This window comes from Verrucomicrobiota bacterium (genome assembly GCA_027622555.1).
Taxonomy (GTDB): Bacteria; Verrucomicrobiota; Verrucomicrobiia; order Opitutales; family UBA2995; genus UBA2995.
Map to the genome: position 1 here is coordinate 1 of JAQBYJ010000033.1, position 50,701 is coordinate 50,701.

45 protein-coding genes are annotated in these 50,701 nt (G+C 47.5%); 20 read left to right on the forward strand and 25 right to left on the reverse strand.

Annotated elements, in window-relative coordinates:
• A partial coding sequence (locus tag O3C43_10615; protein ID MDA1066945.1) for a transposase occupies positions 1-741 on the forward strand: 741 nt, incomplete at its 5' end.
• A 523-nt stretch (positions 742-1,264) separates the two neighbouring features.
• On the opposite strand, the gene O3C43_10620 is transcribed toward O3C43_10615, so the two are convergent.
• The gene (locus O3C43_10620; protein ID MDA1066946.1) at positions 1,265-2,590 is read right to left on the reverse strand and encodes a dienelactone hydrolase; all 1,326 of its coding nucleotides are present in this window, start codon (positions 2,588-2,590) and stop codon (positions 1,265-1,267) included.
• A 424-nt stretch (positions 2,591-3,014) separates the two neighbouring features.
• Between O3C43_10620 and O3C43_10625 the strand changes: the two genes are divergently transcribed.
• The 6 genes from O3C43_10625 (at position 3,015) to O3C43_10650 (ending at position 11,425) form a co-directional block, all read left to right on the forward strand.
• Positions 3,015-3,782: an alpha/beta fold hydrolase gene (locus tag O3C43_10625; GenBank protein MDA1066947.1), complete on the forward strand. Its 768-nt coding sequence runs from the start codon at positions 3,015-3,017 to the stop codon at positions 3,780-3,782.
• A gap of 111 nt (positions 3,783-3,893) precedes the next feature.
• The gene (locus tag O3C43_10630) at positions 3,894-5,216 is read left to right on the forward strand and encodes an amidohydrolase family protein (GenBank protein MDA1066948.1); all 1,323 of its coding nucleotides are present in this window, start codon (positions 3,894-3,896) and stop codon (positions 5,214-5,216) included.
• A gap of 44 nt (positions 5,217-5,260) precedes the next feature.
• Complete coding sequence (locus tag O3C43_10635) at positions 5,261-6,172, forward strand: XdhC family protein (GenBank protein ID MDA1066949.1); 912 nt, start codon at positions 5,261-5,263, stop codon at positions 6,170-6,172.
• Entirely contained in the window at positions 6,172-7,617 is a 1,446-nt protein-coding gene (locus tag O3C43_10640) for an FAD binding domain-containing protein (GenBank protein MDA1066950.1), read from the forward strand. Before O3C43_10635 ends, O3C43_10640 begins: the two co-directional genes overlap by 1 nt.
• Entirely contained in the window at positions 7,604-9,889 is a 2,286-nt protein-coding gene (locus O3C43_10645) for a molybdopterin-dependent oxidoreductase (protein ID MDA1066951.1), read from the forward strand. The genes O3C43_10640 and O3C43_10645 overlap by 14 nt, the downstream gene beginning before the upstream one ends.
• Before the next feature lie 309 nt (positions 9,890-10,198).
• Positions 10,199-11,425 (forward strand): urate hydroxylase PuuD, encoded by a 1,227-nt coding sequence (locus O3C43_10650; GenBank protein ID MDA1066952.1) that lies wholly within the window; start codon positions 10,199-10,201, stop codon positions 11,423-11,425.
• An 84-nt stretch (positions 11,426-11,509) separates the two neighbouring features.
• On the opposite strand, the gene O3C43_10655 is transcribed toward O3C43_10650, so the two are convergent.
• Genes O3C43_10655 through O3C43_10665 form a run of 3 tightly spaced genes read right to left on the reverse strand, consistent with a single transcriptional unit; the run spans position 11,510 to position 14,227 of the window.
• Positions 11,510-12,493: a DNA polymerase III subunit gamma/tau gene (locus O3C43_10655; protein MDA1066953.1), complete on the reverse strand. Its 984-nt coding sequence runs from the start codon at positions 12,491-12,493 to the stop codon at positions 11,510-11,512.
• The gene (gene tmk, locus O3C43_10660; protein ID MDA1066954.1) at positions 12,468-13,109 is read right to left on the reverse strand and encodes a dTMP kinase; all 642 of its coding nucleotides are present in this window, start codon (positions 13,107-13,109) and stop codon (positions 12,468-12,470) included. Before tmk ends, O3C43_10655 begins: the two co-directional genes overlap by 26 nt.
• A complete protein-coding gene (locus O3C43_10665; GenBank protein ID MDA1066955.1) occupies positions 13,109-14,227 on the reverse strand; it encodes a carbohydrate kinase family protein in 1,119 nt (372 codons plus the stop codon). The genes tmk and O3C43_10665 overlap by 1 nt, the downstream gene beginning before the upstream one ends.
• Positions 14,228-14,412: 185 nt before the next feature.
• On the opposite strand from O3C43_10665, the gene O3C43_10670 reads away from it, so the two are divergent.
• The 4 genes from O3C43_10670 to O3C43_10685 all read left to right on the forward strand — a co-directional run bounded on the left by O3C43_10670 (position 14,413) and on the right by O3C43_10685 (position 17,419).
• A complete protein-coding gene (locus O3C43_10670) occupies positions 14,413-15,108 on the forward strand; it encodes a MotA/TolQ/ExbB proton channel family protein (GenBank protein MDA1066956.1) in 696 nt (231 codons plus the stop codon).
• Between the two features lie 2 nt (positions 15,109-15,110).
• Positions 15,111-15,527 (forward strand): biopolymer transporter ExbD, encoded by a 417-nt coding sequence (locus O3C43_10675; GenBank protein MDA1066957.1) that lies wholly within the window; start codon positions 15,111-15,113, stop codon positions 15,525-15,527.
• A gap of 1 nt (position 15,528) precedes the next feature.
• Positions 15,529-16,371 carry a TonB family protein gene (locus O3C43_10680; protein ID MDA1066958.1) on the forward strand — a complete coding sequence of 281 codons (843 nt, stop codon included), beginning with the start codon at positions 15,529-15,531 and terminating at the stop codon, positions 16,369-16,371.
• Between the two features lie 268 nt (positions 16,372-16,639).
• Positions 16,640-17,419, forward strand: coding sequence for a hypothetical protein (locus tag O3C43_10685; protein ID MDA1066959.1), 780 nt, complete (start codon positions 16,640-16,642; stop codon positions 17,417-17,419).
• Positions 17,420-17,425: 6 nt separating this feature from the next.
• Here O3C43_10685 and O3C43_10690 read toward each other — a convergent pair whose 3' ends face one another.
• The 6 genes from O3C43_10690 to O3C43_10715 form a co-directional block, all read right to left on the reverse strand.
• The gene (locus O3C43_10690; GenBank protein MDA1066960.1) at positions 17,426-17,899 is read right to left on the reverse strand and encodes a transposase; all 474 of its coding nucleotides are present in this window, start codon (positions 17,897-17,899) and stop codon (positions 17,426-17,428) included.
• A gap of 198 nt (positions 17,900-18,097) precedes the next feature.
• Positions 18,098-19,246, reverse strand: a complete 1,149-nt coding sequence (locus tag O3C43_10695) for an ATP-binding protein (GenBank protein MDA1066961.1) — start codon at positions 19,244-19,246, stop codon at positions 18,098-18,100.
• 390 nt (positions 19,247-19,636) lie between these two features.
• Complete coding sequence (locus O3C43_10700; GenBank protein ID MDA1066962.1) at positions 19,637-20,749, reverse strand: DEAD/DEAH box helicase; 1,113 nt, start codon at positions 20,747-20,749, stop codon at positions 19,637-19,639.
• 74 nt (positions 20,750-20,823) lie between these two features.
• A complete protein-coding gene (locus O3C43_10705) occupies positions 20,824-23,232 on the reverse strand; it encodes a DUF1592 domain-containing protein (GenBank protein MDA1066963.1) in 2,409 nt (802 codons plus the stop codon).
• A gap of 23 nt (positions 23,233-23,255) precedes the next feature.
• Positions 23,256-24,521, reverse strand: a complete 1,266-nt coding sequence (locus tag O3C43_10710; protein MDA1066964.1) for a DUF1552 domain-containing protein — start codon at positions 24,519-24,521, stop codon at positions 23,256-23,258.
• A gap of 84 nt (positions 24,522-24,605) precedes the next feature.
• Positions 24,606-25,718: a serine hydrolase gene (locus O3C43_10715; protein MDA1066965.1), complete on the reverse strand. Its 1,113-nt coding sequence runs from the start codon at positions 25,716-25,718 to the stop codon at positions 24,606-24,608.
• Between the two features lie 151 nt (positions 25,719-25,869).
• On the opposite strand from O3C43_10715, the gene O3C43_10720 reads away from it, so the two are divergent.
• Positions 25,870-26,376 (forward strand): DUF3016 domain-containing protein, encoded by a 507-nt coding sequence (locus tag O3C43_10720; protein ID MDA1066966.1) that lies wholly within the window; start codon positions 25,870-25,872, stop codon positions 26,374-26,376.
• Here the strand turns inward: O3C43_10720 and O3C43_10725 are convergent.
• Genes O3C43_10725 through O3C43_10750 form a run of 6 tightly spaced genes read right to left on the reverse strand, consistent with a single transcriptional unit; the run spans position 26,370 to position 29,760 of the window.
• A complete protein-coding gene (locus tag O3C43_10725; protein MDA1066967.1) occupies positions 26,370-27,242 on the reverse strand; it encodes a DMT family transporter in 873 nt (290 codons plus the stop codon). The two genes, O3C43_10720 and O3C43_10725, sit on opposite strands and share 7 nt — an antisense overlap.
• Positions 27,243-27,283: 41 nt before the next feature.
• Positions 27,284-28,234: an alpha/beta hydrolase gene (locus O3C43_10730; protein ID MDA1066968.1), complete on the reverse strand. Its 951-nt coding sequence runs from the start codon at positions 28,232-28,234 to the stop codon at positions 27,284-27,286.
• Positions 28,235-28,269: 35 nt separating this feature from the next.
• Positions 28,270-28,632, reverse strand: a complete 363-nt coding sequence (locus tag O3C43_10735; GenBank protein MDA1066969.1) for a hypothetical protein — start codon at positions 28,630-28,632, stop codon at positions 28,270-28,272.
• A gap of 11 nt (positions 28,633-28,643) precedes the next feature.
• Entirely contained in the window at positions 28,644-28,832 is a 189-nt protein-coding gene (locus tag O3C43_10740) for a hypothetical protein (protein ID MDA1066970.1), read from the reverse strand.
• Between the two features lie 33 nt (positions 28,833-28,865).
• Entirely contained in the window at positions 28,866-29,549 is a 684-nt protein-coding gene (locus tag O3C43_10745) for an alpha/beta hydrolase-fold protein (protein MDA1066971.1), read from the reverse strand.
• Positions 29,550-29,565: 16 nt separating this feature from the next.
• Positions 29,566-29,760, reverse strand: a complete 195-nt coding sequence (locus tag O3C43_10750; protein ID MDA1066972.1) for a hypothetical protein — start codon at positions 29,758-29,760, stop codon at positions 29,566-29,568.
• 562 nt (positions 29,761-30,322) lie between these two features.
• Here O3C43_10750 and O3C43_10755 point away from each other — a divergent pair.
• Positions 30,323-31,330 carry an SMP-30/gluconolactonase/LRE family protein gene (locus O3C43_10755; protein MDA1066973.1) on the forward strand — a complete coding sequence of 336 codons (1,008 nt, stop codon included), beginning with the start codon at positions 30,323-30,325 and terminating at the stop codon, positions 31,328-31,330.
• A 69-nt stretch (positions 31,331-31,399) separates the two neighbouring features.
• On the opposite strand, the gene O3C43_10760 is transcribed toward O3C43_10755, so the two are convergent.
• Positions 31,400-32,842, reverse strand: a complete 1,443-nt coding sequence (locus tag O3C43_10760; protein ID MDA1066974.1) for a Gfo/Idh/MocA family oxidoreductase — start codon at positions 32,840-32,842, stop codon at positions 31,400-31,402.
• 329 nt (positions 32,843-33,171) lie between these two features.
• Here O3C43_10760 and O3C43_10765 point away from each other — a divergent pair, with 329 nt between their 5' ends.
• The gene (locus O3C43_10765; GenBank protein ID MDA1066975.1) at positions 33,172-34,959 is read left to right on the forward strand and encodes a SpoIIE family protein phosphatase; all 1,788 of its coding nucleotides are present in this window, start codon (positions 33,172-33,174) and stop codon (positions 34,957-34,959) included.
• A 1-nt stretch (position 34,960) separates the two neighbouring features.
• Here the strand turns inward: O3C43_10765 and O3C43_10770 are convergent, their stop codons facing one another.
• The gene (locus tag O3C43_10770) at positions 34,961-35,878 is read right to left on the reverse strand and encodes a PQQ-binding-like beta-propeller repeat protein (protein MDA1066976.1); all 918 of its coding nucleotides are present in this window, start codon (positions 35,876-35,878) and stop codon (positions 34,961-34,963) included.
• Between the two features lie 140 nt (positions 35,879-36,018).
• Here O3C43_10770 and O3C43_10775 point away from each other — a divergent pair, with 140 nt between their 5' ends.
• A complete protein-coding gene (locus tag O3C43_10775; GenBank protein ID MDA1066977.1) occupies positions 36,019-37,509 on the forward strand; it encodes an aldehyde dehydrogenase family protein in 1,491 nt (496 codons plus the stop codon).
• A gap of 37 nt (positions 37,510-37,546) precedes the next feature.
• Here the strand turns inward: O3C43_10775 and O3C43_10780 are convergent, their stop codons facing one another.
• Positions 37,547-39,925: a serine protease gene (locus O3C43_10780; protein ID MDA1066978.1), complete on the reverse strand. Its 2,379-nt coding sequence runs from the start codon at positions 39,923-39,925 to the stop codon at positions 37,547-37,549.
• 166 nt (positions 39,926-40,091) lie between these two features.
• Here O3C43_10780 and O3C43_10785 point away from each other — a divergent pair, with 166 nt between their 5' ends.
• Both O3C43_10785 and O3C43_10790 read left to right on the forward strand, forming a co-directional pair.
• Positions 40,092-41,831, forward strand: a complete 1,740-nt coding sequence (locus tag O3C43_10785) for an SMP-30/gluconolactonase/LRE family protein (protein MDA1066979.1) — start codon at positions 40,092-40,094, stop codon at positions 41,829-41,831.
• Positions 41,832-41,851: 20 nt separating this feature from the next.
• Complete coding sequence (locus O3C43_10790; protein MDA1066980.1) at positions 41,852-42,820, forward strand: aldo/keto reductase; 969 nt, start codon at positions 41,852-41,854, stop codon at positions 42,818-42,820.
• Between the two features lie 33 nt (positions 42,821-42,853).
• On the opposite strand, the gene O3C43_10795 is transcribed toward O3C43_10790, so the two are convergent.
• Together O3C43_10795 and O3C43_10800 are read right to left on the reverse strand one after the other, a co-directional pair.
• Complete coding sequence (locus O3C43_10795; protein MDA1066981.1) at positions 42,854-43,936, reverse strand: isocitrate/isopropylmalate dehydrogenase family protein; 1,083 nt, start codon at positions 43,934-43,936, stop codon at positions 42,854-42,856.
• Entirely contained in the window at positions 43,933-44,850 is a 918-nt protein-coding gene (locus tag O3C43_10800; protein MDA1066982.1) for an amidohydrolase family protein, read from the reverse strand. Before O3C43_10800 ends, O3C43_10795 begins: the two co-directional genes overlap by 4 nt.
• 158 nt (positions 44,851-45,008) lie before the next feature.
• Here O3C43_10800 and O3C43_10805 point away from each other — a divergent pair, with 158 nt between their 5' ends.
• Positions 45,009-46,562 carry a sulfatase gene (locus O3C43_10805; GenBank protein MDA1066983.1) on the forward strand — a complete coding sequence of 518 codons (1,554 nt, stop codon included), beginning with the start codon at positions 45,009-45,011 and terminating at the stop codon, positions 46,560-46,562.
• Between the two features lie 15 nt (positions 46,563-46,577).
• Positions 46,578-47,360 carry a class I SAM-dependent methyltransferase gene (locus O3C43_10810; GenBank protein ID MDA1066984.1) on the forward strand — a complete coding sequence of 261 codons (783 nt, stop codon included), beginning with the start codon at positions 46,578-46,580 and terminating at the stop codon, positions 47,358-47,360.
• Positions 47,361-47,437: 77 nt separating this feature from the next.
• On the opposite strand, the gene O3C43_10815 is transcribed toward O3C43_10810, so the two are convergent.
• The 3 genes from O3C43_10815 to O3C43_10825 all read right to left on the reverse strand — a co-directional run bounded on the left by O3C43_10815 (position 47,438) and on the right by O3C43_10825 (position 49,487).
• Entirely contained in the window at positions 47,438-48,226 is a 789-nt protein-coding gene (locus O3C43_10815; GenBank protein MDA1066985.1) for a DUF4197 family protein, read from the reverse strand.
• 75 nt (positions 48,227-48,301) lie between these two features.
• Positions 48,302-49,102: a sulfatase-like hydrolase/transferase gene (locus O3C43_10820; GenBank protein MDA1066986.1), complete on the reverse strand. Its 801-nt coding sequence runs from the start codon at positions 49,100-49,102 to the stop codon at positions 48,302-48,304.
• Between the two features lie 10 nt (positions 49,103-49,112).
• Positions 49,113-49,487, reverse strand: a complete 375-nt coding sequence (locus tag O3C43_10825; GenBank protein ID MDA1066987.1) for a hypothetical protein — start codon at positions 49,485-49,487, stop codon at positions 49,113-49,115.
• Here O3C43_10825 and O3C43_10830 point away from each other — a divergent pair.
• Complete coding sequence (locus O3C43_10830; protein ID MDA1066988.1) at positions 49,477-49,953, forward strand: hypothetical protein; 477 nt, start codon at positions 49,477-49,479, stop codon at positions 49,951-49,953. The genes O3C43_10825 and O3C43_10830 overlap by 11 nt on opposite strands.
• Positions 49,954-50,041: 88 nt before the next feature.
• Here the strand turns inward: O3C43_10830 and O3C43_10835 are convergent, their stop codons facing one another.
• Complete coding sequence (locus O3C43_10835; protein MDA1066989.1) at positions 50,042-50,623, reverse strand: hypothetical protein; 582 nt, start codon at positions 50,621-50,623, stop codon at positions 50,042-50,044.
• Positions 50,624-50,701: the final 78 nt, after the last annotated feature.

The following is a 50,701-nucleotide window of genomic DNA, read 5'->3' on the forward strand; positions in this document are numbered from 1 at the left end:
CACCGTCAGCAAATCCTCCATTTAAATCGAAAAAGTCCGCCGCCCATACCTCCAATTAAATTGAAAACATTCCCGCCGATTTGCGTGAAAAATAACACCAGTAACGGCCTCTACTACGACATCAAGCTGGAGGCTGGCTGGTGGAAACCCAAGGTCTTCGAGGAACTGAAACAAACTCTCCCCGATTACTTTTTGAAAATACTCGAACCCTATCAAACTATCCTGGTGGTGGTGGAGAAGCAACTGCGGGAAGCCACCGCGCGCGAAGAACGCACGGCCAACCGTTTGCTGCCGGTGGGACTGGGAGCGCTCACCGCCTCGGTGTTGGACCGGGAGTTTGTTGATTATACACGCTTCACCAGCCGCGGCCAGGTAGCCAGTTTCACCGGCTTGTGTCCCAGCGAAGCCTCCAGTGGCAATAAACGCATACAGGGCAGCATCAACAAACACGGCAACCCCCGCATCCGGCATATGATTATAGAAGCGGTCTGGCGCATGTTTCAATTCCAGCCCGATTACCAACCCATCCTCTACTGGAAAGAGCGTATACAAAACGAACCCTTCAGTGCGGCTAAGAAAAAGAAGATGGTCGTGGCCATCGCCAGGCAGTTCGCCGTGGACTGGTGGCGTATCCAGACCGGACGCATGAGTGCCGACACCGTAGGATTGCGACTCAACTATCCAACTGCCTACTCCACCCGGGCCCTGCGTGAAGGACGCATCTCCAAAGTCTATGCCTGAATGAAACTGTTCTTTTGAAATACTGTTATGAAACCTATTTGGAACGGAAGGCCTGCGCGCAGTGACACATGAGTCCAAGATGACTCGATAAAAAGATTGCGCGGCCCTTGTTCCTCCAGCCCGATTGAATAGATCACCTTGCACTGTCTGTAGTCTGGGCACGTGCGGATAGCAGTTTATGCACGGCAAAGAGCCGATTGCAACTGCGGGAGGAAACGTATCAGATAAACAATAACGGCCCACCGAAAGGTAGCAAAAAACAAATACAATTTCACCAATGGATTAAACAATCGAAACCGTCTTGACAATATATCCCATAGCAGTGTCATTTCTTGAAAAATGATATGACAGGTAATGGAACTATTAGATTCCCCTATTGCATTTCAGTAAATTGCCTAAAGTTTGGATAAGAGGTTTCCGATTCTTCTCTGACCGCAAGATTCCAGGAGTGACGATTTTCTGGTCCTCATAAGCTGCAATTTGGTAAAAGGGTCCTCATTTTAGCATTTTAGCCGACTCACTTTTATTGACCTGGAAATCGGTGTTCTAGCGTTAGGCCCATAGCGGTATTGAGTGGAAATCCTTTCCAGTAAGTATGCTCTCCAGTTTCGCGATCATTCTCTAAAGAGTAGATACCGTCCTTAGCATTTGGTACCAGGTCAAGATACGTTTTAGCCATTGTGTCACCTTTTAGTTTATAATCCAGAAAAGCGGTAACAAAGTGTGCTGTGATATTGTTCATGCGCAAGTTATCCCAAACCGAATCGATATAGTGACGGGGATTGACCGTGTCTCCACTTTGCAGAATTTCAACAGGCACCGGCATCGGTGCAGCGGCGTTGTGACCGGCATTTTGAAACGTTAATAAATAGCGGTCACTGCTTACAGCATTCTCAAAAATGGCGCGCGTACCGTTTTCATATCCCGCAACCACATCCACACTGCCTGAAATATATAAAACGGGTACTTCAATGCCCTTAAGATCTTCCGGTTTCCAATACTTGGAAGTCATTCCCCAAGGGGCGATCGCAACCCCTGCTTTTATTCTAGAATCTAGCTGACTAAGATAGTCTGAGTTTCCCGTTGTGTGCCGATTAAGTAATCGTTTCAGCGATGGATTGTCGGATCCCATGTCGTCACTAAAGCCGCCACCAATGTTGTTAACCAGACCGTAACCTCCCATGGAGTATCCAATCACGGCTGTAGTATCCGCATTCAAAAAACCATTCAGAAAGCTGCTGGAGTTTTTCGATAACGTGGCCAGCTGACTTAAAATGAATCGTTGATCCAGAGGCCTGTTGTAAAGAGTACTGGGGAAGGCCTGAATATCATCATAAGTACTGTCTGTGTGATCTATCGAAGCGACTACATAACCCTTGCTGGCCAGATTTTCGCCAAGGTGGGCCATCAAAAAACGGTTTCCAGGATAGCCGTGGGAAATAATAACCAATGGAAATTTGCCTTCCTGTTTTAGAGCTGCCGCGTCGCGGACTCCTTTACCGTAAAGGGTGGCCGTAATCTTTGGATTACGCGTCATGGCGCTGTATTGGCCTCCAGGAAGTTGTCCTGGTGTTAATTGTGCCGGGTACCAGATTTCCACAGTGAGGCTTCGATCATAATGTTGTGGTTCATTGCCTTCTTTCATTTTTAAAACGTCGAGGCGACCCGGGTCGTTGAATGACAAAGTTCGAACTCCAACGTTATAGTCGCCGTAATGGGCAAGTTCAGGCGCATCTTGTCTTATTGCGTCGATGTGGTTGGGTTGGCCGTGTAAACAATTGACGGTAATTAACAGCTGTAGACCCAAAAAGCGTTTAATAATTTGCAATCTGTCTTTGATATTTTTCATGCGGCTCGGTTGAGAAGATTACCTGATATTATTTTACTTCAAATTGGATTGTTAATGACAATGAATTTCTATTCCTGAGGTGAATATTTCCTGCGATTACCATTACGGGTAGCTGAATATCCACCTCGGCCTGTCTCTTTGCTGGAACTTTCTTAAACCTGGGATGATTTAGGGATTACTTTATGGATACTTACCAGTTCTACTTGAGTGATCTGCCCCGGAGCTATGGGCTGTGGCAGTACTATTTAACCGATTTTCTTGTTAGTCGCGCAGTAGGTGATGGTCCACTTGTTGGCTTATAAAGAAAGCCGATGGGCTAAATTCCCAGACTCTTCCTGGCAAAAAACAAAATTTGGAACTAAAATTGGATTTAAGGCTTAAAATAAATTGATTCCTAATCCGACGAGTGTCATAGCCGATAACCATGGTTTTAAATTTCAAAGAAATGGGGGATCCAGAAGCTCCTCCGGTAATAGCACTTCATGGGCTACTTGGCTCTATGCGGAATTGGACGAGTGCCGGGCGATTATTGGCTGAGAAGTATCGGGTATTATTAGTGGATGCCCGGAATCATGGTAGTTCGTTCCACGCACCCACCCATACCTTTGATGACATGGTTCAGGACCTGGTTGAGTTGCTTGACCACGTAGGCCTGGACTCTGCGACTTTTATTGGGCATAGCATGGGGGGGAAGGTGGCAATGACTTTTGCTTGCCGGTATCCTGACAGGGTCAACCAACTTTTTGTTGTAGACACTGCGCCTAAAGATTATCCGCCTTTGCATGATGAAGAGTTTGAGGCCATGAATGCATTGAAATTGTCCAAGCTTAAATCTCGTGCGGATGCCGATGTTGAACTGGCTGAATATATAGAAGACTGGGCCCTTCGTCAGTTTCTGATTTCGAATGTTGTGCGTGCTGAAGATTCGGAAGGTTTCAAGTGGCTGATTAATTTGCCAGTTATTGAGGACCACTTAGATGAACTGTCTTATAGCCCTTTGGATTCGGACGAAACGTTCGACGGTAAAACCCATTTTCTTATTGGAGGAAAGTCTCATTTCGTGGACACAGACGATTTCAAGGAAATTCGCCACCATTTTCCCCATGCCACGATCGATACCTGGAACGACTCGGGGCACAATCCACATTTCGACCATAAGGAACGCTTTGTAAATTGGGTGATGGGAAAGTGAAAATTGAATGGTGATTGTGGGAAAATAAAAATCCTGACGATAATCTATATCTTGGGATTTTGTGAAGCTTTCCGCTTGAATATTGGGTCATCCATCCACACCAACTAGTGAATGCGCGATGCCCAATCATCTTCTATTATCCGTGCTCTCCGTGGAACCTGGCTTAATCCTATTTCGGATGACCAGTGCGATTTTTTCAGTGATGGGATTCTACTGGCTGAGAAAAAGGAAAATTCCTGGGTTATCATTGAGTTAGGTGATACGGATGAATTGGTTAAAAAATACGGACTCGGGGAGCATCAGATTGAGAAACAGGCGGGATTATTGATGCCGCCATTTTTCGATATGCACTTTCACTGGGTGCAGGACGATGTGCGTGAAATGCCGAAAACGTCTCTGCTTGAATGGCTGAATAGATACACCTTTCCGCGAGAGGCTGAATTTGCTGACTATGCAATTGCCGAGGAGAAAGCGAAAATCTTTTGGAAACGTATTTTGGCTACCGGAACGATAGGTGGGCTTTGTTATAGTTCGATTCATCAAGTGGCCCTTGAAGCGGCGATGCGAAATGCGCCCGAGCATTTCAAAATTGGGAACGTCCTCATGACCATGAATTCCCCCCCGAATTTGACCCAGTCCGACGAGGAGGCTATTCAGCTTACCCAATGGGCGGCGAGCACCTTTGGCCAACGGCATGTCGCCAGTCCGCGATTTGCTCCAACTACAGGTCCTGAGGTCATAACAGCCTCAGCTGAGGCCGCTGCTTCCATCGAAGGCTATTCCCAGACCCATATGTGTGAAACCCATGAGGAGATCGAATGGGTGAAGTCTATTTATCGGGAGTTGCACGGGTTTGAAGATATCGATTACTATATTCAGGTTTATGAACGGACAGGGTTCCTTGGGCCAAAAACCGTTCTGGGTCATTGTATTCATTTGACGGATGCCGAGTGGAAACTGATGGGGACGACTGATACGGTAATTGCAAGCTGTCCAACTTCGAATGGTCCGTTGGAAGAACGAGGATTGGGGTCTGGTTTGTTTGATTTTCAAAGAGCGGATGCGGAAAGGGTTCGTTGGGTGCTGGCTACAGATATTGGGGGTGGTCCTTATCTTTCCATGTTGGACGTGATGGCGTCCTTCGTGCGACAGAATCGCGCAAGTGGTGTAAACTCGGCTACATTCGTTAAGGCCCTGTTTCGATCTACCCAGGCTGGAGCAGATGTGTTGGGCTTAGGCCATCGAAAAGGGTCATTCAAGTCAGGAAAGGATTTAGATTTTATTGCCGTCAAAGTTCCGACTGATCAAATCCTTGGCACATCCGCTGAAGTCGCTTTGGAATCTGCAATTATGCCTTTCGAAGGTTCTCGTGAGAAGTACGAATCCTTGATTTTAAAAACGGTAATCGAAGGAGACACGGTGTTCGAATGTTGAGTTTTTGGAGATCGGTGGCCGGTGAGGTGTTCGAGGGTAGGAGAGTGTTTCTGGCCTTTGTTGTTGGACATCAAAAAGGATCTCCCGGAACAGAGCAGGCACGTTTGCTTTTTACTGAGGATGGTCGACAACTTGGAACTATAGGAGGCGGTGCTATGGAAGCGCGCCTTCTTAACGATTCTAAAGTAGCTTTCAAAGAAGGACCCGTAGCTCCTCAACTAACCACTCTGATACATCGTCCATCGAAGGAATCGGCTTCTGGTTTATTTTGTGGCGGTACCCAGACGCAAGTTACCCTCATTGTGGATGAGTCTCATAAAACTATCGTTGGTGAAATCCTGGAACGGCTTGAGTTGGGTAAATCCGGGACGGTGGTTTTTACTTCCAAAGGTATCTCACTCCGAGAGGAGGAATTGGAAAATCCTGCTGTGGGATTTGATAGGCCGGATGCTCGTTGGTCTGCATGGGTAGGATTATTCAATCGCCGTAGAATTCTCATTGTAGGTTGCGGTCATTGTGGAGCGGCTTTGGCCCGACAGATGGATTTGCTCGGTTTTCATGTGACCGTTGTGGATCCGCGGAAGGATCTATTTACTCAAAATGCTTTGCCGGCTGAAATTGTTATTGAAATTTGTGACTATGCGGGCGCTGCTGCTTTAATGGCGGTCAAGCATGCGATATTGACCTTCGCAATTGTGATGACACCCTCTTTTATTGACGACGTTGCTGCCTTGGCCGGTTTGCTGACAAAGCCGTTTCCTTTTATAGGCGTTATGGGAAGTCCTGCAAAAATAAAAAAGATCCAAGATGAACTTCGTATCCGGAATTTCGGAGATGAGAGTTGGAGCCGAATTACCGCTCCAGTTGGGCTATCTATTGGCAGCGATACTCCTGAGGAAATTGCAGTGAGTGTTGCGGCGCAAATTCTGCAGAAATTAAACCAAGCGAGTTTTTAATGAGTCTTAAAACTTCTATTCGATTTATCCTGAACAATCGCGAATTCGTGGCCCTGGAATCTCCAGGTCGATTAGCTCTCGATTATTTGCGAAATTCGGAGCGACTTACCGGGACCAAAGAAGGGTGTAAAGAAGGTGATTGCGGAGCTTGTACGGTATTGATGGGGAGTTTGGAGAATGGAATTGTCCGTTATGTGCCAATGACCTCTTGCCTTATCCCCATGGGGGAGGTCGTGGGAAAACATTTAGTTACTATTGAAGGGCTTAACCTTGAAACGCTTTCTCATGTCCAGGAGGCCATGGTTGATACGGGTGGAACGCAGTGTGGTTACTGCACGCCTGGGTTTGTTGTGGCGATCACTGGATGGCTAATGGATAAAAACCGTCCCCTTAATTCAAAAGGTGCGAAAGAAGCCATTTCAGGGAATTTATGTCGTTGCACGGGTTACCGTTCCATCAAGGAAGCCGGTGAGCAAGTGATTGAAAAACTTTCTTCTAAATTGTCGGGTGAAAATAGGATTTCCGAACTTTGCGAAAACGGTGCTCTTCCGGCCTATTTCGAAACCATTCCTGCTCGATTGGCCAAACTTCAATTACCGGATTTTCCAAATAATGAAGGCGAAGGTGGGTGTCCGTTGATGATTGCCGGTGGCACTGATCTTTACGTGCAACGTGGGGAAGATATTCCGGATCAGAGTGTCATGCTTCTGAATATAAGCTCCCCCATCAATCCTATTAAGGAAGAAAACGGAAAGGTTGTGGTAGACGCTCGGATGTCTTTCCAGGAATTTGGAGATGATCCCTTGATTCAAGCTGCGATTCCTGATATCCAGGCTTACAATGAGTTGATTGCCAGCTGGCCGATTCGGACTCGTGCGACTTTGGGTGGTAATATCTGCAATGCTTCGCCCATCGCAGACATGACGTGTTTGCTACTTGCGTTGAACGCGGACTTGCATCTCGAAAGCGAAGAAGAATCCAGGAGTGTTGCACTGAAAGATTTTTTCTTAGGCTACAAGCAATTGGCGAAGAAAGATGAGGAAATGGTTCGATCAGTTTCTTTTCTTAAAGCTGGTGTCCATACGAAAATCAATTGGGAAAAAGTTTCCAAGCGGGCGGTTTTAGATATTGCCACGGTGAATTCGGCAGCCCGTTTTGAAATGGGAGAGAATGGGGTAATTACAGACGCTCATCTCGCGCTGGGTGGGGTTGCTGCTATTCCGCTTTATCTTTCTAAAGCGAGTCAGCTTTTACGGAATCAACTTTTGACTGCTGATCTCGCCCTGGCAGCGATAGGCATCGCCCAAACAGAATTTACCCCTATTAGTGATGTAAGGGGATCAGCGGATTATAAACGCTTATTAGCACGACAGCTGTTGTTGGCCCATTTTTTAAAATGTTTTCCTGAAGTAGTTAGTGAGGAGGTGGTTTATGCGGCATTGTGATAGTGAGTTGCATGTAACGGGTCGCTCGGAATACACGGACGATGTTGCTCCGCCTCATGGTTTATTGCATGGAGTTGTCTTCGGTTCTCCGATTGCTCATGGAAATATCCAAAAGCTGGATACGACAGCTGCCTTGGCTATGGAAGGCGTGCGAGGTGTCTATAGTTACGATGATATCCCTGCCACAAAGATCATTGGTGCCGTCGTTGCAGACGAACCTCTTTTTGCGCATGATAAGGTTATGTATATTGGTCATCCGTTAGCATTGATCGTTGCAGATACGGTTGAGAATGCGCGTAAGGCCCTGAAGGTATGCAAGGTGAAAATTGATCCATTACCTGTGACGGTTTGTCCGAGGGAGGCCTATGCCACTGGAGAGCTTCATCAACCAGTGCGCGTGTTTCAAAAAGGAGATGTCGATGCTGTCTGGGATCAGTGCGATTTTGTTGTCGAAGGCAAGGTGGACCTGGCTGGACAGGATCACCTTTATCTTGAAACGAACCGGGCTCGATCGGTGCCTGGTGAAGATGGCCTGGTGAAAGTCTATTCATCGACTCAAAGTCCATCCGCAGCGCAAAAATGGGTTGCGGCCGTCCTCGGCATTCCCATGCACAAGGTAGAGATTGATGTGAAACGTCTTGGTGGTGGCTTCGGCGGCAAAGAAGATCAAGCGACTCATTGGGCCTGTATGGCTTCGATCGCTGCAGTGGCATTGAATACTCCCGTGCAAATTGTTCTTAACCGCGTTGAGGATATGAGAATGACGGGGAAGCGTCATCCCTACAAACAGGATTTCAAAATGGGATTAACCAAAGACGGCAAAATTCTGGCTTTGGATCTGGCTCACTACCAAAATTCTGGTGCATACGTGGATCTTTCGCCTCCGGTTTTGGAACGAACGGTCCTCCATTCGACGAATTGTTACGCGATTCCTAATGTGAAGATTTTGGCGGCTGCGTGTCGAACCCACTTGGTGCCTAATACTGCTTTCCGTGGATTTGGTGGACCACAGGGAATGTTTCCAACGGAGGCAGCTATTTACAAAGCGGCAATCGTGATGGGTGTTACTCCAGAGTGGATTCAAGCGAAGAATCTCATTGAGGACGGGTATCAGTTTCACTATGGTCAGGTGGTTGAGGCGTCTACCATGAAGCGTACTTGGCTTGAGGCTACGGAGTTATTCGATCTTGAGGGAATGAAACAACGAATAGCTAGTTATAATGATTCCCATCGCGGTTCGAAAAAAGGCTATGCGGTCATGCCAGTGTGCTTTGGTATCAGTTTTACGAAGACATTTTTGAATCAAGGCAGTAGTTTAGTGCATGTCTACACGGACGGTTCGGTCAGTGTGACGACAGGTGGTATCGAAATGGGGCAGGGCGTAAGTTCCAACATGATTGCCATTGTTTCGCGATTATTCGGCATCAGCCATAAGCGTGTTCGATGTAATAGTACCAACACAAGTCGTATTGCGAATATTTCTCCCAGTGCCGCCAGCGCAACTTCAGACCTTAATGGTAATGCGACCATTCTGGCCTGCGAAGAAATATTGGTTGGACTAAAAGACGTGGCGGCAAAGGAGCTGGGCGGGGAACCTGACGATATCTCAATCCAGGACGGTTTGGTTTACCTCAAAGGGGAAGCGTCGAAATTGGATTGGGATCAACTCGTGCTGAAAACTTATTTTGCCCGGGTTAAGCTTATGGCTCATGGGTTTTACACACCACCTGGCCTGCATTACGATTTCACAAAGGATAATAACCACCCTTTCCATTATTATACCTATGGAACCTGCTATATTGAATCGACCGTGGATTGCCTCCGTGGGACCTACACGATTGACTCTGCCAAGTTGGTCCATGATCTCGGGCGAGGAATTATTCGTTCGGTTGATCTTGGTCAGATTGAGGGTGGGTTGGCTCAAGGAATAGGTTGGGTCACGCTTGAGGAACTAGCCTTCAATGATGAGGGACGATTGCTTTCGCACGCCTTGTCAACTTACAAGGCGCCGGACGGAGATTTTCTTCCAGACGATATTCAAGTTAAGTTTTTGGAAAATGCTGACAATCCTGGTGGCCCGTTAGGAAGTAAGGCGGTAGGCGAGCCTCCGTTCATGTATGGAATTGCTGCCTATTTCGCTCTTCAACGAGCAATTGATGCGTTTAAAATTAAAATTTCCGATGAAGTAATTTCTCCTATGACACCGGAGCGGGTTCTTTTGTCACTGTATGACAAAGATAATATTCATCTAAAACAACCGACATCTGTTTAATGAGTTTGCTGAAATTTATTCATGTTTCGCAGGTCAAATGTAGGAGCCACCTTGGTGGCGAAATCGGAAAATCGTCAAACGTTCGGGTCGCGAGCAAGCTTGCTCCTACGCAACATTTATTGATTGGTTTACTTTCTAATGTAGGAGCTGCTTTAGCTGCGATTAGCAACGTCATTAAATCGCAGCTGAAGCAGCTACTCCTACATTTCTATAGAGGCGTTGGCGCATCTCAGTCGTGTATTACAGCTTTAATGAAATCGCGGCATTAAGCCGCTCCTACAAATCATGTACCAATTCGCTAACTAAACTATGGAAGCCGGTCTGATTGAATTTTTTAATATCGTTTTTCGATTTATCCATATTGTAGCTGCGATTATGTGGATAGGTAATTCCCTCCTTTTTACCTGGATGGAAATTAACCTGCTTGAAGGGAAAGAAGACGAGGAATCCTTGGGGTATCTGAACATGCTTCATGGAGGAGGAATCTTTCATTTGCAGAAGCGTGTAATCAAGCCGGATGAAATTCCTGCCCGCTTGCACATATTTAAATGGCAGTCTTATACCACCTGGATCAGCGGATTTATTCTTCTGGTATCGGTTTTCTACACACGCGGTGGGACTTTACTGCTCGACCCATCGAAATCGGATCTGCCATCCTACATGGGTTGGGTAATAAGTCTTGGTTCTCTGATTCTGGGATGGTTTATTTATGACCTTTTGTGGCGGAGCCCCATTGGGAACTATGCGTGGCTTGGACTGTTGATAACATTTGCCGCCATTTTATTTTATGCTTCCTGGTTGGAGACGGTTTTTAATGGGCGGGCAGTTTATCTGCAAATGGGGGCGATGATGGGCACTTGGATGAGTGCCAATGTTCGTTTCCATATCATAGTAAATCAGGACAAGATGATGGCTGCACTGCGTGATGGAAAACCACACGATCTGAAGACCGGCAAGCAGGCCAAGATTCGATCCTGGCACAACCACTATATTACTTTTCCTGTTATATTCCTAATGCTGAGTGCTCACTTCCCATCGACCTATGGGAGTGAGAGAAATATTGCTATAGCTGCCGTTGTGATTGTCTGCCTCATAATCATCAAACACATGATGAACAGTTACCAGACGATTGTTCGTTGGAAGGAGATCATCTACGCCACCTTCATCGCTGGAACTGCCTCCGTCTATGGCTTGATGACGGTACCCCCGATTTTCGGTGACCCGGTTGAAATCGTTCAATTGAGTCCTGAAGCCGAGGCTGGTAAACAATTTTTCAGTGCGATGGGTTGCCAGGCCTGCCATTTGCCTCAGGCAGGAACCATTGCACCCAGTCTCCATGGACTGATAGGCAGTGAGCGCGAATTTGTAGATGGAACGAAACTTATAGCCGACGAAGCCTACATTCGAGATTCGATCATGAACTCTACGGCTAAGGTAGTTAAAGGTTTTGCGCCAACAATGCCTCCCTACGCCAGTGTCATTCAGGAAGAGCAATTGAATCAACTAGTGGCGTATATTCTATCGCTAAGTGAGTGATTTTAAACTCAACCACAGATGAACCTAAATACTTGATTAGGATGAAATGGGAGGAAGAGATAAATTAAGAGGACGAAGAAGATTTTATCTCGTCCAAATACGCATGCAGGAAAGGAAGTAATCCTCCAATGCAGTTTCTTCTTTTAGGTTAACATTCAAGAGGCCAATAACTTCCTCAAACTGTTGGACGCTATCTGTGAATTTTAAAGTGATATCGCCTTCTTTTTCTCCACGGAGGTAGGGTGCGGCTGTTTCTCTGGTTTGATGTTCAATCTCTTTAAGCAACTTGGCGCGAATGCCTTTGGCCGATCCTTCACGGGTAGCATCTTTTTCTTCATCAGGCAAATCTTCGGGAAGATTTTCACGTTCCTCTTTCCAGTTCTCGGTGACCAATCCCTCCAAGATACCATTAAAACGAGCAATCAATCCATAAAGCATCATGAAACTCGCAGTGATCTTTTTCTTATCCGATGTCATTTCGGCCATGCCGTTGAGGAAGGTGGAATAATCTTTTAGCCAACGATGCCAGTCTTCGTTGTCTGTGGGCTCAAAGGGGGCTGGAATTCGAAAGTTGAAACAGCGACTGCGAATAGTATCCAGGAGTGCATATGGCCGAGTCGTGACCAAGATGATCGTGGTATTCAGTGGAGGTTCTTCCAGGGTTTTCAGGATTATATTGGCACTCGCAGCTTTGGATGAAGCTCCCAGCCGATCGGCCTCATAAATGACTGAGACCTTGCGTTCACCCTGGTTAGGAGATTGTTGGATTTGTCTTACAATTTCCCGGGTATCTTCGGCTCGAATAGAGCGAGCCTTTTTGGAAGGACGAAGTGGAAAGAAATCCGGATGTTTCTCTACGCGCTCAAATCGCGCCTCGTCCAACGAACCATCTACCACGATATTAAGAAGCACTGAAGCTAAGCCGAGAGCTACTTCTTCTAAAAATGGATAGTGGTCCCCGTGGAAAAGCATGGCATGTGGAAGGCGTCCCTTTTCAATCGAACGTTCAAGCACCTCCACCGGGTTGGTGGATTTCAATGGCTCATTTAATACGGTTTTTAATCCCATCCCAAATTGCCTGTTCGACGGCGTCGATTGTTTGATGTCCATCTATTACGAGAAAACGATCCCGGTTGTTTTCTGCCAGATCGAGATACCCTCGTCGAACCGCTTTATAGAAATCTAAATGCTCCTGCTCCATACGGTCGGGGGTTTCCGTTTTACGGGTCAAAATACGGCGAAATCCTTCTTCTGGATCGAGGTCTATGAGGATGGTGATATCGGGTAGGGTCGAGGCTATCGCAATTTGATTAATCGATTCAACTATAGCTCCATCGATTGCGCGCGCGATTCCCTGATAGACGGTGGTCGAATCGTGGAAGCGATCACAAATGACTACGTTGCCTGCTTTCAGGTTTGGTAGAATCAGTTCATCAACATGCTGTGCTCGACTCGCGGCGAAAAGCAGAAGTTCGGTGCGAGGAACCATATTTTTTCCACTGACGGCATGTTTTAATAAATGACGGATCTCTTCACCTAGCGCAGTGCCTCCAGGTTCTCTGCTCACTGTCACGTTTCGCCCCAATCCTTCCAATTTGGAAGTCAGTCGTTGGATCTGAGTTGTTTTCCCCGTTCCTTCGGAACCTTCAAATGTAATGAACAATCCTTTTTTGGCGTCTGCCATCAAACGTCTTTCCAGTTTTGAATAAAGTTTTTGATATCCTCGAGACTCGGGCTTTCTCCGGTGCGAACATAATGACCGCTGAAGCATACTCCAATGGTAAGGCAAACTAGCGGTGGAAAACCCAACAGCTGGGCCGTTGAGAATCCTGCGTTGAAATGGTCACCCGCTCCAGTTGTTATCTTGGGTTTGTCCGTGTAAGGTCCAGGAATCCAGAATGTGTCTTCCTTGGTTGCGCAAGCGGCGGATTCTTTCGGATGAACAACCACGCAACCGAGGTTGAGTTCATTACGAATAGAACTAGCCATTGTTTTCAGGCCTTGGGCATCTGCCTCGATTTCCGACTGACCTAAAATTCCGTAGACTTGTTTTGCTTCGGCCAGATTGAGTCCCAATGTAACTTGTCCGTGATTTTGGAAACGGGAAATAGTTCTGAGTACTTCCTCAATTTCGTTAGCCGGACGTTTTTCTGGATCCGCCAAATCGAAATAATAGTGTTTGATATCGCGAGGTGGTAGGTTGGGAATGACCTTATCCAATAAATCAACGAATAGTTGAGTCATGTTGGGAATCATCGTCCAGTTGACCATACTGATGAGGTCCTGACGGGAGAGTAGGTCGAAAAATTCGCCCTCACTGATGTGCTTCAAAATGGAATCATAACTGATTTCGTCGAGAGAAGACATGGTACCAAGCATGATTTTGCCATCCGTGAACTCCAGCGCATGCGTAATTCCTGGATTGACGATCGATATTGCACCCGTGTTTTTGGCAAATTCTTCGAAAACAGGACGAATCGTTTTATCACCCAGTGCCCCGATGTAACGGGTATTGACCCCGGCATTCAATAGTGCATTTGCCATGATAGGTCCATTGCCGCCCAGCTTTTCGAAATTAACAAACAGCTCAATATTTGCGCTCTGGCCCGCAGCAGCCAGAACACGGTTTCCGAACACCTCGATGGTATCCATGCGTTCGAATTGGTCGCCTTGTCCATATCGTTTGTCCACGACGGAGGTGATTCGGTCGATAAAACCGTCAAATCCAACGAGGGCATTTTTTTGTGACACATCTGATCCGTGCTTACTGAGGTGTTCTACTGTAAGGGCCTTATAATCCATAAATCTCTGTGTTTCTGTAGTTTTGTTCTGTGCTAAATAAGTAGTTAAATGCAGAACATGCTTAGGCAGAAACAATTCTTAAAGAAAAAACTACGCCCAATATTCATTTTAACTTTGAAGCTCAGGAAGAAACGGTAAAAGGATATTGCAACATCCAATCCTAACAACGGTCATCCCAACCGACTATGCTTTTAATCCTCGCTCAATCCAATGAATCTGGGCTGCTCACCTATTTCTTCCAGTCCAACGCGGCTGGCAAGCTGATCATTCTGGCGCTCGGAGTCTTTAGCGCTGTGGCGTGGACCGTCATGATTGGTAAAGCTATGGAGCTGAACCAGCTGTTTAAACTTAATGGACGATTTGAAGCAACCCTGAACAACGCTCCTTCGTTGTTAGAGTTAGCCAGCAAAAAGGCTTTTAGTGAATCGATTCCCTTTGCGGCCCTGGTTAAAACGGCCACTCAGTGTTACTTTCGAGCCGTTGAAATAGAGGCCGATCAAGGTAACGCCGTTTCTCATGCCGAAAATGCTTTGCAACGGGCGGTGGCCAACCAGAGCATGAACTACGAGCGCAAGATGGTCCTCCTTGCTTCCATCGTGACCGGTGCTCCGTTTATGGGGCTCTTGGGAACCGTGTGGGGAGTGATGGATGCTTTTGGTGCGATCGGCCTGGGAAATAGCGCGAGTATCGCGAGCTTGGCACCAGGTGTTTCCGGTGCCTTGCTAACAACCGTTGCAGGGCTGCTGGTTGCTATACCTTCCGTGTTCGGGTACAATTTCCTACTTTCCCTCACCAAGAAACGGGTCATCGAGCTTGAGAATTTTGCCAGCACCATTGCTGACCGAATAGAACTCGAGGATACTGCTTCCCGTCGATTCTAATCATGGCCAGGAGTTTTCATAAGAGCGGACGAATGACTGCCTTGTCGGAGATCAACGTGACTCCCATGATCGACATGGCATTTGCGCTTTTAATTATTTTCATGATAACCACCCCGTTGCTGGAGCAAACCATTCAGGTGAATTTGCCGATTGAATCAGCTACCCGTACACCGGCGGCTCCGGAAACTCGATTTCAAATAATCTCGATCGACAAGGAGGGAACTTACTTCTGGACCCAGGAGCAGGTGACCTTTGTTGAACTAGAGAGTCGGATTAAACTCATGGCTCAGCAAAATGACCCACCCGTTATTCATTTACGCGGTGATATGGATCTGCAGTATCAAAAAATAATAGATGTGATGGATTTGTTGAAACAAAACAATCTTTCACGAATCAGCTTAGATACTCGAGTGAAGTGAGATGACTGTCGACCCAACCACCAAGAAAGCCGCCTTGTTTTCAGGAATACTACACCTGACGACTCTGCTTATATTGGTGCTCGGGGTAGTTTTTAGCAGCCTCTTTGCCAAGAAGGAAGATCCATACGTGTTTGAAATGGTGGACCTTCCTGAATCCGTTCAGACCTTTCAACCAGAGTCGGTGGAACCGATACCTGATATACAGATCGAGTTGCCCGAATTTCCTCCCATTGAGATTCCTGAACCAGAGCCTGAGCCAGTTCGGGAAGAAACACCCCCGCCGGAACCTCAACCTGAAGTTCAGCGACCGGTTGTTCAGCGACCAGTTGTTCAGCCACCCCCGGTCCCAGTTGAAAAACCAAAACCGGTAGAAGAAAAACCCAAGTTGGAAATTATAAATAAAGCGGAATTTGATAAAAAATACCCACGACCAGATCCCGTGAAAGTTACTCCAAAACCACCGGTCCGACAGCCTCGTAAAATTGATACTTCCAAGATCGAAGAAAACTTACGTGAATCTCTAATGAGTTTGCCCAATTTGACGCTTACATCTCAGACCACTATTGCCGATACGGATGCGATGAAACAGTGGCGGTCCTTATTGGCCCGTCGCCTGGACCAATTGTGGAAACAATCCAAGACGGAAGGTACATCAGGCAAAAGCGTCCGAGTTTCATTTATTGTTTCTGCCGGTGGCGCTATTTCCTCTGTTAAGATAGTTGAAAGCTCCGGGCTGCCTGATCTTGACTCCGTAGGTTTGAACACCGTTCGCCAAATAAGTAGTTTCCAACCACCGCCAACAGGAAAAGCAGAGACAATTACCGTCACTCTTAAGGTGGAGTAGGGGGATGGTTGAGCTAAACGGGGCCATCCGCTTAGCAAATATTCGGTTGTGAGTTCCTTTCCCAACTCCCCAAACCGATAATTTCCCTCAAGAAACCAGTCTTGAGTCCCCGCAGCTTATTTGATGTAAATGAATGAGCATAACGCATCTTCTCTCATTACCCCATGGATCAAGAAACTCCTCCCAGTCCAGATCACGGATCTCAGGCTCCTAAGGCTGAGACTACGGGGGTAGAGAAGTTCTGGTCTGAGTTGAAAGCAGGAAGGTTGTGAGAGTGGGGATCGCTTACTGCGTAGTTGGCTGGGGTATTATGGAAGTGGGAGATCTGTTGTTTCCAAACCTGGGCATTCCTCAGTGGGTGTTGACCGCTCTCATTCTCGTGGTAATCGCTGGTTTCCCCATCGCTCTCGTCCTTGCTTGGGTCTATGAATTGACGCCTCAGGGTATTCGTAACACTGACGAGATTAGAGAGGAGCAAGGTGAATCTACCAAGATTAAACCCTACCGACCAAGTCAGCACGCTCTGTTGCTGTTCATCACGGCAGCCGTTCCGACTTTGATTTTCGGAGCCGCTGCGCTATATTTCTTTCTCCGTGCCAAAAGCGTCTCAGACCAACTCACTTTTGTCACTCAAACAGAATTCGAGGAGCTAACGCAAAAATCCTTTGCTGTTATGCCGATGGAAAATCTTAGCCCTGATCCCAACAACGACCACTTGGCCTTAGCTGTTCATGAAGAAATCTCAAATACTCTAGCAGAGGTTAACGATCTTAGATTAATCGCTCGGCCCTCCATTCTAAGCCTTCGTGGAACAACGATGAGCTTAGAAGAAATCGGAAACGAATTAGGGGCTAGATATATTCTTGAAGGTTCAGTTCAAAGGTTGGGAAATCAGCTTAAGGTGTTTTCCAAACTTATCGATGTTCAAACTAATACTTACATATGGAGTGGGAATTTCGACGGAGTCCTTGAAGATATTTTCGACATACAAAGCAACGTGGCGCAGGAGGTGGCAAAACAACTTCAGATTAACCCAAACGTTTCATAAATCTCCTCAAGCAGCGAGGCAGTTCTTCATATATTGCTCAAACATCGGATTGGCATTGAGGGTAAGAGTGGGCTTTCCGGCGGGTTGAGTGAAACGACCTGCTTTGCAGATAAAGGCATTGCGCAGTGTCTGGATTTTTTCAAATATCCACAGCGGCGAACGTTTTTCGGTGGTGCCACGCATCCTGTCCCAGGTTCTCATTTGCAACTCGCGACTGAGATTGTGCGCCAGGATTGCGCAAAGCATGTAACATTGATTGGCTGCCTGACGGCGGCACGGAACATAGGCAAGCGCTCCCTGGCTTTTCAATTCGGCAAATACATTTTCCTGTTGGCCGCGTCCTTCGAGAAAGCGAACCACCTTCTTCACGGAACATTTCTTGTTTGTAATGACACACTTATAATCGTATCCATAATCCAGGGGTTCGAACAGGTCCAGTTGAAGAGCTCCTTTGGTTTGCCTGGGGTTTTCAGTGCGCACAAACAGGAAGCGGGATTTTAGTTTCCACGACTTGGGCTTCCATCTTTTTTCAAAGGCCGAGCTGTTTTGCGCGCTTCCCATGGATGACCATTCTGCTCACCGCCTAATATTTTTTCCATAACTGCCAGGAGCCTTCCAGTTCCTTCGTAATTTGAGAAGTTGCGGATGGCTGCATAATCTTCTATGACATGTCTTGGATTACAATGTATCCAGTAGATCTGGAAGCGTAACGGCGGAAATTTGTTCTGTTAGTTCGAAACTATGCTGGCCCGGATGGACGATGTAGAGGTGCTCCAACCCCAGGTCAGTTAAGGAGCTTTGCATGGATTTGGTGGTACTGGGTTGTTCCGAATATTTGAACTCAATTCCTAAACGTTTCCCTTTATGAAAGATGAGCAGGTCCAGTTCCGCCCCGGCATGGGTTGCCCAGAAATAGGCCTCCCGGTCACCGGTAACAGCCAGTACCTGTTCGATTCCAAATCCCTCCCAGGAAGCACCCAGTTTTGGGTGGGACTCCAGGGCGGTCGGGTCGGGAATTCCGAGCAGGGCATGGAGTATACCTGAATCGCGGATGTAGACTTTTGGTGATTTAACCTGACGCTTCTTCAGATTTTCAAACCAGGGTGGAAGTTGACGGACGACGTAAGTTCCGGAAAGAATGTCGAGGTAGCGACGGGCGGTGGGTTCGGAGCTTCCAAGTGAGCGGGCCAACTCTGAGACCTTTAGTATCTGGCCATGATAGTGTGCCACCATCGTCCAGAAGCGTCGCAGGGTGGAAGCGGGAACATGGATGCCCAACTGTGGAATATCTCTTTCCAGAAACGTTCGAAAAAAGTCTTCATGCCATTGTCGCACGGCCTGATTGCTTCGAGCCAAATAAGCTCTGGGAAAACCTCCTCGCCACCAGCTTTTGGAAAGGTGTTCTGTTCCCAGTTCGCTCAATGAAAATCCTGAAACGTCAATAAAGGAAACTCGACCCGCAAGGCTTTCACTGGCCCCCTTAATTAGATCGGGTGAAGCGCTTCCAAGTACAAGAAAACGTGCGGGAGATTTTGGGCGATCCGCCAACACACGCAGGAGTGGAAACAGCTCAGGCATGCGTTGGATCTCATCGAGAATTATGAGCCCTTTCAACTTGGACAATACCAGTTCGGGATTAGCCAAGCGGGCGATGTCAGATGGAGATTCCAGGTCAAAATGGTGGATCTCCTCATTGGATATCGATTGGGCCAGAAGTTGAGCCAATGTAGTTTTCCCAGCCTGACGGGGCCCAGGCAGTGCAACGACCGGATAATCCTGCAACCGATCCCGAATTGTCTTAATATATGCCTTTCGATCGATTATCATATCCTTGAAAATCTAACGTATATATTTAGGATTTCAAGGATAAATATCGAGCTGCATCCTTTAAACCACTGATGATAAAGCTAATAACTAATAGATATACATTTTAGTTTGGTTCGCTTGGGAACTATGAACTTCCCTGAATGAAACGTGAGCAGTAAGAATTCTAAAATGGAAAACATCAGTGTGAATCAGTGCCATCAGTGGTTGGTAATAAATACTCTGCCGAACAAAAGGATTTATGAAAAACCGTATTTATTCTCCGTTATCTCGGTTTCCTCATGTTCAAAAAAACAGAATTCTGAACAGAATATAACAGAGGAAACAGAGAGGTTGAACAAACGACTCCTTGTAAACCTTTGCCGCCTAATTCCCTTTTTGAGAATCGGCTTTTTAAGCGACTTGTTGAAAGCGAATTTTTAGTTCTTTTTCAATAAGATGCATTTGTTGAGCGTCCCGGCCAGCTATCAGTGCGAACGAGGTGCCGGTTCTGCCGGCACGTGCGGTTCTTCCACTCCGGTGGATATAATACTCCGAAGTCTCAGGTAGTTGGTGGTGGATGACAAATGATAGTCCTTCGATATCGATACCCCGTGCGGCAACATCGGTGGCGACGACGTATTGAATTCTCTCTTTGATAAAGGCGCGCATTATTTTTTCTCTCTCTTTCTGAGACAGGTTGCCTTGGAGAACGCCGGTCTTGAACCCTTTCTCATTGAGAATGGCTCCCAGGGTAATTGCTCCTGCTTTTGAGCGGCAAAAGATAAGTCCTCTTTCTGTGCCTCGTCTCTCGAGAAATTTGGCTATGCGGGCTGGCTTGTCTTCAATTTTGCATCGAAGGAACTGATGGGTGATCGCACTCTCCATGATGTCCTTACTCTCAAGAAGCAGATGCTTGGCATCGTGTTTCATGTAGATCTTGACCAGCTTTTGAATATCCTCGGGAATCGTCGCTGAAAACAGCCAGATGCTTTCGCGATCGGTGGTCAGGTTGATGATTTTGGTTAGGTGCTCCCGGAAGCCCATGGTCAACATTTCGTCGGCCTCGTCCAGAACAACGCGCTTAACTGTGGAGAGATCCACTGCTTTCAGATTCAACAGGTCGATCAAGCGGCCGGGAGTTGCCACGATGATGTGTGTTGTGCGATCGAGGGCTTTGACCTGAACCTCAATCTTATCCCCACCATAGACAGCTTCGGTAAAAATCTTGTAGGTATACTTTGTGTATTTGAATAAATGCTTTGCTACTTGTTGCGCCAATTCACGTGTTGGGACCAGGATCAATCCTTGAACCTTGTCGGATTTGTGATTGATGCGCTCGAGAAGTGGTAGGCCGAATGCCGCAGTTTTTCCTGTGCCTGTCTGAGCACGGCATACGAAATCCGTCCCTTCCTTCATGAGGAATGGTATGGCCTTTTCCTGGACTTCGGTGGGTTGCTTGATACCTAGTTCATCCAGGCCTTGAACCAGGTATTTGTTTATTCCGAGTGTTTTAAAATCGCTCATAGCTTATTTATTCAAGCATGCGAAAAGCCAGAGAAACTCCCCTCAAGCAATCAAAAAGGACCGTAGCTGTTTAACTAGTTGAAATCTCCTAGAGCGAGATCCTTCATTCCAAGTTCACCTCGGAAGAGGGGACTGGTGCAAATATTGACGATCAAGTCTTTGAAGCCGTCTTTGTTTTCGCTGTTTGCTTTAGCAATATCATCAGCGGCAATTTTTTCCGAGAAAGTGAGAGGATGTCCGAGTGCGTAAGTGAACAATTTTTCGGTGAGTGCTTGGCTGAATTGATCGGAGCGATCCAGCAGGACTTGTTTCATTTCTTCAACTCCATCGAAGCTGCTTCCCCTGACCTGCCCCTTCGCATCAATGGGCTGGAGATTGCGGTAAACGTCACGGAATGCTCCGACAGCATCGAAGTGTTCCAAGCCAAGTCCCCAAGGGTCGATTTTCTGATGGCAATCGTAGCACGTTTCAATTTCGCGGTGTTTCGCCAACATTTCGGGAATGGTTTTCGTTCCGCGAACATCCGGCTCGATAGGTTCGACATCGGGTGGCGGCGGAGAAGGCGGAGCTCCTAGAAGATTTTCAAGTACCCACACGCCTCTTACAACGGGGGAAGTGCGCGTCCCATTGGAGGTGAGTTTTAAAATACTGGCTTGACCCAAAAGTCCTCCGCGCGGGCTGTCTTGTGATAAGTTTACTTTGCGAAACTGATTCCCCTCAACCCCAGCTATCCCATAATGGGCGGCCAGACGGTCGTTCACCATGACGAATTCAGAATCGAGAAACGTTTTCAGTGGTAGGTTTTTCGTAAGCACCTGTTCAAAGAAAAGTTCACTCTCTTTGCGCATAAGCTCCTCCAGTAAGGGATCGTAGTCCTTGTAGAGTTTTGGGTCCGGTTTCATGAGCTCGATGTTTTTAAGCCCAAGCCATTGCGCAGTGAAATCCAGAACGAAGCGTTTCGCTTTAGTATCCTTCAGCATTCTAATGACTTGCTTTCGAACAACCTTCGGATTGAGCAGTTGTTCGTTTTCGGCCAGACGAAGCAGCTCTTCGTCAGGCATGGAATTCCATAAGAAGTACGAAAGTCTGCTAGCCAAAGCCCAGGCGTCTTTGCCGTCTCCTTTGTCATGATTGAAGAGAAAGCGTGGCGAACAAAGAACACCTTCAACCACATTGCGCATCGATGCTTCCTCGCTAAGCCCCTGATTTAACCCCACCTGATAAAGTTGAATAAAATTGTGTACCGTTGATTCAGGTACGGGACGACGAAAGGCCCTGAATAAAAATTCCTCGATGCGTTTTTCGGCAGCCTTTTTTTGTCCCAGTAGCTGTTGATGAACGGTGGGCGGCCATGATTCGATGTGCGGACCTATTACTTTGATTTCCTTAACGCGAAGTAGATCGGCCACGAGCATTTCCTCTCCTTCAACGACGGCGGTCGGTGATTGATTCAATATGGCTGCGGAAGCGTAGTGGACCATGATATTCTCACCTTCCTTTAGGCGGACATCCACCTCGTTTGTCTGCAATTGGTCGCTCGTATAAAAATAACCGACTCTTCTACCTGGAACCGATGCCGCATCCATGTGACGTGCTTCGGAAGCCTGAATGGCAATGATGGAAACCAGCCGCGGTTCGCCGTTTGGGCGACGCTCACGCGTCTTCATGTTTTTTGCATAACTCTCATCCACATACTCGTAATCAATGCCTTTTGCTTCCAGCACCGTACGATAATCTTCAGCCAAAGCACTGACTTGAATACGGTAGCTTCCGTCCTGAGGTGCCACAAATCCCTGAGGCCACATGACATGTTTACGATCCCGACTGGAAGAAGTGATAACCAGGCCATCACGTTCCTCCACGTTGTTTCCGTGACCGATGGTACCGATTTGGTATCTGCGTTCGTCGCGAATATCTTCGCCCTCAACAATGGCTAGTTTAGCAATTTTCTGCGCGTTGTTTTGAAGCTTCAAAACCATTTCCGGATTTGCTTCCAGTGTGATGGCCATGTTTTCAAATCCATCCAATTCCGGGTCGGCTGGAAGATGTTCAGACAGTTGCAGATTAATGCCTAATAAGTCTTCGACGGTATTGTCTAACGCTGAATGGCTAAGTCGGCGAATTGAAATGCGGCCACCACCACTTTGCTGTTCAGCTGCGGAGCGAAGTTCTTTATCAATGGCATTTATGACTTGGGTAAGAAGATCAGCTGGTGGTCTTGGCTCATCCTCAGGCGGCATATCGCCGATAACCAGCATGTCTGATACATCCTGCCAGGAGATTGCGTTTGAGGCATGAGTGAAGTCAGTGCTTAAGGTATCAAGCCGAATATCCCCCTTTTGCTTTTTTTCACCATGGCACTGAACACAGTGTTCTTTTATAAAAGGCGTGATCAAAGCATGAAATTCTTCATCAGCGAATAGAGATATTCCACTTAGAATAACCGCGAGGCTTACCAAGGCTATTTTTCTTCCTTTTAGCATTCTTAAAAGTGACTGAAAAATGTTTAAGCCAACTCGTTGTTGATATTACCCGTGCTTGCTGCAAACGTTTCGGCTTCAATTCCGAGTCCCTGCAACATGGTAACAAATACATTGGATAGCGGCGTACTTCCTTCTTCAAATATTATATCTTTTCCGTGATTCAAACTACCTCCAGCGATCATAACCGGGAGGTTTTTATTGGAATGAGAACTACCGTTGCCCAAGCCGCTTCCGAACAAGACCTGGGTGTGGTCGAGTAAGTTGCCTTCATCGTCCTGAATCTCCTTCAAACGGGAAAGGAATTTTGAAATCGACCGAGTGTGCATCTGCTCAATTCTCACAAGTTCGTCCACCACTTCGGGATCTTTTCCGTGATGCGATTGACCATGGTAACCGGACATTTGATTTCCGTCCAAAATGATGGGTAATCCGCCCGCAGGAAGTTCGACAGATATTACTCGTGTGGAATCGTGCTGTAAGGCCAGGGCGCTCAGTTCGAGCATTAAATCCAAGTTTCCATGAAAGGAGATTGGTCGCTCCAAGAGGGGTGGAATTCCAGGCTTGGGTGTGTTGACCCACTGTTGTTGGCGTTCGATGCGTTTTTCAACATCGCGAATCGAAGTAAAGTAGGCGTCCACTTTTTCACGATCTTCAAAGCCGATTTCCTTTTGAAGCGATTTGGCATCTTCAGCCACCATATCCAGGACACTGCGTTTGAATTCCATGGCCTTGCTGGCAGCTCGAGGATTCAGGTCATTTACAAAGAGTCTTTGAAAGACCTTCATCGGATCAGCTTCAGGGAGTAGGGGAACGCCATTTTCATCCCAGGACAGGGTCTGGCTGGGTTTACCCTCCGATGCTCCAAGCTGGAGTGAATGATAGCGGCTGTTCCGGCTCAAATGTTTGGCTGCCAATTGGTCCAGGGTGATCTGGTTTTTTACCATGATCGATTCACCAATATACTCGGGTTGATATACTCCGGACAAAAACGACGGTGTGCCTTTGTGCCCCCCGTTGATGCCATGATCGACGCCCGAGACGATGGTGAAGTTCTGACGGTGGAGCATCAACGGTTCAAGCAAACGTGGAATTCGATCGCTGCCCTTGGTGGGGTGCCATTCTTCCGGGTACATACCCAGAAACGTTCCAATGGTTACAAGTCTCTTCCGGGCTTCAACGATGGGTTTAGCGTAAAGGGGAAGGGGCAGGGAATTTAAGAAAGGCAGGGCAATTAATCCACCGGTGCTTCTTAGGAATTGGCGACGATTGCAATAGACTATGTTTTTCATCAGGGGAATCATTGGGGGAAGATGGTTAAATGGTCAATGGTTCAATAAACCTCCAAAATTGAAAGTAAAGGAGCGTTTTATGGATTAGCGGGGTGCGGCCGCCATCAGGTATTTCCAGAATTGGTTGTTGAAATCGTTCGTCTTTGGTTGGTTGCCCAAACGGGTGATAACCAGGTTCATTGACGGGACGACATAAAGTTTTCGTTGCAGGGCACCTTGAGCGGCAAAGAGGTCGGCTGGGGCTTCCAGGATGAGCGGACCGTCCCTTGCGTTCGCTCCGTCGCCTGCACCGACTTTGGATTGTCCGTTGAGCCACCAGAGATAACCGTAGGAAGGATTCATTTCCTGAGAGGGGTGCGACATGTCATGTAGGTAATTTTTATCGGTTATGATGGTTTTGCCTGCCCACTTGCCACCGTTAAGAACCATGAGGCCGACTCGTGCGAGATCGCGATTGGAGGTACTGAGGCCAAAGATATTCGTGTCCTTGATGTTCGCGTCTTCCATCCCGTTTCTAAAAATCCACTCCGAATCGTTCATGCCGAGCGGATCAAAAAGCCATTTCTTGACCAGGTCCTTGGGCTCAATGCCTGAGGCGGCGGCGGCGACATGCATGGAGTGGGAGTAGGCGGTGGTGTTGTAACGCCAGCGCGTTCCGGCGGGTGCTTCGAAAGTGAGGTCGTCTTTCAGGCCAGAGCTCATGCTGATCAGGTGTTTCACTGTGATTTTCGCTTCCTGTTCGGGCGTAGCGCGCGACCAGCCTTTACCCAAGTGCTTGTGGACGGGATCGTTTATCGAAAGAAGTCCCTTTTGTTGAGCAATGCCAACGATGATGGCGGAAATACTTTTCTGGGCGGATGCCACATCCTCGATGCTATGACCGTCCTTGGTTTTACCCAGCATCATACGGACGCCCCTTAACCCATCGATTTTGTAGTTCTCTTCGGGCCAGTGTTTTTCGGCGAGGATTTTGCCATTTAACAGAATAAGTAAACCGGACGATTTCTGTTCGCCGACAGCGGTAATCAACTCTTCCAGTTTGTCAGTATCCCATCCCGCTTTAGCAGGGTCTATGGTTTCCCATGCCTCGTTCTTAGTTGGGAAATATATGGATTCTTTCGCCAGAAGAAACGGAGCAGATAGCAATAGTGCTGTGAATAGTTGAATGGGAGTAGATAATTTTAATGAGAAGTGCATCTTTTAGGGTAATGGTTGCGTATTAGTAGACCAATGAAATTTGAACAGAGAGCTGTTGGAATGATCGTGTGGTTATATCGGTGTATTTCAAGAGATAAGCGGTTTAAAGATTGAGCCAATTGAGAACTAGAACTAAACAACAATAAATCCGATGAAACGTATACTGCTTTTAGGAATCCTGATTTTCATTTCTCAAACTTTGAGTGCGGAAGTGATTCTTAATTTTGGTGACCCGGAAGAGTTTAAGGACTTTGAGTATGCTCAGACCCGACGAACCATTTCGACCGAGTTTTTTAGTAAGGAGATTATTCGAGAGCTTCAGCGTTCGCTTGAGAAATCGTTTTCTGAGGGAGCTGTCCTTACGCTGGATTTTCAGGATATAGATTTAGCCGGTCACTTCGAGCCTTGGCAGCCTACTCCTCTCGATGATGTGCGGATATTTAAAGACCGTTATCCTCCCAGCGCCCAGTTTTCTTATCGGCTGGTTGATAAGAACGGTGTTGTTTTAGCTGAAGGAAATAAAGAGCTTCGCTATCTGGGCTTCCAGGATGGAGGTTCCAGGCGAACCGGAGCAACGGATACGTTTTATTACGAACGGCGGATGCTGGAACGGTGGATTAGGTCGGAGCTGAAGAAGGAAGTTGAAGGCGACTATTGAGTTTTTGATGCGACCACTTTGCGGCCCAAGACCACAGTGAGAATTCCACCGAGAATGAGAATCGACGCGATAAGGAGTCGGGACGTGATAATCTCAGAGATAAAGACTACACCTCCCAAGGCTGCAATAACCGGTACGAGGAGTTGAACGACTCCGGCTTGAGTTGGTGATAGTCCACGTAAAGCGGTGTACCAAATCGTATAGCCGACTCCAGATGCAATACCACCCGACAAACAGGCCAGTAAAATTCCTTGAGCAGTGAAACTCAGCAATTGAAGTGAAAGCAGTCCCACGACCAGTATCATGGGTAAGGTCCGGATAAAATTGTAGCCTGTATCCTGGAGTGGATTTTTCGATCCTCTTCCGTTTAAGGTATAGAGCCCCCAGGCGACACCCGCCAGGGTCATGAGTATAAAGCCCGGTAGAGAGGGCGACGCGATGTTTGGGAGCACCAAATAAACAAATCCGAAAAATGAAACGACGACCCCTACCCATTCCGTTGGATGTAACCGGCTTCCTGATACAAGAGAAACGAAGATAATTGTAATCTGAGTCCACCCAAAGAGAATGAGAGCTCCAGTACCGGTTTCCAGGCGAATGTAAGCAAAGGAGAAGGTGATAGCGTAAAGAAACAGCATAGACGCTCCCCACCAGGAACCTTTCGAAGTTAGGGATTGGTAGTCGTTTCTTTGGAATTGTAAAATGAGGAACAACGTCAACGCGCCCGATGCTAAGCGGACAATCGTGAAACCAGATGCGTCGATCGCTTCGGCACCCAGGGCCATACGACATAGCACGGAGTTGGCAGCGAATGCGATGAGTGCCAGGGCTGTGCAAGTGAAGGTTTTTAGAACTCCTTGTGACATGGGGTCGAATGGGGTGGGCATCGGCTAGGTCAAAATGTACCCTATTTCATGTATTTGTCCACAAAGGGTAGCACGGCAGCATAGGCCCTAGCAATTTCTTCAGGGTCGCCATCCTTTAGGCCGTGTTCGGCGTTCTGAATACTGATGAGCTTGTGATCTACGCTGTGTTGCCTGAATTGCTCGGCCATCATGACGGACTGCTCGTAAGGAACGTCGGTGTCGTTGGTGCCATGGATGAGTAGGGTAGGCGGATAGTTACTGGTCACGTTCTTGACTGCCATGAATGGATAAAACTTCTCTGGTTCTGTGTGAGGATCCCATCCGGATACCAGTTTGGGCCATAGACCTTGTTGGCGTGAATATTGATAAAAGCGTCCTCCGTTTCCTTCACGATCCTCGGAGTTGGCAACTACCGGACCATGGGGAATATCTGCTACTTCTCCCCAGGAAATCTTCTCGCGGTTATGGCGGGCATGCGGACTCGGCGTACTGTACCAATCGCCAATCAAATCCCCGTAGCCGTAGAAGCTGACAAGCACGGTTGGTGGTGGATCGACGCGAAAACCGGATGTAAGTGTGAGGCATCCGCCAGCAGAACCTCCTGCCACAGCGATCTTGGAGGTATCTACATGGAAGAGTCGTGGTCCATCCTTGCGTAGCCATTTAAAAGCATCCTCCAGATCTTCAATGATGTGGGGCAGCTTGGTTTCCGGGGCCAGCCTGTAGTCAATTGACACAATGGCGTACCCGGCACCAAGAAAAGTTTCCAAAACGGGCTTGCTGACACTTTGTCGACCACCATTAATTATAGCACCACCGTGAATCCAAACGAGCACCGGTCGAATGACCTCGTCGTCCTCTCGATGCACATCGGCTTTGATTTCAAGGTCTCCTACCGTCTTGTAAGTGTAGGTTTCTGTTTTGATGTTTGCTACTACACTTCCAGCCATCGTAAGCATGGTTAGAAATAGACTGAGTGTGGTGAATTTCACGGTAATTTGTTGATGGAGTCTAGAGGTTCAGACAGTCACCGGCGGAAGCCGTACTCGAGTGTATAATACTCGATCTCCAAATGAGAAAGGGGCTCTTTGAGTTTGGCCAGTTCCTCAGCCGGACCATGGATTTCCAGTTTGGTTAGTTCTGCAAACCCCAGCACTTCACCGAGAAGTTCACCCACATTGCCGAAGTGCGCCAGCACACCTTCGGCATCGGCATAACCTTCGCGGCAGTGCGCTTGGTTTCCTTTGAATGAAAATCCATAATGAAGCACCTTCTCCTCAGTTTGAGTCATTTCCACGAACCGGTCGCAGTATCCTTTGAACCGTGGAAGGGTTTCGTCGCTAAGTTGAAAGTAGGGGACGATAGTGCAACAAGTGTCTGTTGTGGCCATAGGTATTGTTTCTATTTTTGGGTTAAACCGTTGTTAATGAAATTGTAGATGCGGTTGCCGGTGTTTTCTATTTCCCAGTCGATGCCGTGACCCGCGCCGGGCACCACTACCAGCTCGTGGGGGATCCCCAATTCTCTCAAGTGAATGGACCATTGAAGATTGCCCACGTAATTGTCGTCTTTGTTTCCAATCACTACCATGAGGTTCACGGGAGGGGCATTCCGACTTGCTGCTTAAACTCGGGCGATATTGAAGGCATTGTTTTCTCCATCAGGAATGGTGAGGTATTCGCTTTCTACCCCGTTGTTTTCGTCGATGACTTTTTCGTATTGGTGGCCCGATGCCATGGCTACTGCTGTACCGAATAGCTCGGGATGACTAAAAATATACCGGCTTGTACCGCGACCACCTTGGGAACTGCCCATGATCACTCGCCCGGATCGGTCGGCTATGGTCGGGTAGGTTTTGTCCAGGTGCTCGATTAGCTCCATGAACGCAGACACGCCTTTGTACTCATGAAATTCGTAGTGGCTGAGTTTGCCTCCGTTCACACCGATCATAAATGCTGCCGGATAGTCCTCCGATTTAAGGAAGCCCATCATATTGTTGAAGCCACCTTTTGACTTTACTTCACTTCCTGGCCGACCTCCGTGTAAAAAGTAAATGACCGGGTAGCGCTTGCCTCTGTTCTCCGGCGCATCATAGCCGCGAGGAAGGCGCATATAAAATCCCACATCCGCATGGTTCGCCTTCGAATGAAAAGTCATGTGGATCAGCGTAGGATGCATTTGCTCCGGCGCTTCGTTGATCCACTGAAAGGATTCGAACCCTTTCCACCAACTGGGTTCTTCTTGTGCGAAAAGGTTCAGCGTTGAAAAGAGGCTGAGGAAAATTTGGGCAACGTATTTGGATTTCATATGGGATAGAGTGAGGCTAAGCAAACAGCGCTATCAGGGTGCAAACGATGACAACCAGGATGATAAATAGAAAATGTATGCGCATCAGTCCCGACTTGCGGTGGGCTTCCAGGTCTTTCACCTGACCGCCGAAACCTGTCCAGGCATAGCGTAACCAGAAAAGCGCACCGAGGGCCATGAAGGCGCAGAAGATTTTTACTCCAATAGGCATTAAGGGAAGGCTGAAGGTTGGAGGAAGTTTTGTGAAGGTTTAATTCAGGCTGCTAAACGGATGAGTGCAATGGAGGGTATATTTTTTCTTGGATGTAATTCGAAGGAGAGGAGAGATGCTTCCGGATTGTGGATTGCACCCATCCGTTTAGCAGCCCGAAGTATGAACAGGTCGAAAGTCGTAGGTGCTCTGTTCGTGGAGTGTATTAACTGTAGGAGAGGAGCTTGCTCCCGAATCGCCTTGTCCAAGAAATATCAAATCTGGAGCAAGCTCCCTTCCTACATTTAGATTTCTCAATTGTAGCCAAGGTCGTAAGACTATGGAAGCATAGAAGGCAGGAATGAGAAATTCAATGGTGTCATCCGCCTTCGGAGACTACGGCGAGACATGCTCACCATTGCTACATTCCTTAGAAGTCCGTTTTCCTTTAAATGGAAAGTTGTGTATAAGGCTCTGGCTTTACGCCCCCATTTATTGAGAGATTTTTGAGTGATCGCGGGATTAACCCGCTCCGGCAATTTCTCTATTGAGGCGCCTCGATTCTTCGCCCAATGATTTTAGTATGAAGAAACTTTTACCCCTGTTGGTTGCCCTTTGTTCAATTTCAGCACTGTCCGCTCAGGATACGCTGAATTTTTCCACTATTGGCGAGGTGAAGCGAATGGATCCGCGGTTTGATAAGTTGGTGCCAAAAGGGGCAAAGATTGAAGTGCTCAGTTCTGGTTTCTTTTGGTCTGAAGGTCCTGCCTGGGATAGGGAAAACGACCGTCTTCTGTTTTCAGATGTACATCGAAACCGTATTATTCAATGGAAAGAGGGAGTGGGTCAGAGTATATTTATGGAGCCTTCTGGCTACACGGGAGTCGTGCCTCATCCTGGTGGCAAGGGTAGTAATGGGCTCACTTACGATAACGATGGAAATCTACTGATCTGTGAGCATGGCGACAGGCGTATTTCCATGCTAACCAAGGGCGGGGGAAAGCGGACGGTAGTTGATAATTATCAGGGTAAACGATTGAATAGTCCCAACGACTTGTGTGTAGCCTCGAATGGGGATATCTACTTTACAGATCCTGCTTACGGGTTGCCCAAAGGGTGGGATGATCCGATGAAGGAATTGGACTTTAGCGGCGTTTATCTGCTTCGAAAATCCGGTGAGCTGGTGCTCTTGGTGAGTAATTTGCGGGCGCCTAATGGCGTTTGTCTTTCTCCGGATGAGAAGACCCTGTACATTGGCAATGCCAATATTGAATGGATGGGTTACATGGCGTACCCGGTCCGGGAAGACGGAACCGTTGGAACCGGAAGGAAATTATACGATGCTACTGCGGATGGCAAAAAACAGAAGGGCGGTCCCGATGGCATGCGTGTCGACACGCATGGAAATTTATGGGCAACCGGTCCAGGTGGTGTCTATGTTTTTTCACCCGAAGGCGATGTTCTGGGTAAGATCGAAACCGGAGAAAGAATTGGCAATTGCACCTTTGGTGAAGATGGCAGCGTGTTGTATATGACCAGCGATATGTATCTGTGCCGTATTCAGACTTCTGTGGCAGGATCCGGGTTCTAGTTTTCACTTCAAATTAATAAAAAAGCCTCCCCGGAATGGGGAGGCTTTTTCGTGAAAAATATTGAACTTTTAAACAACCGCAGGAACAGAAAATTTGCTCCGGTAATTGTCTTTGATCATTGAGTTGGCCGCTTTGGCCAAGTCGTTGTTTCCTTTGAACATTTCTTTGTTGGCATCGAAACGAAGTTTGCGACCCATGGTCCATTTTTCGGAATTGAAATTCACTTTCCAGTCACCGAGGTGTTTGTTAAACCGCTCGTAGGTTTCCTGCAATGTGTCGTCCTTACTTGCGAAGGTTTCGACGCGTTTTGCTGCTACTTCCTCGCCTGCACGGTAAGAAATGTTGCACATGTGAGGTAGAACACTCGATCTGTAACCTGTTTCAATGGGGCAACGTAGTGAATCCTGTTTCCGAGAATTTACGGCCCGAATGAAATTTGGATAGTGGTCGAACCCAGCATCACCTTTCCATGTTTTGACCTTTTTGTTATCCGCGTCGTAGATGGATCCTCCACCTCGTCCTCCGCGGAATTCTCCACCTTCACAAGTGACAATGATCCCGATTCGGTGACCTTTGTAACTAGTGGCCGCCGGAGTCTCCGGGTTGATGTAAAGATCGCGCACTTCGAAGAGCACTGGAACATCATCAAACTTAAGAGAAGCGATTTGCATGTTTGGCGTTTGGCCAGCATCCTGCCAACCCCAACGTCCGCCGAAGCTGGTAACTTCACTTGGATGATCGGGATCACCGAGTACCCAACGAATCAAATCGAATTCATGGGGTCCCTGGTTGCCGATGTCACCGTTTCCGGTGTTCCAGCTCCAGTGCCAGTCATAATGCAGATTGTCGCGGTAAATAGGTTCGTCCTTGGCTGGGCCAAGCCATAGATCGTAGTCAACATTCTTGCCAGGAACCAGCGGGGTGCTGCGTTTGCCAATTCCCGTCCGGTTTTTGTAGCATAGGCCTCGGACTAATTGGATTTTCCCAAAATTACCGGCCATGATTTCCGGAAATGCTTCCACCAGACCGTCGTCAGAGCGGTTTTGTAGTCCGGATTGGACAATGCGACCGTATTTCTTTTGTGCCTCAATGATGCGTCGACCTTCCCAGATATTGTGACAAACCGGTTTTTCGCAATAGACATCTTTTCCAGCCTGGCAGCCTTGGATGGCCATGAGTGAGTGCCAATGGTTGGGAGTGGTGATAGTGATGGCATCGATATTTGGATCGTCCAGCACTTTGCGGTAGTCCTGCACTTGCTGGACCTTCACGCCATGTTTTTCTTCGATTTCAGCTGCGCGCTTGGCCATCACTTCGGTATCAACGTCGCAGATGGTTACCAGGCGGGCGCCATCGGTGCGGAATACGTCTTCGATGCCGGATTTTCCTTTTCCGTTAAGTCCGATTACGGCGACACGAATATCTTCACTGGCTGCATAAGCTCTTGAGGAACCAATGTAGAATGCGCTCGCTGCGAGTGCGGATGTTTTGATGAAGGTTCTTCTTTTCATTGGGTAATTGATATAGGGTTAAACTAATTGTGGAACCGCGAATGCTTTGCGGAGGTTGTTTTAATTGTTAATAGTTCTTTGTTACAAGGAGTATAGTAATTGAGAAAAACTTAGAACAGCACTCTGATGTAAGTTTTGCAAAATATAAAGCCAATTTCAAACACGAGTAAGATTATTTCCCAAATATGTCTTAAATAGGGTGAACATTTCGGGTTAGGCTTGATGATGATTATTTTGTGTGAACTGTTGTTTTCTTCGTTGATGACCACATTCGCACCTTAATATTTTCCGGTTTTTAGTTTATCGGCATCCTATTCAAGCAATTCCTCATGGATACTCACAACTTGCTGCTCAGCGAGCTAAAAGCTATTGGTTTGGCCACACTTAATGTTGATTTAGAGGAAGAAGTGGGTCCGGTAAGCTTGACTGCAGCGCAGCTCAAGAGCGCGTTGAAAGCTGCTTATGAAGCCGGAGCAAATAACGATAATCCAAAATCGATGATGCAGGATCAACAGTTTGATTCCTCTCAATTGTTCTGGCGATTGATGGAGTCGCTTCCGGATCACGTCTATTTTAAGGATCTGCAGAGCCGCTTCGTTTGTATTAATCGAGCTTTGGCCGAGTTCTTCGGGTTAGATAGTCCTGAAGATGCGGTGGGCATGTCCGATTTTGACATGTTTCAAGAACGCTTTGCTCAGGTAAAATTTGATGGTGAGCAGGAAATTATCCATTCTGGGGAAGGTTGGAATTTTCGCGAGGAGCGGGATCTTCAAAGTGACGGAAGTGAAAAGTGGGTTATTACAACCAAGCTTCCGCTTAAGGATGTATCTGGAACCATCATCGGGACTTTCGGGCTTTCCCGGGACATCACTGAAAGTAAATACGTCGAACTTGAACTGGATCGGCAACGCCTGCTACTGCAGACGATTGTGCAGATTCTGCCCTGTCGGGTTTTTGTCCGCGATCGAGATCAACGTTTCCTGATGGTGAATGAAGAATATCGGAAAGGACTGGGCATTCAGGAAAATGAAGCGCTTATAGGAAAGACCGTCACCGAACTGCGACCTGGCCCAAAAGCTGAGGCGCTTGAGGCTTCTGACAGAAAGATCGTTGAGACCGGGTCGCCGATTTACAATCAGATCGATTATGATCAGAGCCTTATGGCCGATAAACGATGGATACTTAGTTCTAAAGTTCCCTTGTTAAGCGCTGATGGTGAGGTTGAAGGAATTGTTGGAATGACTTTGGATATTTCCGAGCAAAAAGAAGCTGAAGAAAAAGCCCGTCAGGCGAATGCTCGACTTCAAGAGCAAAACAAGCAGTTTGAATCAGAGCTCCTCGTTGCCCGCCAATTGCAAGAAGCACTTATGTCGACCGGGTTTGATGATGAAGGAATGTTTCTGGCTTCAGGTGACAAATGGTCCATGGAGGCCAGTTATATTTATTCACCCAGTCATCACCTGGCGGGAGATTTCTTTTACATAATCCCAATCGCTGACGATAAAATTGGTATACTTGTGTGTGATGTGTTGGGCCATGGGGTGAGGGCTTCTCTTGTTACAATGCTTATTCGAGGATTACTGTTGGAAATCCCAACCTCCTTGTCGAATCCAGCCCGTGTGCTAAGTCACTTAAATAAAAAAATTATTCCCTTGGCCGAAAGCAAAGACTTCCCGCGCTTTGTTACGGCGGTTTACACGGTGTTCAATCTGAAAAAGGGGGTAATTTCCATTGCCAATGCCGGTCATCCGGAGCCTCTATGGTATGTTCGGGATGAGAATGGTAACCATTTTGAAGGGTGCCCTGTTCGCGAAATGGGACCGGCTCTGGGAATGTTTGCTGATGAGAAGTATATGAGTACGCGGCATAAACTGGATCAGATGACTGAGCTTCTTTTTTACACGGACGGACTCACAGAGCAGAAGCAGTGTGATGGTGAGGATTGGGGAGTTGAGAATCTTGTGAAAACGGTTGAGCGGGTTAAGGACCTTCCGCTGAATGAACAATTAAAGCAAGTGACCGAAGAAGTGCACTCGGTTTGCGAATCAGAACATTTCGATGATGATGTGTGTTTGGTGGCTGTGAGGATAGAACCAGCTCAACAAAATAGATCCTGACCTAACGATTAACGTCAGAAAGGTTGCCCAGGGTGCAGATGGCTGAGGTGTAATCGCCCAGGTAATCAAAATCCTTAAAAGTCCAAACTACTTTTTTGTCGCGCGTTACCTCGAGGAGTTGTGGGTAATCTTCCGTGCCGTAGGTATTTCCAATGATGAAGTTTCCTTTGGGTAGCTCCTCCAATTGCTTAGTCATCGCGAAAACCATGTTGGGGAGATCGCCCGGCATAATGGACCATACAATTTCTCCTGCCGGGTTCACCTCGATCACAGAATGTTGATCCCCTGTAGCGATGAGGGTATTTCCGTTCCTTAAGCGAATGGCATTATTGATCTTGTTTCCCCACGCCTCGGGGCCGTGGCCACCGCGTGGCGGTTTCCCCTGCATGGATAACTCGTAGGTCCAAATGACCTTTCCTTTCGGAGTATACTCCCGGACCTTGCCGTCGCCTTCATGTGCGACTAAATAGTTTCCGTTGTCCAGTTTGTGAACCCGCCGCGTGTCGCGATGAAAATCGGGTTTATCGAGTTTGAGTTTTATCTCCTGTTTAATGCGTCCTTGTTTATCGACTTCTATGATACGGCCAGAGCCACACTCTGCGATCATGGTCAAACCATTGGATAAACGGAGAGCGGCGTGCACTTCTATCTCCTTCCCCTCATTGCCATTCATTTTGGCTGTGTCATAGGACCACACGATGTTTCCGCTTTGGTTCAATTCGATGATGTTTGTCCAGGAGTCTTGTGTCAGGATGTTCCCGTCCGGGATTCCTTTGTAGGTCCATTCAACGTTTCCGTGTGGGTCGAAGCTGGCAAGCGTCCCACGTTGAACTCCAATCACGCGATGACGGGGTGAGGAGACTTCCGCCGCATTCGCTGCTTGAATAAGCAGAATAGCAAAGAGAACGATATATTTCATTTGGGGAAATGTAGGGGCGGATAAATGGTCACCTTGGGTTAAATTATTAAATAAATCGAGTCCCGTATCTCATTACTCGTCAAACCGAAATCACTGACTTGCCTTTTTACCTGGTCCATCAAACCTTGTGCTTTAAAATTATGAGCGTAATTGAGCAATTTTCGAAACTGGAAGCCGGGATGCCTGTATTTCTGGGAGGAGACAAATGGGTGCGTGTGGACGAAACCTTGGCCGCTGCTTTTCAGCCCGGTGACTCTTTGGCCGTATCTTCTCAAACGAGTCAGTTATTGCATATACCTGCAGCGGAGCAAAAAATTGCCTCCCAAGCTGTGACAAACGCCATAAATGCGTTTGAAAAAATGGAAGCAGTTTCCGACGAGCAGATCGCCCAATTTTTTGCTAACTTCGCAGAAGCATTGGCGGATGAATCCACCTGGTCAAAAATTCAAGAGATCAATGCAGCGGATGTAGCCAATGCCAAGGCTCGTGGAAGATCTACTACCCGTCTTGAAGCGAACGACAAGTTGCGCGATGGAATGATTGCAGGATTGCGCGGTTGGATGGATGCTGCATCTCGTCGAGGGCAAATTCTTGAAACGGTACAGCATGACGGTTTTCGTGTGGAACTGGTAGGTGCGGCTTTAGGCGTGGTAGCCTTTGTATTCGAAGGTCGACCCAATGTGCTGGCCGATGCTTGCGGAGTATTGCGTGGCGGAAATACGGTCGTTTTTCGAATTGGGAGTGATGCGTTGCAAACCGCCAAGGCGATTATGGACCTGGCTTTGAATCCTGCGCTCGAAAAAGCGGGACTTCCTCTGGGAGCAGCGTCTTTGGTTGAGAGTACCTCCCATGCTGCTGGTTGGGCAATGTTTTCGGATGATCGACTGGCTCTCGCTGTTGCTCGAGGTTCTGGGCAGGCTGTTGATACCTTGGGTAGCTTGGCGCGACGTGCGGGAGTAGCGACCAGTTTACATGGAACGGGTGGAGCTTGGATTGTCGCTTCAGAGCAGGCCGATCTGGAAAAATTTGGAGAAGCAGTCTACGACTCTCTGGACCGGAAAGTGTGTAACACCTTAAACACTTGTTGTATTCAGCGCAGCCGCGCAGATGAGTTGGTGCCCGTCTTTCTTGAAAGTATGGAAAGAGCAGGCCAGCGAAGAAATCATAATTTTAAACTCCATGTGGTGGAAGGGGATGAATCTAATGTGCCTGCCGCCTTATTTGAGAATCAAGTTTCTATTGGCCGGACCGAAGGCTTGAATGAAGAACAGCAAGCGGAGTCCATTGCTCGCGATCAGTTAGGACATGAATGGGAGTGGGAAGATTCGCCTGAGGTTACGTTGGTCATTGTTGATTCCATGGATGAAGCGGTATCTTTATTCAATGAATACAGCCCACAGCTAGTCGGATCACTCGTCAGCGAAAGCGCCGAAGAGCACAAACGTTTTTACTCCAGTTTAAATGCCCCCTTCATCGGAAATGATTTTACGCGATGGGTGGATGGGCAATACGCACTTAAGAAACCCGAGCTCGGATTATCCAACTGGGAGAATGGACGTCTCTTTGGCCGGGGATCTATTTTGAGTGGAGATAGTGTCTATACCGTTCGGACACGGTATGTACGCGAGTAGATTAGATTCCAGGTATTTGATATCTCCTGACAGGCCCTCAGTTTTTATAGAGATTTTCAATAAACTGCCAATGAAATGTTTCGTCCGGAATTGTGTTTTCTTGTAATTTGGAAGAGTAAGTATCTGACAGGATGAAATCCTCATCGCTGGCTTTTCCCGCTATCAGTTCCAGTTCGTAATTATCGCCCAGACGACTTGTTGGTGCGAATATCACCAGACGGTAGTTATCGCCGGGGATAGGGATGAAATGAAAGTATTTGTCGTCGCAGCGGGCGGTTGCAGTATGGACGGTTTCCTGGGTTGTCATATTGTAGACGCCGTAGGCTGGGTAGTAAGTGTCATAGCCGGTCAGTTTGGTGGTAACACCTTCAGGGATAGTCAGATTTACTAAATCAATTTCTTCGAGATGATAGGTGTTTCCGTTTATCTCTGTACGTCTGTCTGTTGTATTGATGAATCCAATCGTTTTTTCTCCTGGTCTAATAGAAGACACTTCTGAAAAGTGGCTTAATTGGATAACGTATTCACCTGTGTCGTTTTTGTTGAAGGATGCGACGGATACCGTAAGGAGTCTATTTTTGTCAAACCGAACCAACACGGACTCCGTTTCACCCGCAGGTTTCTGATCAACTTCATGAATGAGTTCCCCGGTATTCGCGTCATGAATAAATAGGATCTGATCAAGTTCATCCGTTCTTACTTCAACTTTTAAGTTGGTGTCGGCGGAGAGTTCAGTGAGGAAAGTATCGGCAAAATGATTTCTGCGTTTGTAGCTATGGTCTTCCGTGGTCAGATAGCCGATGTGGGGATCAAATGTATTTAGATCAATGAGGTCGCCAACATGATCCACACGAATCTCGAAGCGTTGGGGCAGAGTCCAGTCGAGTGACGAAACTCTGAGCAGGTATTGTTTTCCTTCCTCGGGCCAAAATGTATGACTGAAGGGATAAGTTTGGCTGTCCGGATGTCCGGATTCAGAACAAGCAAAAATTTGTTTTCCTGTTTCGAGTTCCACCACCTCGATGGAAAATGGCTGTTGAATGTTTGACTCCGCCGTTATTCGTATGGGCCTCAGCGAGTCCAACATATCGATTATGTAATCGTAGCGGGTAAGTCCGTATGCTTCTATTCCATGGTTAAAAAGCCCCTTCACTGTGGAGCCTACGCGGATAGTATGTGGCCCATGGATGATTCCACGATTGTCTTCATGCCCAATCCTGTAAAAGCCTTTCTCATCATTGCGCGATGCTATCGGAATATGGTACTCACTCAGGTTTGAATCGGGAATTATCTCTTTTGTAATGCCGTCGTGTTCCACTTCGACATTGGACCATTCATTCAAATCCCTGGACCATTCCCGTCGCAAATTGATAGGTGGAACACTTGTTCGCAGGCGAAGTTTTCCCCGGACCGTACTATCTTCACTGGAGTTGCTACTTGCCAATTGAGCTTGTTGGTGGTCGATGACTGTCGGGTCTAGTCCCAGTATGTATTCCATGAGTGGTCTGTGCTCGTCTCCTTCGTTGTAGATGAGGTCGGGTAGGTCGTATTCTTTAGCCCAACTTAAGAAGTCGTTCTGCAAGATGTCATTTATCCATTTGAGGTGAGTTGATACTCGTGCGTAAGCCGAAATGGGATTTTCCGGTTTGTCACATCCTGCTCCGAAATTGGATATCCCAATCTGCTCCCACCGGTCTAGCTCGTAATTGTAGGAAAGTAAGGGGCCACCACTGTCACCTGAGCCACTGGAATAATAGGGTTCAAAATTTCCGGCTGTAATCATATTGTCGTGGACTCTTCCGTCGTAGTATTCTGGCAAATTGGCAAACTCCAGGCTAACGATGTTCATATCTACCTGCTGGAGTTTTAAGGTATCCCGTGGGACACGGAAGTCCGTGTTTGTTAATCCCCATCCAACAAGGCGTGCTGTGGTTCCGGGTAATTCGAGTTGCGGATCGGAAGACAAATGGATCTTGGTAATTGAATCGGGAAGTGGTTCTCTTAGTTGAACCAAAGCAATGTCGTTATCCTTGGTGTAATTATTGATATAGTCTGGATGGATGAGGATAGTTTTGGGGTAAAATACCAGGGCGGTTGCCTCGTTCTCGAGGTCGGCAGTTCCGAATACAATTTTAAAATTCTCGGGTGTAATCGTATCGTCCACACAATGACCTGCTGTCATTATCCAATAGGGCGAAATTGCGGTAGCGCCGCAAAATTGCCGAGTATTTCCTTCGGAGCTGCTAAAAACAAGCGCCCCCATCCATGGGTATTCTGCTATGGCTGCATCAACCCCACCTACCACCTCTTTAGTAGCGTCGCCTGGTCCAGACGAAGGTGACTCAATGCCTCCTAACGGGCTAAGCAGTAATACCATTGGCAAGGTTGCCAGGACGGTAAAAAATCGGTTTTTCATTCGAGGGGTAGGGTAGTTGGAACGTTCATGGGAAATCGGAAATCCTTCAAGGCAATTCAATTTATAAAATGTATCCAAGACAATCGGACCAAGAATCACTGGATCGCCCGAATAAAGCTGCAATCACATTTTGACTTTGGTTATCAGAACTTGCACAAATCCAGTTATGCAAATCTTACCTTTGGTCTCGCGGATATGTCTCTTAACCCTGGTTTGTTCTATTTTTCTAAAGGCCGCCGACGACTATGTCCTGGGTCCCGATTCCATGAAACAGGCCGGCGTTCCCGAAGGGTCAATTGAAAAGCTGTTTTTCAACGACAGTAAGATTTATCCCGGAACCGAACGGGATTGGTGGATTTATGTGCCGGCGCAGTATGACCCGTCAAAACCGGCTTGTTTAATGGTTTGGCAAGATGGGGGCAGTCGAGTTACTCGCGACGGACAATGGCGAGTGCCGGTGGTGTTCGATAATTTGATTCACAAGGGCGATATGCCGGTAACTATTGGTGTCTTTATTAATCCCGGCGTTGTTCCAGCACCTCACGAGAATGCTGAGGCTCGGTACAACCGAAGTTTTGAGTACGACGGGATGGGAGATCGTTACGCACGTTTCTTGATTGAGGAAATGATTCCTCAAGTCGAAGCGAAATATAACATTAGCAAAGATCCGAACGATCGCGGTATCGCCGGGTCTAGCTCCGGAGCAATTGCTGCCTTCGGAGTCGCCTGGAACAGACCGGATGCCTTTCGTCGTGTTTTTAGTACTGTTGGGACTTACGTCGGTCTTAGAGGTGGGGATGAGTACGCGACACTAATAAGAAAGACGGAGCCGAAGCCGTTACGTATATTTCTGCAGGACGGAAGTAATGATCTGAATATCTACGCTGGCGGCTGGTGGGAGGCCAATCTGGATATGTTAGCTTCTTTGAAATTCTCAGGATACGAAGTGACTAATGCCTGGGGCGACGGAGGCCACAACTCCAAGCACGGTGGTTCCATTCTTCCCGATGCATTGCGGTGGCTTTGGAAAAATTATCCCAGCCCGATTAAAGCCGGAAACACAGAGAACCGCCGCACCCATATTTTGATTGAAGGAGAGGACTGGGAACTCGTCAGCGAGGGCCATCAATTCACGGAGGGGCCCGCAACAAATACCAAGGGTGAAGTCTTTTTTACGGATCTGCGTACGAGCGAAATATTTAAGGTCGATCTGGAGGGCAAAGTATCCCTGTTTGCATCGGAAACAGGTAATGCCAATGGCCTCATGTTTGGTGCAGACGGCAGACTCTATGCATGCGCCAATGGCAAAAAGGAGATTGTGGCCTACACCATGGACGGTAAAGCAACCACCATTGTAAAGGGATACCCGAGCAATGACATCGTTGTTTTGCCCAATGGCGGATATTTTACATCACCTGGCGAAAAGAAAGTTTACCACTTCACCTTTGATGGAGAGGTTAAAGTCGTAGACGAGGGGATCGAGCAGCCGAACGGCATTATGGTTTCACCGGATCACACCCTGTTGACAGTCGTTGATACAGCAGGTCGTTTTGGTTTTTCCTTTCAAATTCAGGCTGATGGTTCATTGGCTTATAAACAACCGTATCATCACCTTCATCGTCATGACAGCCAAAGCAAAAGCGGAGGCGATGGCCTGGCTGTGGATGTCGAAGGTCGTTCCTATATTACGACGCATGTCGGTTTGCAAATTGTTGATCAACCGGGGCGAGTTCATTTGATTTTGGAGAAACCCCAAGAAGGTTGGTTATCCAATGCTGTTTTTGGCGGACCGGACTTGAATTATATCTACGTCACTATCACCGATAAAGTGTATCGTCGTAAAACCTCAACCCGTGGTTTTCTTCCTTTTCTTGATCCGATTAAACCTCCTAAACCACGCCTTTAATCTCTAGCAGAATCTAAACTATGAAACACCAATTATTGCGTGGAACGGGAGCTACTGTTTCCCGGGTTTGTCTCGGAACTATGACTTTTGGTCAGCAAGTTGATGAGGCCGAAGCTGGCCGGATCCTCGGAGCAGCTATGGATGGAGGAGTCAATTTTATCGATACGGCTGATGTATATGTGAATGGCGAATCGGAAATAATCACGGGAAATATTCTGAAAGGAAAGCGCGACCAGGTTGTCCTTGCCAGCAAGGTTGGATCGCCTAGTGAGGATGGGAATCCGCGAACGAGTGGTTTACATAAGTGGCACATTCTCAAAGGTGTGGAGGCATCGCTTAAGCGACTACAAACCGACTGCCTCGACATCCTGTATCTCCATCGGCCTGATCGAAACACGCCGGTTGAAGAAACCCTTGAAGCCTGCGACCAACTAACCCGGCAAGGGAAGGCTCTCTACATTGGTACTTCCAATCATTCTTCCTGGAAGATGATGGAGCTGGAGTTGAAAAGTAAGAACAGCGGCTATTCTCCACCCTGTGTGACTCAACTACCGTATAATTTAATAACCCGGGGCATCGAAGACGAGTGTCTCGAATATTGCGAAACACATAATATCGGCCTCGTTGTTTATAACGCTTTGGCTGGTGGACTTCTTACGGGAAAACATACCCCGGACAAGCCGGTGGTAGGATCACGTTTCGACTATTCGAAAATGTATTTTGACCGCTACTTCAATGGGTCCAATTTTCAGACAGTGGATGCTCTTCAACAAGTGGCGGCACACGCTGGAATCAGTTTAATCGAATTGTCTCTGCAATGGCTTTACTCACAAGCTCAGGTAGATTCAATTCTCCTCGGAGCCAGTCGAGTTGAGCAACTGGAGCAGAGTATCCATGCGCTGGATGGTAAGCTCGATCAGGAAGTCCTCGATGCCTGCGATCATGTCTGGAAGCAGGTCCGGGGGAATCATTTTAAATACTACCGATAGGTTTAAAGGCTTCGGACTCCCTTGGGAAATGGGTCAGTTTAACTTTTCGCAAACGGCATTCACAAACTCATCTGTACCTGCAGTTCCACCCAAGTCGCTTGTGATGGTCGATCCCTCGTGTAGTATTTCGGCGATAGCCTTGCGGATATTCAACGCGGCGGAGGTGAGTGCTGGATCGTTATTTTGGAGGCTCAGCCATTCGAGCATGCTGGCTCCGGATAAAATGGTGGCGATAGGGTTTGCCAGGTTTTTGCCAGCGATGTCAGGAGCGGAACCGTGGGATGCCTGGAAAAGAGCATGGTGATCTCCAATCTCTGAGGAGTCGGCTATGCCCAGGCCGCCGATGGTTGCGGCACCCAGGTCGGAAATGATATCGCCCAAAAGATTTTCGCTGACTATTACGTCGTAATAGCTCGGTCGCGTAACCAAATACATCGTAAGCGCATCAACCAAAGCATAGTCGACTTCGATTTCCGGATAGTCGGCCAGCACTTCATCGGCCACAGCGCGAAAGAAAGCGAATGATCGAAGTACATTGGACTTATCGCAAATGGTGACACGGTGCTTGCCATCTACCGGAGCTCCGTTGCGTATCATGCAGATTTCTGCCGCTTTTCGGACGATTCGCTCAACGCCTTTGCGCGTTATTTCCATGGTGTCCGATGCGCGAACTCCTGCTTCAACGATTCCCTTTCCACGTGAAGCGTACAGGCCTTCGGTGTTTTCGCGTACGATTACGTAGTCGATTTTTGGATCTCCTTTAAGAGGGCCATTGATTCCATCATACAGTTTAATGGGACGAATATTGGCGTATAGATCCAATTCGAATCGAAGTTTAAGGGTCGTATCCTGTCCCGCTTCCGTTCCGTCATTGTAAAGCACGTTGGGCAGTCCGGCTGCACCCAGAAGTATGGCATGGGCATTGCGGCAAGCTTCGATGGTTGTATCCGGCAGGGCGATTCCCGTTTTTAAGAAGTGATTTGCTCCAGCGGGATGGTCTTTGAAAACCATCTGACAACCTGCGGGAAGAGCATCTCGGATCACCTGGATCGTTGCTTGACAAACTTCCGGTCCGATACCGTCGCCGGGTACTACTGCGATATGGTAGGATTTCATTTAGGAGAGGCGATAAAACCGGTTAGCGTTTTGGGAAAAAGTTTGTTTCTTTCGTCGATCGAGAAACCTTTGGTGACTTCGAAGAACTGGGTCCAAATATCGAGGTAACTACAAGCCAGTCCATCGACGGGATAGTTGCTTGCGAACATGCAACGGTCGATGCCGAACGCTGCCAGGGTATCTTCAATGAGCGGCCGGACTGAGTCGACTGTCCAGTTTCTTTCAAACATACCGTAACCGGATAGCTTCACATACAGGTTGGGATGTGCGGCCAACCGACTCATCGCCGTTCGCCAGCCTTCCAAATGATCCGGTGTTCTTAATGCAGGGCATCCGTTATGGGTAAGAATGATGGGGAGGTCTGGATGTAGCTTGAGTAGCTCAATGGCCTCTTCGACTTGTTGGTAGTAAATCTGCAGTTCGAAGTGGATTCCGAATTTTTGGCAAAGCCCGACAGCTTCACGCCAAGCGGAGTTTTGAAGCTTCGTCGGCTTTGGGTTCAGAGGGTCAATCCAACCTTCGTGGACCACATCGCGAATTGCGCGAAAGTTAGCAAACTGACTGTGTTCGTCGAGGATGCGTTCGATGTGGTCTTCAGCGAAGTCAGCTTGAGCGACGATTCCGTGTGGAATACCCTGGCTGGATTCCGAATCGGATATGTTTTGTAGCCAGGCTGTTTCATCAACCGCCTGACAAGGATCGATGACCGCTTCAATATGAACTGTCCTTGTGACGTTTAAATCAACGATATCCTTTTGAAAGTCTTCAAGCAGGTAATTTTTTCGGATGGCAGCGTAGTCGCCGCAAACGCGTTCACCAAAGGAGTCCGTTAACCAGGGATAGTAATGTGCTTCCAGATCCCATAGGTGGTGGTGAGGATCTGTGATTTCCAGATCATGAATGGTGTTTGCCATACTGGAGCAGGGGAAGATTGAGGAAAATCGAGTTTTTGATCGCGGATTATGGAGGATAAAATTTTTTAACTAGAGTTTTAGCCCGTATCCCGATTTAACAAACGTTTTTTAGCATTCATTCTCAACCAATTGAAAACTTCATACCCAAAAGAACTACTATGATACATCGTATATCCTTGTTATTGTTACTTGCTATCATTCCGGCCTATGTCTTCGGAGGTGTATTTCCAACTTCGGTTGAAGTGGAAAAGAAAAAGGGAGCCAAGCCCAGAAATGTTATCTTCATTCTCACGGATGACCATCGTTTCGATGCCATGGGTTTCATGGGACACCCGTTCCTGAAAACGCCAGGGCTCGACCGCATCGCGGCTGAGGGTGTGCATTTGAAAAACGCTTTTGTAACAACCTCTCTTTGTTCACCGAGTAGGGCATCCATTCTTACGGGTCTTTACACCCATAAGCATCGTGTGATCGATAATTCTCGTGATGCTCCCGGCGACATCGTTTATTTTTCAGAATACCTCCAGAAAGCCGGATACAGTACCGCATTCTTGGGGAAGTGGCATATGGGAGGGGGCAATGATGAGCCTCGGCCTGGCTTTGACCATTGGATCAGCTTTAAAGGACAGGGGAACTATCTGCCACCCTCTCCGGATTATACGCTCAACATGAATGGCAAGCGAGTGAAGCAGAAAGGCTACATAACCGATGAGCTTAACGATTATGCACTCGATTGGTTAAAAGAGCAGAAGCCTGACAAAAAACCCTTCTTTCTTTACCTGTCCCACAAGGCTGTTCACGCAAACTTCACCCCAGCCGAACGGCACGAGGGATCCTACCGGGATGAACCTTGGGAAGTGCCTGACAGTGGGAATCTTTCCCGGGAGCTGGCTGAGAAATCACCCCGTTGGGTCAGGGATCAACGCAACAGCTGGCATGGCATTGATTTTCCCTACCACAGCGAGCTGGATGTGGAACTTTACTACAAACGCTATTGCGAAGCCTTTCGCGCCGTGGATGAGGGCGTGGTTAAAATAATGGATCAGCTCAAAGAAATGGGCATTTATGACGAAACGCTGATTGTTTACATGGGCGACAACGGATTTATGTTTGGAGAGCATGGTCTTATCGATAAACGTGTGGCCTACGATACGTCGATCCGTGTGCCGATGCTCATGCAATGTCCTGAACTTTTTAAGGGCGGAACAGTGGTTGAAGAAGTGGTGGCCAATATCGATATCGGACCCACGGTGTTGGATGCCATGGGCCTGGAGACGCCAGAGCACATGGACGGAAAAAGTTTCATTCAATTGGCTCAGAAAAAGGAAGTTCAGTGGCGCGACTATTTTCTCTATGTATATTATTGGGAAAAAGCCTATCCACAGTCACCCACCGTGTTTGCCCTGCGTGGAGACCGATATAAATACATAACCTACTACGGCCTTTGGGACACGGATGAACTTTACGATCTTCAAGTGGACTCGGGTGAAACGAATAACCTGATCAATAGTCCGGAGCATAAGGCTATCGTGAAGGAGATGGACGATCGATTGTATGCCATGTTGAATGATGCGGGTGGTATGGCAATCCCGCTTAATCAACCTCCTCCTTATTCAGCCAATTTGCGTTATAGTCACAGGAGTGGATGGAATGCCGCGGATTTTCCCGAGTCTATGATTGTGGATGAGCCACCCAATAAAAACGCCCATTAATTTTCACCTCCAGTCATGAATTACCATGACGCCAACCGACTTGCCTGGAATGCGGGCGAGAAGTATCACCGAGAGGCTGTATTTGATTTGGTTCTTCATAAACTGAAGACACCAGGGTTGTTGTGTTTGGATGAGTATGCAGTAGATGCTTTAAAAAGAATCGATGTTACTGGAAAATCGGTTGCCCAACTGTGTTGCAATAATGGCCGCGAGCTCATGTCGGTCCTTAAATTGGGTGCCTGCCGAGGAGTGGGTTTCGATATTTCAGATGAGTTTATCAAACAAGGACAGGAACTCGCACAAAAAAGTGGAATCGCCTGTGAGTTGATTGCCTGTGATATTTTCGATATCGAGGAGCGTTTTCATGGGCAGTTTGATTTGGTAATGATAACCGTGGGTGCCCTAGGCTGGTTTCAGGATCTGACCGCTTACTTTGGGAAAGTGTCAGATTTGTTAAAACCGGGAGGAGAGTTGTTTATTTACGAACAGCATCCGTTCACTGAAATGCTCGATCTTCATGCGAGCGTTGAGGCGCCCCGGCTGACCTGCGATTATTTCCGGACTGAACCTTACCGGGATTTAGACGGCCTGGATTATTACTCGGGAGTTTTGTACGACTCTCCTCCATCGTATTGGTTCGTCCATACTTTTTCAAACATCCTGCAGGCGTGCATTGATCAGGGGTTGATTATCAGCTTTGTCGAAGAATTCGAGCACGACATCAGCAACAATTGGCCGGAGCTGGATGAAGCAGAACTTCGTCTACCCCTATGTTACCTGTTAACGGCAACGAAGTAGGGCTCGATGCTTGCATCGATGCCAGTCGTAAGGATCACAATCACCAACCGTTGAGGCCGAGTTGGGAGCAAGCGACCCTACCGCGCGGTAGCTTCCATGACCTTTTTGAAAAGTTCAGCGGAGCGTCCCTTTGGATCCTCGCGGAAAAGCTTTTCCTGGTTGGCCATCACACCGAAAAACTTGCCCATGAGCTCATCGGTTAAATATCCTTCAATATCGAAATTGGTGGGAAGATTAACTCCTGTCATCGCAGAAACTTGTCCGAGGAGTCCACCCGTGTCTTCAGGGAGTGCCCCTTTGATTTTGTCGATCCATTCCTGGGCACCGTAATCCTTAACAGCCGTTTTCACATAGGGGATCAAACTATCCTTGAGTTTGGAGCTGGCTGCTGATTCCAAATAACGGGTCATCGAATCGTCGCCACCTTTGATGATTGATTCCACATCTGGGAGGTTCAAAGAGCTGATTGTGTCACTAATGGTGTCTTTATAACCTCCTAGCGCATCTGCTGCAGAGTCATTTAAAGAAGAAGTGAATCCTTTAAATAAATCCGAATTTCCAGTAGCCGCTAGAGCACCCTGGACTTTTTCGAAAGATTCTGGAATCTCAATAGCTTTCTCGGTTTTCGCTAAGTTGGTGATTTCAGCAACCGTGTTTTTGGAAATGACCTGAATTGCATCAACGACAGCGGCCTGCATATTCTCCATGGTTGGTTCGGCGGAAGGCGCTTCCTTTTTCCCTTCACTACTTGCCGAGCTGGCCGAATCCTTTGATCCGCCGCATCCATGGAATAACAAAGATGCTGCAATGAAAACGAAGGTAGAAACGCTTACTAATTCTCTGAAGTTGCTGATAATTTTATTCATTAATTATGGTGTGTTTAAAATGTAAGTGTGGTCTAGGTGCGTTAGCCGACAAAGTCAAAGCTTCCAAAGTTCCTCTTAGAGATTAATTGTCACGTCTTCCTCGCATTTGGCAAGCCAATCGGTGTGTAGATTCAATAGTCGGTCGACCACTTTGGCATTGGCTTTGGCTAAATCGTTTGTCTCGGTGCGATCCTTGTAGGTGTCGAAAAGTTCCACAGTCTTTCCGCCGTCAGAGGACACAAGTTTCCATGGACCGTCTGTAACTGCCCAGCCCTTGGACCATTTCCAGAATAAGGGTTCCTTTCGAGGTGTTGTGCTTCCATGCAATACAGGGGTTAAGGAAACGCCTTCCATGGGAATTATTTTTTTGCCGTCAAATATTCTTGGGTACGTGGCTCCTGAGATATCGACCAGGGTTGTCATGATGTCGATCATATGTCCGCGAAATGTGCTTATACGACCTGGCGGTTTAATTGCTTCCGGCCAGTAGGCGATTAAGGGTGTGCAAATCCCTCCCTCATGGCTATTGTTTTTAAAAAGGCGATAAGGGGTATTGGAGACGTTGGCCCAGTCACGACCCAGTGAAGCCCAATATCCAAATGAACCCAGGGGCCCTGATTGCACTTGTGCTCCACGTTCGGCATCTTCTCCTGAGGATCCGTTGTCTGATGCAAAGAGAATAAGTGTATTTTCACGTTCCCCCATGGCCTCTATTTTTTCGAGCACGCGTCCTATGTTTTGGTCTACCCGATCGATCATGGCTGCATAGATGGCCATGCGTTTAATTTCCTTCTCTTTTTCTTCAGGAGTTACCTCACTCCAGGGAACATGTGAAGGCTCGGATCTTGGAAACGTTTCATCGGGGTGTAATTGCAAAAGTTGTCACTCACGCAGCTACTTTTAGTTTCTCCCAGTATGCCTCCTCCTCTTGATTGGCTCTGCAGACTCTGAGGTGTGCCATGGAATGAACGTTTTGTTCGGTCCACCATGCACCCGATATCTTGAGCCGTTTTTGTAGCACATGCCGGTGTCCCGCCTCGATGAGCCCGGAACCAATTGGCAGCTCTTTTTCGATGGCGCTCTTGTAATCGAGTTGGTTGATGCGGTTTTCGAGGTAGCGATAGGCGGTTCGAACAGGAGCTTGCTCCCCGGGAATGGAATCAGCTTCGATATGGGGTTTGAGAGCTTCAAGAACGCGTTCGGGATGGCCCGACTTCAGACGCTGCTTTTGGACGTCCAGCCAGCGCTTCGTGCCGGACATTATCAAACTGCGCAACGAACTGCCGCAGCTCGGCGAGGTGCATCTCGCCACCGTCGCCTGCGGCAATGACCTCGTCTATTACGGCATCCACGCGCTCTCGATGGCCTGCGCCGTGCTCGGCAAGGGAGCCGTGAGCGCCATCAACGTCGGCAAGCCCGGCGCAAACATTGCGCGCATCCGTTTCGGCGGGAATCGCGATGTCGTCCTCATCGTCGGCGAAAGGGAAACCATGAGCGCGGGCTACCAGATCAATCTCTACGGCGAGAAGGGCTGGCGCAGCGTCACGCCTGACTTGACGAACCTTTACGCCTACTTGCTGGAGGCATTCCTGGATCTCGTCATCACCGGCAAAGAGACCGTGCCCGTCGAGGAGGAAGTCGAACTCATCGCCGCGCTCGAGGCTGCAAAGCGCTCCCTCGAGCTCGGACGCGAGGTGCAGCTCAGCGAGGTGATGGAGGACGCATGATCCGGTTTTTTCAGCAGCCGAACACAAAACAGCAACAGCCAGTAAAACCCCCACCTCTGCGGCTTCGCCGCTGAAAAGCAAATTCCTATCAGCAAAATTTTGTGGAATTCTCGAAATCTTCAGAGTTGGCATAACAAAAGCCAAGTGCGATATTTGCTTTGTATTCAACTTCAGCATCAGTCAGAAAAGCCTTAATTCTCTGAATAGCATCAGTTTTGCCTGCAGTATGAGAGAATTTTAAATAAAGTATTTCATCTTTCTTTCGAGACACTGGATCAGCGTTTAATTCCTGCATTTTTTGAAAAGCTTCATCTGCTCGTGTTTGATTTTTATCAAATGTAGAGAAAATCATTTCCATTCGCCATTCTTCAAGCGTTTTCGGCTCTTCTACTTTTTGAGCTTCGGTTTGTTCTTCCTCTTTTACTTCTTCTTTTGCAAGCTCTTCTTTTTTTGGTAGTTCCTCCTCCTGTTTTCCATGATTTTCGGGATATAAATCAAAATTCTTACCCTTAAGACGAAAATTTCTAAGAAAATGTGAAATATCGCTTTTGTGTCTAATAACAATAATTATCAAGATAACAAGTACAGCAAGACCCAGCCAAAACCAAAAAGATGTTAGTATCTCCTTTAAAAAATTCAAAATAAGTTCTAGTTTCTTGTTATCGTCCATAAATTTATTCTAAAGGGCACTTTGATAAATTAACTCATTGACAGTCAGTTGCTTATATACAATAAGAAGGTTATATAT

Excerpts from the sequence above, each read along its gene's own strand:
- O3C43_10620 (MDA1066946.1), bottom strand. The coding sequence starts at position 2,590 with ATGAAAAATATCAAAGACAGATTGCAAATTATTAAACGCTTTTTGGGT.
- O3C43_10625 (MDA1066947.1), top strand. The coding sequence starts at position 3,015 with ATGGTTTTAAATTTCAAAGAAATGGGGGATCCAGAAGCTCCTCCGGTA.
- O3C43_10630 (MDA1066948.1), top strand. The coding sequence starts at position 3,894 with ATGCGCGATGCCCAATCATCTTCTATTATCCGTGCTCTCCGTGGAACC.
- O3C43_10640 (MDA1066950.1), top strand. The coding sequence starts at position 6,172 with ATGAGTCTTAAAACTTCTATTCGATTTATCCTGAACAATCGCGAATTC.
- O3C43_10645 (MDA1066951.1), top strand. The coding sequence starts at position 7,604 with ATGCGGCATTGTGATAGTGAGTTGCATGTAACGGGTCGCTCGGAATAC.
- O3C43_10650 (MDA1066952.1), top strand. The coding sequence starts at position 10,199 with ATGGAAGCCGGTCTGATTGAATTTTTTAATATCGTTTTTCGATTTATC.
- O3C43_10655 (MDA1066953.1), bottom strand. The coding sequence starts at position 12,493 with ATGGGATTAAAAACCGTATTAAATGAGCCATTGAAATCCACCAACCCG.
- tmk (MDA1066954.1), bottom strand. The coding sequence starts at position 13,109 with ATGGCAGACGCCAAAAAAGGATTGTTCATTACATTTGAAGGTTCCGAA.
- O3C43_10665 (MDA1066955.1), bottom strand. The coding sequence starts at position 14,227 with ATGGATTATAAGGCCCTTACAGTAGAACACCTCAGTAAGCACGGATCA.
- O3C43_10670 (MDA1066956.1), top strand. The coding sequence starts at position 14,413 with ATGCTTTTAATCCTCGCTCAATCCAATGAATCTGGGCTGCTCACCTAT.
- O3C43_10675 (MDA1066957.1), top strand. The coding sequence starts at position 15,111 with ATGGCCAGGAGTTTTCATAAGAGCGGACGAATGACTGCCTTGTCGGAG.
- O3C43_10680 (MDA1066958.1), top strand. The coding sequence starts at position 15,529 with ATGACTGTCGACCCAACCACCAAGAAAGCCGCCTTGTTTTCAGGAATA.
- O3C43_10695 (MDA1066961.1), bottom strand. The coding sequence starts at position 19,246 with ATGATAATCGATCGAAAGGCATATATTAAGACAATTCGGGATCGGTTG.
- O3C43_10700 (MDA1066962.1), bottom strand. The coding sequence starts at position 20,749 with ATGAGCGATTTTAAAACACTCGGAATAAACAAATACCTGGTTCAAGGC.
- O3C43_10705 (MDA1066963.1), bottom strand. The coding sequence starts at position 23,232 with ATGCTAAAAGGAAGAAAAATAGCCTTGGTAAGCCTCGCGGTTATTCTA.
- O3C43_10710 (MDA1066964.1), bottom strand. The coding sequence starts at position 24,521 with ATGAAAAACATAGTCTATTGCAATCGTCGCCAATTCCTAAGAAGCACC.
- O3C43_10715 (MDA1066965.1), bottom strand. The coding sequence starts at position 25,718 with ATGCACTTCTCATTAAAATTATCTACTCCCATTCAACTATTCACAGCA.
- O3C43_10720 (MDA1066966.1), top strand. The coding sequence starts at position 25,870 with ATGAAACGTATACTGCTTTTAGGAATCCTGATTTTCATTTCTCAAACT.
- O3C43_10725 (MDA1066967.1), bottom strand. The coding sequence starts at position 27,242 with ATGTCACAAGGAGTTCTAAAAACCTTCACTTGCACAGCCCTGGCACTC.
- O3C43_10735 (MDA1066969.1), bottom strand. The coding sequence starts at position 28,632 with ATGGCCACAACAGACACTTGTTGCACTATCGTCCCCTACTTTCAACTT.
- O3C43_10740 (MDA1066970.1), bottom strand. The coding sequence starts at position 28,832 with ATGGTAGTGATTGGAAACAAAGACGACAATTACGTGGGCAATCTTCAA.
- O3C43_10745 (MDA1066971.1), bottom strand. The coding sequence starts at position 29,549 with ATGAAATCCAAATACGTTGCCCAAATTTTCCTCAGCCTCTTTTCAACG.
- O3C43_10750 (MDA1066972.1), bottom strand. The coding sequence starts at position 29,760 with ATGCCTATTGGAGTAAAAATCTTCTGCGCCTTCATGGCCCTCGGTGCG.
- O3C43_10755 (MDA1066973.1), top strand. The coding sequence starts at position 30,323 with ATGAAGAAACTTTTACCCCTGTTGGTTGCCCTTTGTTCAATTTCAGCA.
- O3C43_10760 (MDA1066974.1), bottom strand. The coding sequence starts at position 32,842 with ATGAAAAGAAGAACCTTCATCAAAACATCCGCACTCGCAGCGAGCGCA.
- O3C43_10765 (MDA1066975.1), top strand. The coding sequence starts at position 33,172 with ATGGATACTCACAACTTGCTGCTCAGCGAGCTAAAAGCTATTGGTTTG.
- O3C43_10770 (MDA1066976.1), bottom strand. The coding sequence starts at position 35,878 with ATGAAATATATCGTTCTCTTTGCTATTCTGCTTATTCAAGCAGCGAAT.
- O3C43_10775 (MDA1066977.1), top strand. The coding sequence starts at position 36,019 with ATGAGCGTAATTGAGCAATTTTCGAAACTGGAAGCCGGGATGCCTGTA.
- O3C43_10780 (MDA1066978.1), bottom strand. The coding sequence starts at position 39,925 with ATGAAAAACCGATTTTTTACCGTCCTGGCAACCTTGCCAATGGTATTA.
- O3C43_10785 (MDA1066979.1), top strand. The coding sequence starts at position 40,092 with ATGCAAATCTTACCTTTGGTCTCGCGGATATGTCTCTTAACCCTGGTT.
- O3C43_10790 (MDA1066980.1), top strand. The coding sequence starts at position 41,852 with ATGAAACACCAATTATTGCGTGGAACGGGAGCTACTGTTTCCCGGGTT.
- O3C43_10795 (MDA1066981.1), bottom strand. The coding sequence starts at position 43,936 with ATGAAATCCTACCATATCGCAGTAGTACCCGGCGACGGTATCGGACCG.
- O3C43_10800 (MDA1066982.1), bottom strand. The coding sequence starts at position 44,850 with ATGGCAAACACCATTCATGATCTGGAAATCACAGATCCTCACCACCAC.
- O3C43_10805 (MDA1066983.1), top strand. The coding sequence starts at position 45,009 with ATGATACATCGTATATCCTTGTTATTGTTACTTGCTATCATTCCGGCC.
- O3C43_10810 (MDA1066984.1), top strand. The coding sequence starts at position 46,578 with ATGAATTACCATGACGCCAACCGACTTGCCTGGAATGCGGGCGAGAAG.
- O3C43_10815 (MDA1066985.1), bottom strand. The coding sequence starts at position 48,226 with ATGAATAAAATTATCAGCAACTTCAGAGAATTAGTAAGCGTTTCTACC.
- O3C43_10825 (MDA1066987.1), bottom strand. The coding sequence starts at position 49,487 with ATGTCCGGCACGAAGCGCTGGCTGGACGTCCAAAAGCAGCGTCTGAAG.
- O3C43_10835 (MDA1066989.1), bottom strand. The coding sequence starts at position 50,623 with ATGGACGATAACAAGAAACTAGAACTTATTTTGAATTTTTTAAAGGAG.